This is a genomic window from Exiguobacterium alkaliphilum 12/1 (assembly GCF_000714435.1).
In the GTDB taxonomy this organism is placed as follows: Bacteria; Bacillota; Bacilli; order Exiguobacteriales; family Exiguobacteriaceae; genus Exiguobacterium; species Exiguobacterium alkaliphilum.
Genome location: NZ_JJMW01000015.1, coordinates 115,343 through 173,013, shown reverse-complemented (window position 1 = coordinate 173,013; position 57,671 = coordinate 115,343). Strand labels below are relative to the sequence as shown.

General features: G+C 53.5%; 60 protein-coding genes (2 of these 60 running past the window's edge). 9 read left to right on the top strand and 51 right to left on the bottom strand.

The features are described from left to right. The 12 genes from RT52_RS02325 to RT52_RS02275 all read right to left on the bottom strand — a co-directional run. Window positions 1-220: the beginning of a PhoH family protein gene (locus tag RT52_RS02325; protein WP_034809432.1), read on the bottom strand. The gene continues 737 nt to the left of window position 1, outside the view; only the first 220 of its 957 coding nucleotides appear in the window; the start codon lies at window positions 218-220; its stop codon lies beyond the left edge, outside the window. Window positions 221-398: 178 nt separating this feature from the next. Further along, on the bottom strand, window positions 399-863 hold the full coding sequence (locus RT52_RS02320) for a hypothetical protein (RefSeq protein WP_034809429.1): 465 nt from the start codon (window positions 861-863) through the stop codon (window positions 399-401). A gap of 5 nt (window positions 864-868) precedes the next feature. Then, window positions 869-1,852, bottom strand: a complete 984-nt coding sequence (gene floA / locus RT52_RS02315; RefSeq protein ID WP_034809426.1) for a flotillin-like protein FloA — start codon at window positions 1,850-1,852, stop codon at window positions 869-871. Next, a complete protein-coding gene (locus RT52_RS02310) occupies window positions 1,849-2,361 on the bottom strand; it encodes an NfeD family protein (RefSeq protein WP_024371438.1) in 513 nt (170 codons plus the stop codon). Before RT52_RS02310 ends, floA begins: the two co-directional genes overlap by 4 nt. Before the next feature lie 134 nt (window positions 2,362-2,495). Then, entirely contained in the window at window positions 2,496-2,945 is a 450-nt protein-coding gene (locus RT52_RS02305) for a GatB/YqeY domain-containing protein (protein ID WP_034809424.1), read from the bottom strand. Window positions 2,946-2,978: 33 nt separating this feature from the next. Continuing rightward, on the bottom strand, window positions 2,979-3,173 hold the full coding sequence (gene rpsU, locus RT52_RS16125) for a 30S ribosomal protein S21 (RefSeq protein WP_029334745.1): 195 nt from the start codon (window positions 3,171-3,173) through the stop codon (window positions 2,979-2,981). A 77-nt stretch (window positions 3,174-3,250) separates the two neighbouring features. Further along, window positions 3,251-3,916 carry a deoxyribose-phosphate aldolase gene (deoC, locus tag RT52_RS02300; protein ID WP_034814844.1) on the bottom strand — a complete coding sequence of 222 codons (666 nt, stop codon included), beginning with the start codon at window positions 3,914-3,916 and terminating at the stop codon, window positions 3,251-3,253. A gap of 90 nt (window positions 3,917-4,006) precedes the next feature. Continuing rightward, window positions 4,007-4,888: an EamA family transporter RarD gene (gene rarD, locus RT52_RS02295; RefSeq protein ID WP_034814842.1), complete on the bottom strand. Its 882-nt coding sequence runs from the start codon at window positions 4,886-4,888 to the stop codon at window positions 4,007-4,009. Between the two features lie 229 nt (window positions 4,889-5,117). Next, window positions 5,118-6,275 carry a bifunctional cystathionine gamma-lyase/homocysteine desulfhydrase gene (locus tag RT52_RS02290; protein WP_034814840.1) on the bottom strand — a complete coding sequence of 386 codons (1,158 nt, stop codon included), beginning with the start codon at window positions 6,273-6,275 and terminating at the stop codon, window positions 5,118-5,120. After that, window positions 6,241-7,179, bottom strand: a complete 939-nt coding sequence (locus tag RT52_RS02285; RefSeq protein WP_034814838.1) for a PLP-dependent cysteine synthase family protein — start codon at window positions 7,177-7,179, stop codon at window positions 6,241-6,243. The genes RT52_RS02290 and RT52_RS02285 overlap by 35 nt, the downstream gene beginning before the upstream one ends. Then, window positions 7,180-7,647 (bottom strand): S-ribosylhomocysteine lyase, encoded by a 468-nt coding sequence (locus tag RT52_RS02280; protein WP_021065678.1) that lies wholly within the window; start codon window positions 7,645-7,647, stop codon window positions 7,180-7,182. Next, window positions 7,644-8,288 carry a class I SAM-dependent methyltransferase gene (locus RT52_RS02275; RefSeq protein ID WP_034814836.1) on the bottom strand — a complete coding sequence of 215 codons (645 nt, stop codon included), beginning with the start codon at window positions 8,286-8,288 and terminating at the stop codon, window positions 7,644-7,646. Before RT52_RS02275 ends, RT52_RS02280 begins: the two co-directional genes overlap by 4 nt. A 327-nt stretch (window positions 8,289-8,615) precedes the next feature. Between RT52_RS02275 and RT52_RS02270 the strand changes: the two genes are divergently transcribed. Continuing rightward, window positions 8,616-12,281: a S8 family serine peptidase gene (locus RT52_RS02270; protein ID WP_034814834.1), complete on the top strand. Its 3,666-nt coding sequence runs from the start codon at window positions 8,616-8,618 to the stop codon at window positions 12,279-12,281. A gap of 34 nt (window positions 12,282-12,315) precedes the next feature. Here RT52_RS02270 and RT52_RS02265 read toward each other — a convergent pair whose 3' ends face one another. The 6 genes from RT52_RS02265 to hrcA all read right to left on the bottom strand — a co-directional run bounded on the left by RT52_RS02265 (window position 12,316) and on the right by hrcA (window position 18,701). Next, window positions 12,316-13,062: a 16S rRNA (uracil(1498)-N(3))-methyltransferase gene (locus RT52_RS02265; RefSeq protein ID WP_034814832.1), complete on the bottom strand. Its 747-nt coding sequence runs from the start codon at window positions 13,060-13,062 to the stop codon at window positions 12,316-12,318. A gap of 4 nt (window positions 13,063-13,066) precedes the next feature. Then, window positions 13,067-14,005, bottom strand: a complete 939-nt coding sequence (gene prmA / locus RT52_RS02260; protein WP_034814830.1) for a 50S ribosomal protein L11 methyltransferase — start codon at window positions 14,003-14,005, stop codon at window positions 13,067-13,069. A gap of 18 nt (window positions 14,006-14,023) precedes the next feature. Next, complete coding sequence (dnaJ, locus tag RT52_RS02255; RefSeq protein ID WP_034814828.1) at window positions 14,024-15,127, bottom strand: molecular chaperone DnaJ; 1,104 nt, start codon at window positions 15,125-15,127, stop codon at window positions 14,024-14,026. A 105-nt stretch (window positions 15,128-15,232) separates the two neighbouring features. Continuing rightward, window positions 15,233-17,056, bottom strand: coding sequence for a molecular chaperone DnaK (dnaK, locus tag RT52_RS02250; RefSeq protein WP_034809406.1), 1,824 nt, complete (start codon window positions 17,054-17,056; stop codon window positions 15,233-15,235). A 29-nt stretch (window positions 17,057-17,085) separates the two neighbouring features. Further along, a complete protein-coding gene (gene grpE, locus RT52_RS02245; RefSeq protein WP_051690245.1) occupies window positions 17,086-17,661 on the bottom strand; it encodes a nucleotide exchange factor GrpE in 576 nt (191 codons plus the stop codon). Window positions 17,662-17,678: 17 nt separating this feature from the next. Then, entirely contained in the window at window positions 17,679-18,701 is a 1,023-nt protein-coding gene (gene hrcA, locus RT52_RS02240) for a heat-inducible transcriptional repressor HrcA (RefSeq protein ID WP_034814824.1), read from the bottom strand. A 192-nt stretch (window positions 18,702-18,893) separates the two neighbouring features. Here hrcA and RT52_RS02235 point away from each other — a divergent pair, with 192 nt between their 5' ends. After that, window positions 18,894-19,499 (top strand): DUF1054 domain-containing protein, encoded by a 606-nt coding sequence (locus tag RT52_RS02235; RefSeq protein ID WP_034814822.1) that lies wholly within the window; start codon window positions 18,894-18,896, stop codon window positions 19,497-19,499. Window positions 19,500-19,543: 44 nt separating this feature from the next. Here RT52_RS02235 and hemW read toward each other — a convergent pair whose 3' ends face one another. From hemW to lepA, 5 genes are all read right to left on the bottom strand, one after another. Next, window positions 19,544-20,701, bottom strand: a complete 1,158-nt coding sequence (gene hemW / locus RT52_RS02230; protein WP_034814820.1) for a radical SAM family heme chaperone HemW — start codon at window positions 20,699-20,701, stop codon at window positions 19,544-19,546. A 67-nt stretch (window positions 20,702-20,768) separates the two neighbouring features. After that, a complete protein-coding gene (locus tag RT52_RS02225) occupies window positions 20,769-21,953 on the bottom strand; it encodes a DUF1015 domain-containing protein (RefSeq protein WP_034814816.1) in 1,185 nt (394 codons plus the stop codon). Between the two features lie 12 nt (window positions 21,954-21,965). After that, complete coding sequence (locus tag RT52_RS02220) at window positions 21,966-23,129, bottom strand: phosphoglycerate dehydrogenase (RefSeq protein ID WP_034814815.1); 1,164 nt, start codon at window positions 23,127-23,129, stop codon at window positions 21,966-21,968. Continuing rightward, entirely contained in the window at window positions 23,116-24,186 is a 1,071-nt protein-coding gene (serC, locus tag RT52_RS02215; RefSeq protein WP_034809390.1) for a 3-phosphoserine/phosphohydroxythreonine transaminase, read from the bottom strand. Before serC ends, RT52_RS02220 begins: the two co-directional genes overlap by 14 nt. 107 nt (window positions 24,187-24,293) lie before the next feature. Continuing rightward, window positions 24,294-26,117, bottom strand: coding sequence for a translation elongation factor 4 (gene lepA / locus RT52_RS02210; protein ID WP_034809388.1), 1,824 nt, complete (start codon window positions 26,115-26,117; stop codon window positions 24,294-24,296). A gap of 219 nt (window positions 26,118-26,336) precedes the next feature. On the opposite strand from lepA, the gene rpsT reads away from it, so the two are divergent. Beyond that, the gene (rpsT, locus tag RT52_RS02205; protein WP_021065661.1) at window positions 26,337-26,597 is read left to right on the top strand and encodes a 30S ribosomal protein S20; all 261 of its coding nucleotides are present in this window, start codon (window positions 26,337-26,339) and stop codon (window positions 26,595-26,597) included. Between the two features lie 30 nt (window positions 26,598-26,627). On the opposite strand, the gene RT52_RS02200 is transcribed toward rpsT, so the two are convergent. Together RT52_RS02200 and holA are read right to left on the bottom strand one after the other, a co-directional pair. Continuing rightward, window positions 26,628-27,062 carry a GNAT family N-acetyltransferase gene (locus RT52_RS02200; RefSeq protein ID WP_034809385.1) on the bottom strand — a complete coding sequence of 145 codons (435 nt, stop codon included), beginning with the start codon at window positions 27,060-27,062 and terminating at the stop codon, window positions 26,628-26,630. 9 nt (window positions 27,063-27,071) lie between these two features. Next, window positions 27,072-28,082: a DNA polymerase III subunit delta gene (gene holA / locus RT52_RS02195; protein WP_235193477.1), complete on the bottom strand. Its 1,011-nt coding sequence runs from the start codon at window positions 28,080-28,082 to the stop codon at window positions 27,072-27,074. Window positions 28,083-28,173: 91 nt separating this feature from the next. On the opposite strand from holA, the gene RT52_RS16120 reads away from it, so the two are divergent. Then, the gene (locus RT52_RS16120; protein WP_024371416.1) at window positions 28,174-28,338 is read left to right on the top strand and encodes a YqzM family protein; all 165 of its coding nucleotides are present in this window, start codon (window positions 28,174-28,176) and stop codon (window positions 28,336-28,338) included. 53 nt (window positions 28,339-28,391) lie between these two features. Here RT52_RS16120 and RT52_RS02185 read toward each other — a convergent pair whose 3' ends face one another. From RT52_RS02185 to RT52_RS02155, 7 genes are all read right to left on the bottom strand, one after another. After that, window positions 28,392-30,524 (bottom strand): DNA internalization-related competence protein ComEC/Rec2, encoded by a 2,133-nt coding sequence (locus tag RT52_RS02185; RefSeq protein ID WP_034814814.1) that lies wholly within the window; start codon window positions 30,522-30,524, stop codon window positions 28,392-28,394. A gap of 1 nt (window position 30,525) precedes the next feature. Continuing rightward, entirely contained in the window at window positions 30,526-31,095 is a 570-nt protein-coding gene (locus tag RT52_RS02180) for a ComEA family DNA-binding protein (protein WP_034814813.1), read from the bottom strand. A 160-nt stretch (window positions 31,096-31,255) separates the two neighbouring features. Further along, on the bottom strand, window positions 31,256-32,896 hold the full coding sequence (locus tag RT52_RS02175) for a methyl-accepting chemotaxis protein (RefSeq protein ID WP_034814811.1): 1,641 nt from the start codon (window positions 32,894-32,896) through the stop codon (window positions 31,256-31,258). After that, entirely contained in the window at window positions 32,893-33,864 is a 972-nt protein-coding gene (locus RT52_RS02170) for a BMP family lipoprotein (RefSeq protein WP_034814809.1), read from the bottom strand. The genes RT52_RS02175 and RT52_RS02170 overlap by 4 nt, the downstream gene beginning before the upstream one ends. Before the next feature lie 145 nt (window positions 33,865-34,009). After that, window positions 34,010-35,527, bottom strand: a complete 1,518-nt coding sequence (locus RT52_RS02165) for a flotillin family protein (protein WP_034814807.1) — start codon at window positions 35,525-35,527, stop codon at window positions 34,010-34,012. Next, entirely contained in the window at window positions 35,528-36,052 is a 525-nt protein-coding gene (locus RT52_RS02160) for an NfeD family protein (RefSeq protein WP_034814805.1), read from the bottom strand. Then, window positions 36,052-36,453 carry a hypothetical protein gene (locus RT52_RS02155; RefSeq protein ID WP_034809370.1) on the bottom strand — a complete coding sequence of 134 codons (402 nt, stop codon included), beginning with the start codon at window positions 36,451-36,453 and terminating at the stop codon, window positions 36,052-36,054. The genes RT52_RS02160 and RT52_RS02155 overlap by 1 nt, the downstream gene beginning before the upstream one ends. Before the next feature lie 125 nt (window positions 36,454-36,578). Here RT52_RS02155 and rnhC point away from each other — a divergent pair, with 125 nt between their 5' ends. The 3 genes from rnhC to RT52_RS02140 all read left to right on the top strand — a co-directional run bounded on the left by rnhC (window position 36,579) and on the right by RT52_RS02140 (window position 39,739). After that, on the top strand, window positions 36,579-37,487 hold the full coding sequence (gene rnhC / locus RT52_RS02150) for a ribonuclease HIII (protein WP_034814803.1): 909 nt from the start codon (window positions 36,579-36,581) through the stop codon (window positions 37,485-37,487). A gap of 71 nt (window positions 37,488-37,558) precedes the next feature. After that, entirely contained in the window at window positions 37,559-38,371 is an 813-nt protein-coding gene (locus RT52_RS02145; protein ID WP_034814801.1) for an alpha/beta fold hydrolase, read from the top strand. 345 nt (window positions 38,372-38,716) lie between these two features. Next, window positions 38,717-39,739 carry a PTS sugar transporter subunit IIC gene (locus RT52_RS02140; RefSeq protein ID WP_034814800.1) on the top strand — a complete coding sequence of 341 codons (1,023 nt, stop codon included), beginning with the start codon at window positions 38,717-38,719 and terminating at the stop codon, window positions 39,737-39,739. Between the two features lie 40 nt (window positions 39,740-39,779). Here RT52_RS02140 and pheT read toward each other — a convergent pair whose 3' ends face one another. From pheT to infC, 9 genes are all read right to left on the bottom strand, one after another. Beyond that, window positions 39,780-42,152, bottom strand: a complete 2,373-nt coding sequence (gene pheT, locus RT52_RS02135; protein ID WP_034814799.1) for a phenylalanine--tRNA ligase subunit beta — start codon at window positions 42,150-42,152, stop codon at window positions 39,780-39,782. Between the two features lie 12 nt (window positions 42,153-42,164). Next, complete coding sequence (gene pheS / locus RT52_RS02130; protein ID WP_034814798.1) at window positions 42,165-43,187, bottom strand: phenylalanine--tRNA ligase subunit alpha; 1,023 nt, start codon at window positions 43,185-43,187, stop codon at window positions 42,165-42,167. 297 nt (window positions 43,188-43,484) lie between these two features. Further along, complete coding sequence (locus RT52_RS02125) at window positions 43,485-44,231, bottom strand: TrmH family RNA methyltransferase (RefSeq protein WP_034814797.1); 747 nt, start codon at window positions 44,229-44,231, stop codon at window positions 43,485-43,487. Between the two features lies 1 nt (window position 44,232). After that, window positions 44,233-45,312, bottom strand: coding sequence for a M42 family metallopeptidase (locus tag RT52_RS02120; RefSeq protein ID WP_034809358.1), 1,080 nt, complete (start codon window positions 45,310-45,312; stop codon window positions 44,233-44,235). Window positions 45,313-45,335: 23 nt separating this feature from the next. Further along, window positions 45,336-45,818 carry a dUTP diphosphatase gene (locus RT52_RS02115; protein ID WP_034809356.1) on the bottom strand — a complete coding sequence of 161 codons (483 nt, stop codon included), beginning with the start codon at window positions 45,816-45,818 and terminating at the stop codon, window positions 45,336-45,338. Window positions 45,819-45,841: 23 nt separating this feature from the next. After that, window positions 45,842-46,096, bottom strand: coding sequence for a hypothetical protein (locus tag RT52_RS02110; RefSeq protein ID WP_034809355.1), 255 nt, complete (start codon window positions 46,094-46,096; stop codon window positions 45,842-45,844). An 84-nt stretch (window positions 46,097-46,180) separates the two neighbouring features. Next, entirely contained in the window at window positions 46,181-46,540 is a 360-nt protein-coding gene (gene rplT / locus RT52_RS02105) for a 50S ribosomal protein L20 (protein ID WP_021065642.1), read from the bottom strand. 28 nt (window positions 46,541-46,568) lie between these two features. Next, entirely contained in the window at window positions 46,569-46,763 is a 195-nt protein-coding gene (gene rpmI, locus RT52_RS02100) for a 50S ribosomal protein L35 (RefSeq protein ID WP_012726697.1), read from the bottom strand. A 30-nt stretch (window positions 46,764-46,793) separates the two neighbouring features. Beyond that, window positions 46,794-47,324, bottom strand: a complete 531-nt coding sequence (infC, locus tag RT52_RS02095; protein WP_034809354.1) for a translation initiation factor IF-3 — start codon at window positions 47,322-47,324, stop codon at window positions 46,794-46,796. A 338-nt stretch (window positions 47,325-47,662) separates the two neighbouring features. Here infC and RT52_RS02090 point away from each other — a divergent pair, with 338 nt between their 5' ends. Continuing rightward, on the top strand, window positions 47,663-47,872 hold the full coding sequence (locus RT52_RS02090; protein WP_034809352.1) for a hypothetical protein: 210 nt from the start codon (window positions 47,663-47,665) through the stop codon (window positions 47,870-47,872). A 30-nt stretch (window positions 47,873-47,902) separates the two neighbouring features. Here RT52_RS02090 and RT52_RS02085 read toward each other — a convergent pair whose 3' ends face one another. The 8 genes from RT52_RS02085 to RT52_RS02050 form a co-directional block, all read right to left on the bottom strand. After that, window positions 47,903-48,769, bottom strand: coding sequence for a DUF1002 domain-containing protein (locus tag RT52_RS02085; protein ID WP_034809350.1), 867 nt, complete (start codon window positions 48,767-48,769; stop codon window positions 47,903-47,905). Window positions 48,770-48,881: 112 nt separating this feature from the next. Next, a complete protein-coding gene (gene thrS / locus RT52_RS02080) occupies window positions 48,882-50,819 on the bottom strand; it encodes a threonine--tRNA ligase (RefSeq protein ID WP_034809348.1) in 1,938 nt (645 codons plus the stop codon). Between the two features lie 304 nt (window positions 50,820-51,123). Next, window positions 51,124-52,038 (bottom strand): primosomal protein DnaI, encoded by a 915-nt coding sequence (gene dnaI / locus RT52_RS02075; protein ID WP_034809344.1) that lies wholly within the window; start codon window positions 52,036-52,038, stop codon window positions 51,124-51,126. Window positions 52,039-52,043: 5 nt separating this feature from the next. Continuing rightward, window positions 52,044-53,396: a DnaD domain protein gene (locus RT52_RS02070; protein ID WP_034814796.1), complete on the bottom strand. Its 1,353-nt coding sequence runs from the start codon at window positions 53,394-53,396 to the stop codon at window positions 52,044-52,046. A gap of 40 nt (window positions 53,397-53,436) precedes the next feature. Next, complete coding sequence (gene nrdR / locus RT52_RS02065) at window positions 53,437-53,904, bottom strand: transcriptional regulator NrdR (protein WP_024371392.1); 468 nt, start codon at window positions 53,902-53,904, stop codon at window positions 53,437-53,439. Between the two features lie 15 nt (window positions 53,905-53,919). Further along, the gene (locus RT52_RS02060; protein WP_034814795.1) at window positions 53,920-54,288 is read right to left on the bottom strand and encodes a hypothetical protein; all 369 of its coding nucleotides are present in this window, start codon (window positions 54,286-54,288) and stop codon (window positions 53,920-53,922) included. A gap of 111 nt (window positions 54,289-54,399) precedes the next feature. Continuing rightward, window positions 54,400-54,786 carry an adenosylmethionine decarboxylase gene (speD, locus tag RT52_RS02055; protein ID WP_024371390.1) on the bottom strand — a complete coding sequence of 129 codons (387 nt, stop codon included), beginning with the start codon at window positions 54,784-54,786 and terminating at the stop codon, window positions 54,400-54,402. Window positions 54,787-55,017: 231 nt separating this feature from the next. Continuing rightward, a complete protein-coding gene (locus RT52_RS02050; RefSeq protein ID WP_034814793.1) occupies window positions 55,018-56,049 on the bottom strand; it encodes a glyceraldehyde-3-phosphate dehydrogenase in 1,032 nt (343 codons plus the stop codon). Between the two features lie 154 nt (window positions 56,050-56,203). On the opposite strand from RT52_RS02050, the gene RT52_RS02045 reads away from it, so the two are divergent. Continuing rightward, window positions 56,204-56,686, top strand: a complete 483-nt coding sequence (locus RT52_RS02045) for a site-2 protease family protein (RefSeq protein ID WP_034814791.1) — start codon at window positions 56,204-56,206, stop codon at window positions 56,684-56,686. A 45-nt stretch (window positions 56,687-56,731) separates the two neighbouring features. On the opposite strand, the gene coaE is transcribed toward RT52_RS02045, so the two are convergent. Together coaE and mutM are read right to left on the bottom strand one after the other, a co-directional pair. Beyond that, window positions 56,732-57,337: a dephospho-CoA kinase gene (gene coaE, locus RT52_RS02040; protein WP_034814789.1), complete on the bottom strand. Its 606-nt coding sequence runs from the start codon at window positions 57,335-57,337 to the stop codon at window positions 56,732-56,734. Between the two features lie 12 nt (window positions 57,338-57,349). Beyond that, window positions 57,350-57,671 carry the 3' portion of a DNA-formamidopyrimidine glycosylase gene (gene mutM / locus RT52_RS02035; RefSeq protein ID WP_034814787.1) on the bottom strand. 503 nt of this gene lie beyond the right edge of the window, so 322 of the gene's 825 nt are visible here — the last part of the coding sequence; its start codon lies off the right edge, out of view; it ends in the stop codon at window positions 57,350-57,352.

The following is a 57,671-nucleotide window of genomic DNA, read 5'->3' as shown; positions in this document are numbered from 1 at the left end:
AACGTGCGCCTTTCTTTACGAGCTGTTGCAACGTCTTGACGACTTGTTTCGTCAGCTCTAACGTATCGGCTGAGTCTGCTTGAATGATGAGTTCTTCTCCTCGAGGTGTCAATGCGACGGAAAGCTCAGATTCGATAGCTTCGAACACTTCGTCTTTCGGTCCAAGGAGTGCTTGTGCTTCGTTCGCATGCTCCATGACGAACGGAATTTTATCAGTCATAATCAATGGATGATACTCCCCCTCTTGAATAGATTGTTCCCTCTTTACTTTAGCACTATCAAGCCGTTCGTGAAAGAAAGACCGCCCCTTTCACGAGCAAAAAAGCAGCAACGAGAAGAACCGCACTTGATTGTTGGATTAAACCAACACATCAAGGCGGTTCCCGTCACTGCTTCATTCAGCGCTTACGTTTTGAAACGGGTGGCTGAATGATTTCACTCCACACGACCGCTTGTCTCACTTGCTTCATCGACATGCGTGGTTGTGGTTGTGGACGTGTCGATTCCGCCTCCGTGATTGGCGGAATCTTCACCGTCTGTTCAAACTCCCGACTGACGGCCGGTTGTCGCTCTCGCGACTTCGGCGCGTGACGGTCTGGGTCGTAAGGACGACCTAACGTTTGTTCCGGGGCCGCAGGAGCCGCGACGCGGCGTCGCAGTTTTTGTCCCTGGCCTTGTCCTTGCTTCGGTTCCTCAAGCGAACCTTCGACTTCTTTCATCATATCGCCGACCGTATCGAGATAGCGTTTCAAGTCCGAACTTGGGGGACGCTCTCCCGTCGTCGACGAGGATTTCTCTAACCGCTTCATGACCGCCGAGGCGATCCCGAACGCGGCGAGTAGGAGTACCCACAGTCCATCCATATCGATTACTCTCTATTGTCAGATTCGACTGGGTGACCGATCGCTTTACGCATGTCTGTATCGGCTTGGACGTTCAAGTAGTTGACGTAGTCCATGACACCGAGTTTACCGTGGCGGAGTGCCTCGGCCATCGCGAGTGGGACTTCGGCTTCAGCTGCGACAACTTTCGCGCGCATCTCTTCAACAGAAGATTTCATCTCTTGTTCGCGAGCAATCGCCATCGCACGGCGCTCTTCCGCCTTCGCTTGGGCAATCTTTTTGTCGGCTTCGGCTTGGTCTGTTTGAAGTACCGCACCGATGTTCTTACCGATATCAATGTCGGCAATATCAATCGAGAGAATCTCGAACGCCGTCCCTGAATCAAGACCTTTCGTCAATACTGTACGTGAAATCAAATCCGGGTTTTCAAGTACGTGCTTATGATTGTTTTGCGAACCGATCGTTGAAACGACCCCTTCCCCGACACGGGCAATGATCGTCTCTTCACCGGCACCACCGACGAGACGGTCGATGTTGGCGCGAACCGTGATGCGGGCTTTCGCCTTTACTTCGATCCCATCCATCGCCACACCAGCGATAAACGGTGTTTCAATCACTTTCGGGTTAACCGACATTTGGACCGCTTCAAGCACGTTCCGACCAGCGAGATCAATCGCTGCCGCTCGTTCGAACGACAGCTCGATGTTGGCGCGGTGTGCCGCAATCAATGCGTTGACGACACGGTCGACGTTACCGCCGGCAAGGAAGTGACTCTCGAGTTGGTTCGTGTTCAAACCGAGTCCGGCTTTCACCGCTTTAATGAGCGGGTTGACGATTTTCGATGGGACGACGCGACGGAGACGCATCCCGACGAGCGTAAAGATTGAAACGTGAACGCCTGCTGCGAACGAGCTAATCCATAATCCTACCGGTACGAACGTGAAGAATACCGCTAGGGCAATCAAACCTCCACCTGAGATGAGTAACGTGGTCAATAGTTCTGGTGTCATTCTGTTACATCCTCCTTCGGCTCTACAAAGCTTCGGACGACGACGCGTCCTGAATCCACTTTATACACCTGAATTTTAGTTTGTTGATCGAGATAGCTACCCTCTGTCACGACATCGATTCGTTCTCCTTCAATCTCAGCGGTACCCGCTGGACGAAGTGGTGTCAATGTGACGCCGACCTTACCGAGCAAACTTTGTTTGTCGGCGTGAGACAAGTAACCTTTTTCTGACGACGTCGAGTCCGTCAAAATAAGGCCCTTGTACATGAGCGACCGATTCGACTGCAAACGTCGATACGCCCAAAATCCAAGTCCGGCAACGATGGCCGTGGCCAAACCGAGCGATAGCCACAACTGACCGATCGTGGCGCCTGCCATAATCAGACTGGCGACGACCGCACCTATACCGAGCACTCCAAACAACCCAAAACCGGCAACGAACACTTCAATTCCAAGAAGGACGACTCCGACGAAAAACACTGTCAGAATCACTCCGAGACCAAATGTCATCGTATTGCTACCCCCTTCCAAATAAAAAGCTACCTCTTATCTCTAGTGTATACGAAACGAGATTGAATGTGGTTTCAGAATACGCAAAAAAAGGCAGAATCTTTTGGAATTTCCAAAAGACCCTGCCAATTCGTTCAATTCGTCAATTGTTGTTTGACGATTCGGTTCACAAGACCACCGTCTGCCTTGCCTTTAACTTGAGGCATGACGACGCCCATCACCTTACCCATATCAGATGGGGCCGACGCATTCGTCTGGGCGATAGCTGCTTTGACGATTGCAGTGACCTCTTCTTCAGAGAGTTGTTCAGGCATATAGGCCTCTAGCACGACAATCTCGTCAGCAACTTTAGAAGCAAGGTCCTCACGACCAGCGCTTTCGAATTCTCGGAGGGAGTCTCTGCGCTGTTTCATCTCTCGGTTGAGCACCGTGAGTTCCTCTTCCTCAGTAAGATCTTGTCGGCCAAATTTGATAGCCTCATTTTGGAGCGACGCTTTGACCATCCGGATCGTCGTAAGACGATCTTTCTGTTTGGCGCGCATGGCTTGCTTCATGTCGTCCGTCAAGCGTTCTTGAAGACTCATGAGCTAACACCCTCTCTACAAATGAAACTGAAATTAGAATTTCTTACGCTTACGCGCAGCTTCTGATTTCAATTTACGTTTTACGCTTGGCTTTTCGTAGTGACGACGTTTGCGAACTTCGGCAAGAGTGCCATCTTTCGAAACACCGCGTTTGAAACGACGAAGAGCGTCTTCAAGCGATTCGTTTTTACGGACACGAGTTTCCACTAGTTTTCCCTCCCTCCGAATTACACGACTAAGGAAACGTGTTTCACACGTCATATCATATTATAGTGAAATTAAGTCGTGAGGTCAACCACTAGTTGTTAATAGTCGCTATCTGAACGACCGCCTGTGACGATGGCGATTCCAGCCGATGCGCCGATGCGCGTCGCACCCGCATCAATCATCGCTTTCGCGCCTTCAAAGTCACGTACGCCACCCGATGCCTTCACGCCAACATCCGGGCCGACCGTTTCGCGCATGAGGCGAATATCTTCAACCGTCGCGCCGCCCGTCGAGAAACCAGTCGACGTCTTCACAAAGTCTGCACCAGCCTTGACTGACAACTCGGCCGCAGTCTTGATTTCTTCTTTCGTGAGCATGCACGTTTCGAAGATGACTTTAACGAGCGTACCGTTCGCTGCTTCCACGACCGCGCGGATGTCGCGCTCGACAAGCTCCAAGTCGCCGTCTTTCAACGCTGCGATGTTGATGACCATATCGACTTCATCTGCACCGTTCGCGATTGCATCTTTCGTCTCGAACGCCTTCACTTCTGGCGTGTTGGCTCCGAGTGGGAAGCCGATGACCGTGCATACTTTCACGTCGTCATCTGACTTGAGTTGTTCTGCTGCATACTTTACCCATGTCGGGTTGACACAGACGCTCGCAAATTTGTACTCAAGCGCCTCTTCGCAAAGCTTTGTAATTTGATCTTTCGTCGTTTCAGCCTTTAAAGCCGTGTGGTCGATATAACGTGCTAATTCCATCGTATAGTTCCTCCTTTGATCGTTAAGTCTGACATATAGGTCTGACCTCTAACATATTATCATGTTTTGTACGCTTGTAACAGCTTTCATTTAGACGAGTTGACGTCGTTTTCTCGTTTGGACCCAACTGTTCCAGCTGAAGAAAAAGATGGCGAGCCAAATGCACGTGAAGGCGAACACATGGTATGCCGTGAACGGCTCATGATATAACAAGACACCAATCGCAAGGCTCAATGTCGGTGCGATGAACTGCAAAAATCCGACGAGCGTGAACGGGATATGTTGCGCCCCGTAGCCGAACAACAACAGCGGTAACGCCGTCATCACGCCCGTGCCGAGCAGAGCGACCCAAATGATCGGGGACGCCGTCAAGGTGAGCGTCTCACGCGACGTCTCGAAGGCGAGGAACAGGACTGCGACCGGCACGACAGCGAGCGTCTCGATACCGAGGCTGACCGTCGAGGCGAGCGGGCGTCGTTTCTTCACCATCCCATAAAACCCGAACGTGCTGGCCAGTATAAAGGCAATCCAAGGGAATGAGCCATATCCGAACGTCAAGACGAGCACACCGACCGTGGCCACCCCGACGGCGAGCCACTGGACCCGGTTTAATGATTCCCGAAAAACGAGCACCCCTAACACCATACTCACGAGCGGATTGATGTAATACCCGAGCGAGGCCTCGATGATATAACCGTTATTGACGGCCCATATGTAGACAAACCAGTTCGCACTGACGATAAATCCGTTTAACATGAAGGCGTTTCGCGTCGCCCGATGGCGGAGCGCATAGTTGAACTCTGTCCACTGTTTCGTCCACTTCAAGACGAGCAAGATGAATAAAAACGACCACACGATGCGATGAGCAAGAATTTGACTGCTCGGAATTTCCTGTAGAAACTTCCAATAGATCGGGAGGACTCCCCACATGACGTAAGCGCCGACCGTGGTCACGACTCCTTTATTCAACATATTCACCTGCCCTCTTCTACAATTAACGTCAGTGTAGTCGATGCGTTAGCGACATTCAACACATTTCTTTCATATATTGATGACAAAAAGAGGCGTGCCGGACAGGGGGGCTCGAATGGCAATGAAAGCAGAGGAGCGTCATCCCATCCGGGACGACGCTCCTCTGTTCAAAAGCATTTGAAGTTTTTCAGTGCCCTCGCCGAAAGCACCGCCTCTTTTTGCTGTTCCTTTAATTCGAAATCGTCGCAACGGATGCGAGCGCTTGTTCTAAATCTTCAATCAAATCGGCCACGTCCTCGAGGCCGACCGAGATGCGCACGAGGCCGTCCGTGATGCCGAGCTCTAGACGCCGCTCGGCTGGGATTGACGCGTGCGTCATCCGAGCCGGGACACTAATCAAACTCTCGACCGCTCCGAGACTTTCCGCGAGTGTAAAGTAGTGCGTCTTAGCGACGATGAGTTCTGCCGCTTCGGCCGATCCGACATCAAACGCAATCATACCGCCGAATCCACGGGATTGTGACGTATGCACCTGCTTCGCCTCATCACTTGCGATACTCGGGTGCAAGACGCGTCCAACCGCTTCATGTTTCGACAAGAAGTCGACGAGCGCGAGCGCGTTCGATTCGATTTCCTCCATGCGGACGGCGAGCGTCTTAATGCCACGGACGACGAGGAAGCTGTCCTGCGGTCCAAGGACGGCTCCGACCGAATTTTGTAGGAAAGCCAAGTCCTCACCGAGCTCTTCTGTCCGGGAGACGACGAGACCGGCGACGACGTCACTATGGCCGCCTAAATACTTCGTCGCGCTATGGAGCACGTAGTCGGCTCCGAACTCGATCGGGTTTTGGAAGTACGGCGTCATGAACGTATTGTCGACGACGAACAACGTTCCGGCCTCATCTGCGATTTGACGCATTTGCTTCAAATCGGTGACGTTCAAAAGCGGGTTCGTTGGCGTCTCGACGTAAATCATTTTTGTGTTCGGCTGAAGCGCGGCGCGGACTGCCGTTTCATCGGCTGTATCGACAAAAGATGCCTCCAGGCCAAGTGATTGAAATACTCGATTGAATACACGGTACGTTCCTCCATATACGTCAGAACCGACGATGACGTGGTCCCCAGATTTTAAAAGCATTATAATCGTCGACACGGCCGCCATCCCGGATGCGAACGCGAATCCGCGCGCGCCCTTTTCGATGTCAGCAATCAACGTCTCGAGCGCCGTGCGCGTCGGGTTGGCCGTACGCGAGTACTCATATCCCTCCCGCAGATTTCCGATCCCGTCTTGTTTATATGTGCTCGTTTGATAAATCGCCGGTGTGACGGCCCCTGTTAACGGGTCCGTCGTTTTACCGCCGTGAATGAGCGCTGTTTTTGTACGCATGTTCTGCCTCCTCGACTATCCCTTGACTTAAATATCGTTCCACACTGTCCGGCAAAATCGTGACAATCACGCCTTCTGTCATCTGGTTGGCTTCCTGGACACAAGCCGCGATGGCCGCCCCGGACGAACTTCCGATAAGAAGCCCTTCGCGCTTGGCCATGTGGGCCACGTAGTAGAATGCGTCTTCATCTGTAATCGTATAGATGCCATCGACGTAAGCCTCGTCTAGAAAGACAGGCCACGATTCGACACCGATTCCTTCGGTCTTGTGCGGGCCAGGAGCCCCACCGTTCAAGATCGACCCTTCCGGCTCGACGACGATCGTTTTCGTCCCGTGCGGTCTGAGCGTTTTCGCGACACCCGTGAACGTGCCCCCAGAACCCGCACCCGCGATGAAAACGTCAATTTGCGGCATGTCGTTCAGTAATTCCAAAGCGAGCGTCTCGACATAGGCGTCCGGATTGTCCGGGTTCGAGAATTGCTCTGGCAAATACGCGTCGTGTTCGACCGCCAGCTCTTTCGCCCGTTCAATCGCCCCTTTCATCCCGAGTGATGTCGGCGTGTTGACGACCGTCGCCCCGAGCAGACGCATGAGCGCCTGTTTTTCTTGACTGAACTTCTCAGGAGTGACCGTCATCAGATTAATCCCGAACTTTTGACAGGCGAGCGCGAGTCCGATTCCGGTATTCCCGGCGGTCGGTTCGACGACAGTCCCGCCGCGTTTGAGTTGTCCGCGCTCGATGGCACGCTCAATCAATTGCAGGCCGAGCCTATCTTTAACGCTCCCGCCCGGGTTTCGCATCTCCATCTTCCCGTACACTTTGACGCCTTCCGGGACAGGTAACGTCGTCAACTCGATGAGCGGGGTATGTCCGATAAGCTCATACACATCCCGGACAATCATTTACGCCTCGTCCTTGAAGATGATGTGCCACTCGTCACGCTTCGCGAGCATATCAGCCGCAAGTTTTTTGGCGCCCTCGAAATCATGATGGTTCGCGCTTCCGCATTGAATCGGGTTTTGCGCCGGTAATTCGGTCGCATTCGCCGCGTCGCGCAGTGTCGCTTCGACGAGGTCGAGCATCGCTTCGTAATCGCCGTCGTTGAGCATCGTCCAGTAGAAGCCTGTCTGGCAACCCATTGGCGATACATCGATAATTTGGTTCGAATGGCTACGGCTGTTTTCAGCAATCAAATGCTCGAGCGAGTGCACGGCCCGCATCGGCATGAGCCCCTCGTTCGGTTGAATGAAACGGATATCATATTTATAAATCGTATCGGCCGTGCCTTTCTTCACTCCGGCTAGACGGACGTAAGGCGCTTGTACTTTTGTATGATCTAAATTAAAGCTTTCGACTTTATAACTTTTCATGATTGTGTTCCTCCTGTTTGTTTCGTGGCCACGACGAGCCATACAAATTTGTTTTTTTGTTCCATCTGCACAGCGTATCCGTTGTCTTCTAAAATCGACCGGATCGTGTCTGTGTATGGATAATACTCGCGGTTCAAATCTTCGACCAAGTCAGCGTAACCATGTTCCGTTGCCCAATTAATAATCTGTGCCCGTGCTTCAGCTGACTCAAACATCGTATCGAGCAAGACGAACCTTGGTGAATCAAGATGCTCGACATAGCTCTCGATCGCTTGACGTTTCTCGACGTCTGTCAAATGGTGAAACGCGTAAGACGATACAATCGAATCGACGCGTTGCTCGGCCGGATAGTTCAAGAAGTCACCCGTCTTTACTTCAATCCCGAGCTTTTGAATCGCTACCTCACGCATCTCATCAGAAGGCTCGATCGCAATCAACTCGTGCTGTTTAAGAATACGGGCACTCAAGTTTCCCGTCCCGACACCAAACTCCATCACGCGTCCGTCTAACTGCTCAACGACCTCGTCAAGCATCGTGTCATACCCGGTGAACACTTCTTTGTATTGTTCGTCGTGCCCGTTCACCGTCTCATCGTATTGTGACGCCCACTCTTTAAAAATATCCATAAACTGAAGTCCCATTGGTCCACCTCATTCTTCTTTATTCCGACTATGTTGATATGTTTTATATGAATTCTATACCCAGACTTTATCAACTTTTTTGAAAAATCTCAAGTGAATTGTATCGCTCTCGTCTCAATCAGCCGCATTATTTATAAATCGATGTCTCAAAACGAAAAAAGACCCATCCAATTATGAGTCGTTAGGACAAAAGTAATTGTCAGAATTTTTTAATTTGTTCAAATTCATTACCCTGATTTTTAAAAAATAAAAGGAAATTAAATCGTTATTCCGCTATGATTTTCCACAAATGGATTAAATCTTTAGAAAACGAATGGAGGATTTATTTTGCCACAACCTAAATTTTACGTTAACGTATCCCTCGCCACTTGCCTCGCATTGACGCCTGGCCTTCTCGGTCTCGGTGCCGAACCAGTCCTTGCCAAACCGTCGGTCACGGCGAACGTCGCCGTCAGTGACAAACAAGAAAAACTTCGTGTCGTCGTCGAACTCGTCGGCGCCCCGGCCATTGAACAAGCGAAACAAAAAGGTAAAAAGTTTAATGCGCTTTCAAAAGCCGAGAAAGATCGGGCACACGGTCTCGTGAAGGCCGAGCAAAAGAAAGCGAAAGACGCGATTGCGAAAAAAGGCGTCAAGACCGAGCCAATCGAAGAGTTCACGACCGTCTTCAACGGATTTAGTACGTTCGTGACGACAGCCGACATCGAAAAAATCGAGGCGTTGCCAGAAGTCGCGGCCGTCCACCTTGTCAACGAGTACGAACGTCCGGAAGTGAAGCCAGACATGGTGACGAGCAACGGCATGGTCCAGTCCCAACAGACATGGGGCGACTACGGCTATACAGGAGAAGGGACGGTCGTCGCCGTCATCGATACCGGTGTCGATGCGGACCATCGCGACTTCAAATTGAGCGATCAGTCAAAAGCCGAGCTCTCTGAATCCGAGGTCACATCGGCCGTGAGCGAATTCGGGATGGCCGGCGCGTACATAAACGATAAGGTCCCGTATGCATACAACTATTATGACGAGAATGACGACATCCGTGATGATTCGCCAGGTGCATCGATGCACGGCATGCACGTCTCCGGAACGGTCGCCGCGAACGGAAACGAAGAGACTGGCGGATTGAAAGGTGTCGCGCCTGAGGCCCAAGTCCTCGGACTGAAAGTATTCAGTAACGATCCGAACTACGCCTCGACGTATGGAGACATTTATATCAAAGCGATTGACGATGCCATCAAGCTCGGTGCGGACGTCATCAACATGAGTCTCGGGTCGACCGCTGGATTCGTCAGCGCCGATTCCCCGGAACAACAAGCCGTTCAACGCGCTGTTGACAATGGCGTGTTCATGTCCATCTCGGCAGGGAACTCGGCATACTTTGGGAACGGATTCGATTTGCCATACGCCAATAACCCGGACACAGGCGTCGTCGGTTCACCGAGCGTTAGTTCGGCTTCGACATCGGTCGCCTCGCTTGAGAACGACCAAATCCAGCTCGACGCGTTCTCGGTCCGCTCGGGTGACAAGACCGATAAAATCGGTTGGAAAAAGCAAGACGGACCAGCCTTCACACAAGGCGAGTACGATATCGTCTACGTCGGCGACGGTCAGCCGGCAAACTACGTCGGTAAAGACATCGAAGGAAAAATCGTGCTCGCGGTCCGGGACGGTAGTTACTTCTACTCGAACATCCAACAAACTGCCGAAGCGAACGGTGCGGCGGGTGTCATCGTCCGCGGTACAGTCGGTCACGGCGACTATGTGAGCATGGCCTTGGCGAACCCGAAGATCCCGATGGCTTCGCTCAGCATCAAAGACGGGAACGACTTGCGCGACCGTCTGATCGCTGGCGAACAGATGCGCATCGGCTTCAACGGCGATCGAATTAGCGTGGCCAACCGCGCGGCTGGCGCGTTGTCAAACTTCACATCGTGGGGCGTGACACCGAACCTCGATTTCAAACCAGAAATCGCGGCACCGGGCGGTCAAATCTTCTCGACGCTCAACGATAACCAATACGGCCTCATGAGCGGTACATCGATGGCGGCCCCGCACGTCGCTGGGGGCGCGGCGCTCGTCTTGCAACGTGTCGATGAGCAGTTCGACCTCGACGGCGTCGATCGCGTCACGATGGCGAAAAACTTGTTGATTAACACGTCGAAAGCTGTGACCGATATCGGCCCATACAATCAACAGTTGAAACAAAACATCCCGTACACGCCACGTCGCGGTGGAGCCGGCTTGATGCAGTTGCACGCTGCCGTCTCGACTCCGGCCGTCGCCTATGAGAAGACGTCAAAAGAGGCAAAAGTTGCCTTGAAGGAATTGAACCGCAGCAAAGCGACGTTCACGCTCGTCGTCGAGAACTTGTCGAACGAAGCCGTCTCGTATGATATCTCATCATCGCTCCAGACAGACCTCGCCATCGAGCGCACACCAGGCCTCGTCCAAAACGCGATGGAAGCCCAACCACTCCAGAATGCGACGGTGACCGTCAACGGGAAGGCGGTCAACTCCGTGAAGTTGAAACCGAACCAGAAGACCGAAATCAGAGTGGCTGTCGATGTCTCAAAAGCACAAGTATTGAATCCGAAAACGTTAAGCGGCCTTGTGGCAGCGAAAGACGTGTTCGAGAATGGGTACTTCGTCGACGGCTTCATCCGTTTGGTTGATTCGAACGGATCTGAAGGAAACCCGGATCTCGTCGTACCGTTCGTCGGTTTCGAAGGGGACTGGGGCAAGGCACCAATTTTCGACGCTTCGGTTTATGAGTCGGGCTCATTCTATGAGACTGCCGGCATGGTCGATCAAGCCGGGAACTACCTAGGCTCCAAGTTAGACAAGTCGTTAAACTTTGATGCCATTGCCTTCTCGCCAGATGGTGACGGCGTGAAAGACGCCGCGACACCAGTCTTCTCGTTGCTCCGAAACGCGAAAGATGTGAAGTACCGCATCGTCGATGAAGCCGGAAACGTCGTCCGTACCCTCCGCCAAGACGATGAGTTGCGGAAGAATTACTTTGATGGCGGACGCAACACACCGTACTACTACTCGGCAGCCTACAAGTGGGACGGCCAGTTGAACGGGAAACCGGCACCTGCCGGCAAGTACTTCTACGAGATTGAAGCGAGCATCGATTACATGAAAAAAGAAGCACAGACGCTTCGTTTCCCGGTCAAAGTCGACTACACGGACCCGACGTTCACGGCGAAATGGCAAGGCGACAGTTTGACGGTCCAAGCGAAAGACGACTTCGCCGGCGTCCGTTCGGTCGAGTACCTCGTCAACGGGAAAGCCGTTTCGACATCCGCTGACATGACAGCGACGCATACGTTCGCCTCGCTCGCCGAGAGCGACTCCATCAGCGTCCGCGTCACCGACCATGCCGGTAACGCGACGACGAAAGCAGTGGCGTACTCGAACGACGCCGACAAGCCAGGCGTCTTCTTGACGGCCCCGCTCGCGCTCGCACCGTACGCGACTTCGGTCATCCCGATCGCCGGTTCGATTCAAGACGCCTCTGCGATTCAATCGTTCCAAGTCGATGGCACGGACGTCCCACTCACGTGGAACGAGACGACGAAGCGCTATGACTTCAACACGACGCGGACGTTCGCCGACGGCGTGCACAAGTTACGTTTTGTCGCTGAAGATGCGGCCGGTAACGTCGCGAACTTCCAACGGACGATCTTTGTCGATGCGACACCAGCGACGATCTCGTTCGGGAAGCTTCCAAAAACGATTAATAAAAACCAGCAGTCCGTCCGCTTGGATGTGACGGTGAAAGACAACTTTGACGAAGTGAAATTACTCGTCAACGGAGACTTGAAGTTCAGCCAAACGCTCAAGGCGCCATATGAGATGCGCCCGTTCTCTCGGACCGAGACGCTCACGCTACCTGTCGTCTCTGGTGAGAACACGTTCACGTTCGAGGCGGTCGACCTCGCGGGGAACGTCACAAAAGAGACAATCACATTGACGAAGAAATGAAAAAAGCTCTTGCCGCACGCGGCGAGAGCTTTTTTTACGTCAATTCGAGCGCATAGGAGATGGCAGCGAGCGCGTAGAGCGGCGCCGTCTCAGAACGCAAGATGCGTGGTCCGAACGCACAGGCCTGTGCCCCGCGTTCCGTCCACTCGATCACTTCACCCTCATCAAAGCCACCTTCCGGCCCGACGATGAGCAGTAGCTTGGCCCCAGGTCGAAGTGTCTGGAGCACGGTCGCAAAGGCCGCTTTCTCTCCTTGCTTCGCTTCTTCCTCATAGGCGACCACGACGGCATCGTACGTCTCGAGCTGTCGTGACAACTCTCGTGAACTGATGTACGAACACGTCGGGACGATGGCACGATACGACTGTTCGGCCGCCTCCTGCATAATCTTTTGAAGACGCTCGACTTTTTTCGGCGCTTTTTTCGCGTCCCACTTCGCGACCGACCGTTTCGACTCGAAGAGAAGCAACTGGTGCACGCCGAGCTCGGTCGCCTTTTGGGCGACGAGTTCGACTTTGTCACCTTTCGGGAGCGCATAGGCGAGCGTCACCTCAATCGGCAGTTCCGTCGTCGCCGGGCGTTTCTCGATCACACGTACCGTCCCTGACTTCTTCTCGAGTGTCACGACCTCGGCCTCGTACTCGTATCCTTCCCCGTCGAGAAGGACGAGCCGATAGCCGGGCTGTCCGCGGAGCACGGTCCCGATATGATGGGCGATATCCGCCGGTAGTACGACGTGGTCATTCGCGAGCGCGTCTCTGTTCAGAAAGTATCGTTGCATGCGCTCACCCCTTCTTCGCGATGATGGCAACCCAATCTTCCATGACACGCGTCTCTTCAATGACAAAGCCGGCCGTTTGGAGCGCTTCGGCAACTTCCGCCCGCTTCTGACCGATGATGCCGGATGTGATGAAGTAACCGCCTTGTTTGACGCGGTCGTACGCATCGTCGATAAAGAGCAAGATGACGTCCGCGAGGATGTTCGCGACGACGAGGTCATACGTGCCGTCCATTCCTTTCAACAGGTCACCCGTGTTGACGGCGACGAGCGCTTCGACCCCGTTCGTCTCGACGTTTTGTCGCGCCGATTCGACGGCGACGGTATCCAAATCGAGCGCCTCGACGTGTGACGCCCCGAGTTTCACCGCCGCGATGGCAAGTACGCCTGAACCGGTCCCGACGTCAATCAAGCGGTCACCCGGCTGAATGTAATTCTCGATCGCTTGAATGCATAACATCGTCGTCGGATGCGTGCCCGTCCCGAAGGCCATGCCCGGATCGAGGAGAATGACGTTCTCTTCCGGTTGCGGCTCATAGTCCTCCCAGAGCGGGACGATCGTGAGCTGTTGTGAGATTTTGACGGGCTTATAGTATTGTTTCCACGAGTGGGCCCAGTCCTCTTCGTCGAGCTCGGCGACGGTCACGTCTCCGCTACCGATGTCCAAGATGTCCCGTAGCCGGTCGACTTCTTTTCGGAACGCGGCGAGCGTGTCCTGAAAGTCGCTCGACGCCGGCACGTACGCTTTGACGTAAACGCCTGAGGTCGGATACGATTCACGTCCCGAGACGTCCCAAATCTCTCCGAAATGGTCTTCAGCCATCATCTGGTCATAGTCTTCGACGTCCTCGATGACGACCCCTTGTGCCCCCACTTCATGTAATAAATTCGATACGGCCTCGACCGCCTGCTGTGTCGTGTGGACACAAATTTCAGACCATTTCATCGTTTGAACACGCTCCTTTTAGTGACTAAAAAACTTTTTCATTTTTTGGAACAACCCGTGTTGTTCTTCGACGCCCGCTTCGCCGCCAATCTCTTCGAACTCGCGGAGCAACTCTTTTTGACGGTCCGTCATGTTCGTCGGTGTCATGACGACGATGGTGACGTATTGGTCCCCGTGACCACCGCCACGAACGCTCGGCATCCCTTTTCCACGAAGTCGGAATTTTGATCCGGTCTGCGTGCCGGCCGGGACTTTCAAGCTGACTTTGCCATGGACGGTCGGAACCTCGATTTCGGCACCGAGCGCCGCCTGGGCGAACGTGACCGGCATCTCCATCGCGATATGTTGATCGACCCGTTCGAAAATCTCGTGACCACGGACACGGACGACGACGTACAAGTCCCCGGCTGGTCCCCCGTTAAAGCCAGGACCACCTTTTCCGGACATCCGAATCTGCTGACCGTTATCAATCCCCGCTGGAATCTTCACTTCGACGCGCTGCGTCTTCTTCACGTGGCCCGAACCATGACACGTCGGGCACTTCTCCTTAATCGTCTTCCCTGTCCCATGACATTGGCTACACGGCCGCTGATTGACCATCCGGCCGAGAATCGTGTTCTGTTCGACCGTCTCGACGCCACTGCCACCACAGCGACCACACGTCTCCGGTTTCGTACCCGGTTTCGCACCACTGCCCATACACGTGTCACATTCGACTTCAATCTCGAGTTCGATCGTCTCCGTCTTGCCCGTGACGCTCTCCATGAAATCGAGGTCGACGACGTATTGATAGTCTTCGCCACGACGCGGCGCGTTCGGATCTTGTCGGCGTCCACCGCCACCGAAGAACATGTCGAAAATATCGCCAAATCCGCCTTGGAAGTCGCCGCCACCGAACTGGCTCGCCCCTTCAAACCCGAAGCGGTCATATTGGGCCCGCTTTTGCTCATCGGACAACACTTCGTATGCTTCGCCAATCTCTTTGAATTTATCCGCCGCATCCGGCTCTTGGTTGATATCCGGGTGATATTCCCGTGCGAGCTTACGGTACGCTCGTTTAATGTCTTGCGCCGAGGCCGATTTATCTAGGCCTAGCACTTCATAATAATCTCGTTTCGCCACGTTAGTCTCTCCTATCTCGTCTTTAAAGTTCGAATTTACCGATTCTACCTTAACATAGAAAGAGCCAAAGCAGAAACCTGCTTTGGCGCCCTCCCATCCGTTTTATTATTTACGGTCGTCGAGATCTTCAAACTCGGCGTCGACGACGTTGTCGTCTTTCGCTTCCGTTTGAGCCTCGGCACCTTCTGCACCTTGCTGTTCAGCCATGTTCGCATACACTTTTTGCGTCAACTCTTGAACGACGTTCGCCAATTCGTCTTTTGCCGTACGAATCGCTTCGAGGTCCGTTCCTTCAAGCGCTGATTTCGCTTTCTCTTTCGCAGCTTCAGCCTTCTCTTTATCCGCAGCGTCGACTTGCTCACCGAGGTCTTTGATTGCCTTGTCTGTCGCGAAGACGAGCTGGTCTGTCTCGTTACGGAGTTCTGCTTCTTCTTTGCGCTGTTTGTCCGCTTCGGCGTTCGCTTCGGCTTCTTTTACCATACGCTCGATTTCAGACTCATCGATGCCTGACGACGATTGAATCGTGATCGACTGCTCTTTGTTCGTGCCGAGGTCTTTCGCCGAAACGTGCACGATTCCGTTCGCATCGATATCGAACTTGACTTCGATTTGCGGGACGCCACGTTGTGCCGGTGGGATGTCCGTCAATTGGAAGCGACCGAGCGTCTTGTTGTCCGGTGCCATCGGACGTTCCCCTTGGAGGACATGGATGTCAACGGCCGGCTGGTTGTCGGCTGCCGTCGAGAACACTTGCGACTTTGAAGTCGGGATCGTCGTGTTACGGTCGATCAACTTCGTCATGACGCCACCCATCGTCTCGATTCCGAGCGAAAGTGGTGTCACGTCGAGAAGGACGACGTCTTTCACGTCACCGGCGAGGACACCGCCTTGAATCGCAGCACCGAGGGCAACGACTTCATCCGGGTTGACACCTTTGAACGGTTCTTTTTTCGTGAAATCTTGAATCGCTTTTTGGACCGCAGGAATACGTGTCGACCCACCGACGAGGATGATCTTGTCGAGGTCAGACGGCGTGAGGCCTGAGTCTTTCAAGGCTCGGCGCGTCGGTTCCATCGTGCGCTCGACGAGGTCGGCTGTCAATTCGTCAAATTTCGCACGCGTGAGCGTCGTCTCCAAGTGAAGCGGGCCAGCCGCACCGGCCGTGATGAACGGGAGGCTGATGTGCGCGCTTGTCACGCCCGAGAGGTCTTTCTTCGCTTTCTCGGCCGCATCTTTCAAGCGTTGGAGCGCCATCTTGTCTTGGGCGAGGTCGATGCCGTTCTCTTTTTTGAACTCTTGGACGAGGTAGTCGATGACTTTTTGGTCGAAGTCGTCGCCACCGAGACGGTTGTCACCGGCTGTCGCCACAACTTCGAAGACGCCGTCGCCGAGCTCAAGAATCGAGACGTCGAACGTACCGCCACCGAGGTCATAAATCAAAATCGTATGGTCTTCACCTTTGTCGAGGCCGTAAGCGAGTGCCGCTGCTGTCGGCTCGTTGATGATTCGTTTGACTTCGAGTCCGGCGATTTTCCCAGCGTCTTTCGTCGCTTGACGTTCGGCGTCGTTGAAGTAGGCAGGCACCGTGATGACCGCTTCTGTGACAGACTCACCGAGGTAGTCTTCTGCGTCTTTTTTGAGTTTTTGCAAGATGATGGCCGAGATTTCTTGTGGCGTGAACTTCTTGCCATCGACTTCTACTGTATGTGACGTACCCATGTGACGCTTGATTGATTGGATCGTGTTCGGGTTCGTGATCGCTTGACGTTTAGCGACTTCACCGACTTGACGTTCTTCCCCTTTGAAGGCGACGACAGAAGGTGTCGTCCGGTTCCCTTCCGCGTTCGAGATGACGACTGCTTCGCCACCTTCCATCACTGCTACACATGAGTTCGTTGTACCTAAGTCAATTCCGATAATTTTACCCATTGTCGATTCCTCCATCTAGTTAAGTAATGTTATTCTGCGACTTTTACCATGCTCGGACGAATGACACGCCCATGCATCGTGTACCCTTTTTGAAGCTCCATCGTCACGACGCCTGAATCGAACTCGTCGCTCGGCTCTTGCATGACCGCTTGATGAAAATTCGGGTCAAACGGCTGACCGAACGCGTCGATCGCTTCGACTTGTTCCCCGTTCAACACATCGAGAAGCTGACGGTGAATCATGTCGACGCCCGCCTGAATCTGTTTCGCATCGTCAGACGTCGCTTCGACTTGAAGTGCCCGCTCGAAGTTATCGATGAGCGGAATCAATTTCTCGATGACTGACTGGGAAGCGAACTTGATGCGTTTCGCGTTCTCTTCATTCGTCCGACGACGGAAGTTGTCAAAATCGGCGCGAATGCGAAGCTCGCTCGCTCGCAGTGCTTCGATTTCTTTTTCATAATCCGTCCCCTCAGAAGTTTCTTCCACAATCTGAGCATTTGAAACCTCGTCCACTTCGACTTCTGTCGCTTCTTGTTTCGGCTCAAAATCTTTCTCTTCGAGCACTTCGTCCTTGTCTGGACCGTTCTGGTTGTCAACTGTCATGTTGAGGCTCCTTTCCGTCACTCTTCTAATTTCGTTCGCCTGAGCGCTTCAATCAACTGCCCCATCATTTGGACGCCGTGCCGATAGTCCATCCGCGTCGGACCGATCATCGCAATCGTTCCGAACGTTTTTCCGTCGAGCGTATAATCCGACGTGATGACGCTACAGTTTTGAAGCGCGAGGATCCCGTTCTCGCTCCCAATGCTCACATAAATCTCGCGGTTTGGCAACGATTCGAGCCAATCGGTCAAGCGCTCCTGTTCATCGATCCATTCGAGGAACGGGCGGAGCGTATCGAGCGATTGAAACTCCGGTTGATTGAAGATGTTCTTCTTCCCGCCTAAATAGAGCGAGGTCGGATGTTGCAGTCCGGCAGTCGATTGAATCAGTTGCAACATATTCTCATACTGTTCTCGATTCGCGAGTTGAAGCTTTGATACTTCCTCGCCAAGGCGCTGCTTCAACTGCCCGATCGGTGTCCCTTTCAACCGATCATTTAAAAACCGAATCGTCTCCTCGACCATGTCCGGCGCCATCGGAGATTCGAAGACAAGCGTCCGATGTTCGACGTGGCCCTGGTCCGTCAAAATCAACACGACACCGCGCCGTTCATCGAGTGGCATCAAATCGATGCGGGCCAGACGATTCATTTGGCTATTGGGGCCAAGTGCCACCGTCGTATAGTTGGTCAAGTCAGAGAGGAGGTCAGCGGCTTGACGAATGAGCAGATCCGACTCTTGCGCCGACGCCCGCAACCGTTCACCGAGATGGTGCGTCTCCCGTTCGTCAATCACTCGTTTCTCGACGAGGTGGTCGACATAATAGCGATAGCCGACCTCAGAAGGAATGCGCCCGGCTGAAGTATGCGGTTTCTCGATGAGACCCAAATCTTCCAAATCAGCCATGTCGTTTCGAATCGTCGCCGAACTGAACGAAAGATCATCTCGTTTCGATAACGTCCTCGATCCGACCGGTTGTGCCGTCTGAATATAGTCATCAATGATGGCTCGTAAAATGAGCAATTGTCTCTCCGTCAGCACGTTTTCACTCCTCTCTGAATGATTGGCCTCGCTTTATTAGCACTCATATTTACTGAGTGCTAATCACACTTCAAATATTATCACGTTCTCCATATTTGTCAATTCATTCGCTTCATTTTTTCCAGTTGTTCCGAAGTCGCCGCCGATGCATCTTACGACTCATTTCGGTATCATACGAGGTGAGGTGATTAAATGTTTACAACACAACAATTTGACGTATTCACACAAGACGGTCTCGATGTACGGATGGAAGGGATTCGTTCGACCATCCAACCGCTCTTCCATCAAATCTATGAGGAAGTCGGTCCACAACTCGAAGCGGACGTCGGAATCCCGCTCTACTTGCACGTCGCCAAACATGCGCGTCGTACGGTCAATCCGCCGAAAGATACGTGGATGGCCATCTGTCACGACAAACGTGGCTATAAGAAACACCCGCACTTCCAGGTCGGCCTGTTCGACGACCGCGTCTTCATCTGGCTCGCTTTCATCTATGAAATGCCAAACAAGGCGGCGATTGCCGAGCGTCTCATGCAGGTTGACGTCAAATCGGCGTTCCCGGACTTCCATATCGCCGGCGACCATATGAAGAAAGAGGCGTTCTTGCTCGACGACATGTCCGAAGAAGCAATCGACACAATTTTACACCGGTTCAAAGACGTGAAAAAAGCCGACTTTTTAATCGGTCGCCAACTTCCGGCCAATGCGTCGATCCTCCAAAACGAGGCGGCCTTCCTCGCGCTCGTCGAGGACACGTTCAGCCGGCTCACGCCGATTTATCGCGACCTCGTCTTATAACGTAAAAGGGAATCCATCGTGGATTCCCTTTTTGTATGCGCAATTTACTGAACCGCATCAGAGTCGACACGGGCCTCGCCGATAAAGGCGGCGAACGCCTCGTTCGCGAGCGGCAGACCGGACTCGGTCAGCCGGACGTGCGTGTCCGTCCGTTCGATTAACCGCTTCGCTTCAAGGTCGGCCAAGACGTGACCGAACACGGCTTCCATCGATTGGCCGTACTTCGCTTCAAACGTCTCGAACGCTACACCGGAACGCATGCGAAGACCGAGGAAAAGCTCCTCTTCCATCTTCTCGACCGTCTCGAGCGGCGTCGTACTGCGAACCGGTAACCCTTCCGCTTTAATATAGTGCGGGATGGGTGCGATGTTCGCCCGCCGTTCCCCGTTCAAATAACTGTGCGCCCCGGCACCGAAGCCATAATACTCTTCATTACGCCAATACACTTGGTTGTGCCGGCTCTCCCGTCCTTCGAGGCTATAGTTTGAAATCTCATATTGTTTCAACCCGCGTCGTTCGAGCGTCTCCATCACTTTCAAATACATCGCGACTTCGATATCCTCACCCGGAAGGCGCAGCTTCCCTTTTCGCTCTTGAATCGCGAACACGGTATGTGGCTCTAAAATGAGCGAGTAGGAAGAGACGTGTTGAATCGGCAGCTGGAACGCCAAGTCGAGGTCGCGCTCGATTTGTTCGAGCGTCTGTTCCGGGAGCCCGAACATGAGGTCGATGGATATGTTATCGAACCGTTTCGCCGCTTCGTTGACGGTGTGGAACACGTCATCTGCCCGGTGTGTCCGGCCGATCCGTTCCAACCCGCCGTCATCGAACGTCTGGACGCCGAAACTGAGGCGATTGACGCCGCCTCGCTTCATCGTATCGAGTTTCTCGGTACTGACGAAGTTCGGGTTCGCCTCGACCGAGTATTCAAGATTCGGAGACGCGAGCGGGAGCAGATGACGTTCGACCATGTCCATGAGTCGTTTCATCTGCGCCTCATTGAGCGCGGTCGGTGTCCCGCCGCCGATAAAAATCGTCTCGATCGTATCGGTCGGATATTGAACGAGCGATAGTTCGATCTCTCGTTCAAGTGCATCTAAATAGTCATCAACCGGTTGGTTCTTTAAGAACACCTTGTTGAAATCGCAGTAATAACAAATATGTTCACAAAATGGAATGTGAAGATATACGGCTTTAGCCATGAGCGGCCACCCCTTTCTTCTCTTTCCATTTATAACGTTTTTTGCGCCGCGATGCCACTATGCGTGTTCAGTCAAAGCGATGGATGAATAGCCCGCTCTTCAGTTTCGGCTCGAACCACGTCGATTTCGGCGGCATTTGGCCCGCTTCGTCCGCGACGCGCATCAGTTCTTCCATCGCCGTGGCGTGGCACGTCAGGATGACGACGTCCTGTCGCCTAGCTAACGCTTCGAGGCGCTCAATCGCGTCTTTTCCACCGACAAAATCGATGCGTTCATCCGTCCGAACATCCTCGACTCGGAAGTACGGCTCGAGGATGTCTCGTTGAAGCGTCGCGACGGCTAACGCCTCGACGTCTTGTCGCTTCGTCAGCTTGTAATGCTTGTCTCGAAAAGCCAAACCGAACATCGCACTCTCGGTCGGGACGAATACATTTTCTGCGGCTTCAATCTCGTAACTAAAGGAGAGGCCGTCTAGTAGCGCCGCGACTTCTTCAGGTGCCACATCGTGCAAAACGCGATGGTACGGCAAAATCGTCAGCTCATCGCTCGGGAACAAGACGCCGAGGAAGTGGTCCCGTTCTTGTTTGGACTCTCCTTCATGAAGCGGGCTCCGGGCGACGACGGCTGCAGCCTTGGCACGGTGATGTCCATCGGCGATATAGATGGCCGGAATGTTGGCCCCGAGCATGATGACGCGTGCTTGATGCTTCGATGGCACGGCGTAGCCTTCATGGACGACACCTTGACTGTCCGTGAAGGCAAACAACGGCTCCCCTGTCGTCGCGTCGTCTAGGATGCGACGCAACCCTTCGTCCGGCGCGTGGCTCATCAAAATCGGTCCGGTGTGCGCTTTCGTCGCCGAAACGTGCTCGACGCGTTCGCGTTCTTTCACGGCACGCGTGTGCTCATGAATCTTGATGCGACCTGCCTCATAATCTGCCACTGAGAACGTGGCGACGAGCCCTGTCTGGACACGCCCTTGATCGGTGAGCCGATACACGTAAAATCCGTTCGTCCGTTCGGTCAACTCGCTCTCGTAAAGCCGCTCGAGCTCATGACGGGCTCGTTGTCCCCACGCCTCGAGCGGCATGTCCGCCATGAATACTTCTGGCTTATCGACCGCAAGAAACGAATCGGGACGCTGTTCGACGTCAAGACGTGCCTGTTCGACGCTGACGATATCGTACGGGTCGGCGGCGACGTCCTCGGGATGTTTCGGCATGTATGGGGTAAACGGTTTGAATACGACCATGGTCATTCCTCCTCAAAATTCACGGACGCGCATGACGCCCTCGATCTCATAAAGCGTGTGGACCGACAGTTTCTCGTTCTGGTGATTATCGATATCAATTAACGTATATGCCACGTCCCCTCGACTCCGGTTCACCATGTTGTCGATGTTGATTCCGTTCTCAGCGAGTCGGCTCGCGATTTGGCCGACCATGTTCGGGACATTTAGATGGAGGACGGCCAGACGGCGCTTGCCGATGTACGGCAGTTCGGTGTCCGGAAAGTTCGCCGAGTGGCGGATGTTGCCGGTCTCCAAATACGATTTCAACGTGTCGACCGCCTGGACGGCACAGTTCACTTCCGACTCTTTCGTCGACGCCCCGAGATGTGGGAATGCGACAATCCGCGGATGTCCGAGAAGCTGTTGTTTCGGGAAGTCGGTGATGTACGTCTCGACGTTCCCATCGAGCGCGTCCAACAAGTCGGAATCGTTCACGAGCTCACCGCGCGCAAAGTTCAACACGGTCGTTCTCGGCTTCATTTGATTGAACCATGAGGCGTCGATGATGCCACGTGTATCTGCCGTGAGCGGCATATGGATGGACAACAGGTCGATATCGGCGAGCAGTTCGCTCACGTGCCGCGCCCGTTTCACTTGCTTGGAGACGTTCCACGCCCCATCGACCGATAGATGCGGGTCGTATCCGACGACGTCGACACCGAGCTGAATCAAGTCGCTCGCGAGCGCCGAGCCGATTGCCCCGAGGCCGACGATGCCGACTTTCTTACCTCGAAGCTCCGCCCCGACGAACTTACGTTTTTCGTCTTCCATCGCCCGATCAAGGAGCGTCTGGCTGTTGAACGTATGCTCGTTGACCCAACGGACGCCTTGTAAAATTGGCCGGACCGACAAAAGCATGCTCGCGAGCACGAGTTCTTTCACCGCGTTCGCATTCGCTCCCGGGGTGTGAAACACGACGACGCCTTGACGGGCCAGCCGTTCGAGCGGCAAGTTGTTCACCCCGGCTCCAGCGCGGGCGATAGCGAGCAGGTAAGGCGGAATCTCCGCCTCGTGCACGTCATGGCTCCGGATGACCCAGGCGTCCGCCTGCTCCGACGCATTGAGGGCATATTCGCTCGGTTCGAAGCGATTGAGTCCTTCCTGTGCGATTTGATTATACGTTTTAATATGAAACATCGTGTCCCCCCTGTTCAAACTCTTGCATCGTTTCAATCAAGCGATTGACGCCTTCGAGCGGCATCGCATTGTATAGGCTCGCCCGCAACCCGCCGACCGACCGGTGGCCGCCGAGTTCAATCAACCCGCGCATTTCTGCAAACTTCCGGAACGCCTCGTCCGTGACGTCATCCCCCGTCGTGAACGGGATGTTCGTCAACGAGCGGCACGTCGTATCGGTCACAATCGGACGGAACAATGATGACGTATCGAGCGCGTGATACAATCGCTCGCTCTTCTCGCGGTTGCGGCGCTCCATCTCCGAAACGCCCCCCTCCGCTTCAATCCAAGCGAGGACCCGTTCGGCGACATAGAGACTGAACGTCGCCGGGGTGTTCAAGAGCGTATCGACGTGTTTGCTGTAAGCGAGATATGACGGCAGGTCACGTTCGACAATCAAATCGCGACGGATGACGACGAGCGTCAACCCGGCCGGCCCGATGTTCTTCTGGGCACCGGCGTAGATGAGGCCGAAGCGCTCGACGTCAATCGCTTCCGCCAGAATGTTGGACGAGACGTCGGCGACAAGCGGGACGTTCGTCTCAGGAAGCGCGGTGTAGCGGGTACCTTCAATCGTGTTGTTCAACGTTAAATGAAGATAGTCGACGTCTTGAATCGATTCCGGCCAAACTGGAATCGTCCCATACGTTGTTGCCGTCGAACTACCCGCAAGGACGACATCACCGAACCGGCTTGCGTCTTGAATCGCCTTCTTCGACCACGTCCCGCTGTCGAGATAGGCGAAGCGGCCCGATTTGCCCAGATTCATCGGGACCATCGAGAACTGGAGCGTCGCCCCACCTTGAAGGAACAGGACGGCGTACGTGTCTGGAATGTGCATCAAACGGCGAAGCCGGTGCTCGAGTTCCCTTGCCACTTCGATGAATGCCGAAGAACGATGGCTCATCTCGACGATCGAGACGCCGCTTTCTTTATAGGAAAGAAGTTGTGATTGTACTTCTTCCAACACCGGTGCGGGCAACATCCCCGGACCGGCTGAAAAATTATAAGTCGGCACTGCTTCTCCTCCTCTATTTTTCTGTAAGTGGGTACTATTCCGTATCGCCTTCCCCATATCCTGCCAAATCAAAAAAATCGCCCTTATCGTTTGATAAGGGCGAACGGTTATTCTTCGTCCATCGACAAGACAGACATGAACGCTTCTTGCGGCACTTCGACAGATCCAACCATCTTCATGCGCTTTTTACCTTCTTTTTGCTTCTCAAGAAGCTTCCGCTTCCGCGAGATGTCCCCGCCGTAACATTTCGCGAGGACGTTCTTGCGGAGCGCCTTGATCGTCGAACGGGCGACAATCTTCGTCCCGACCGCTGCTTGGACCGGTACCTCGAACTGCATCCGCGGGATGAGCGCCTTCAACTTCTCGACGATGACTTTCCCACGCTCGTACGCGAAATCGCGGTGAACGATAAAGCTGAGTGCATCGACGACTTCGTTGTTCAAAAGGATGTCCATCTTGACGAGGCGTGACGGACGATAGCCGATCAACTCGTAATCGAGCGAGGCATAGCCTTTCGTGCTCGACTTCAACTGATCGAAGAAGTCGTAGACAATTTCACTCAATGGAATCTCGTACGTGATTTTGACGCGTGTCGTGTCGATATACTGCATATCGATGAACGTCCCACGTTTCTTCTGGCAGAGCTCCATGATGGCGCCGACATAGTCGTTCGGCGTCATGATGGCCGCTTTGACGTACGGCTCTTCAATCGTCTCGATCTTTTGTTGTTCTGGCATCTTCGATGGGTTATCGACGTGGATGACGTCGCCTGACGTCGTCGTGACGTGATAAATAACCGACGGTGCCGTCGTAATCAAGTCAATCCCGAACTCTCGCTCAATCCGCTCTTGGATGATTTCCATGTGGAGCATGCCGAGGAAACCGCTACGGAAACCGAAACCGAGTGCTTGTGACGTCTCGGGCTCAAATTCGAGTGCCGCATCCGACAATTGGAGGCGCTCGAGCGCTTCACGTAAATCGTTATACTTCGCCGCATCGATCGGATAAAGACCGCAGTACACCATCGGGTTCATCTTCCGATAACCTGGGAGTTGATCCGTCGCTGGGTTTTTCGCGAGTGTGATCGTGTCACCGACGCGAACGTCGCCGACCGTCTTGATCGACGCTGACAATGTCCCAACGTCTCCGACGTTCAACTCTTTCACCGACACCGGTTTTGGGGTCGAGACGCCGAGGTCTGTGACTTCGAACGATTTACCGGTCGACATCATTTGCACCTTGTCTCCGACTTTGACCGAACCGTTGACGATTCGAATCGAGGCGACGACACCGCGATAGGCGTCATAGTACGAGTCGAAGATGAGGGCTTGAAGCGGCGCAGACGGATCGCCCGTCGGTGCCGGGACGAGCTCGACAATTTGCTCGAGAATCTCTTCAATCCCGATCCCGGCTTTCGCTGAAGCCGGTACGGCATCACTCGCGTCAAGACCAATCACGTCCTCAATCTCTTGGCGCACGCGCTCGACGTCGGCTGACGGCAAATCAATTTTGTTGATGACCGGGATGATTTCAAGGTCGTTATCTAATGCGAGGTAGACGTTCGCGAGCGTCTGTGCTTCGATTCCTTGGGCCGCGTCCACGACGAGGACGGCCCCTTCACACGCCGCGAGCGAGCGTGATACTTCATACGTGAAATCGACGTGGCCCGGTGTATCGATCAAATGAAGGATATACTCTTCCCCGTCTTTAGCCGTATAGTTCAACTTGACGGCGTTCAACTTAATCGTGATACCGCGCTCACGTTCAAGGTCCATCGCATCAAGCGTCTGTTCTTTCATCTCGCGCGCCGTGAGCGCACCCGTCTTCTCAAGAATCCGGTCAGCGAGCGTCGACTTTCCATGATCGATGTGAGCGATGATGGAAAAGTTGCGAATCTTCTTCTGACGATTCTCTAATTCTTTGTTGTTCATATATGGGTTCACCTATCCTTCTCATGCATACCGTGTCATTATATCAAAATCTTAAGTGTATGTGTACGACCTACTACAACAATACCACATATAGTTTTCAGAATAATCATCAAGTGGTTGCTTTTCAAATAAGCGTTTGCTACAATTGTGCTTGTTCTGTTGAATGATTACTTGAAGTAATGAGAACATACACTTTCTTGTTTCAGGAGGTGACAAACAATGGCAAACATCAAATCAGCAATCAAACGTGCAAAAACTTCTGAAAAGCGTCGCGTCGCAAACTCGCAAGAGAAAGCAGCAATGCGTACAGCAGTAAAACGTGTTGACGCTCTCGTACTCGAAGGAAACAAAGAAGCTGCTCAAGAAGCTTTCGTCCTCGCTACGAAGAAAATCGACAAAGCTGCAGCAAAAGGTCTTATCCACCAAAACAAAGCTGGCCGTGACAAATCACGTCTCGCAGCTCGCATCGCAGCTCTCTAATTAGAGATCAAACCGGAACAGCCGCCTCCATCAGGAGCCGGCTGTTTTTTCGTATACCATGACGTAATGCGTCCCAATCCCGGGAATTTCGAACGGCTCACCGACGACGACGAGGCCGTTCCGTTCATAGAAGCGCACGGCGACTTCGCGGGCGTTGCACCACCACGAGTCGTTGACCGTTTCGTGCAGCGCCTGTAAAAACGACGAGCCAATCCCTTGCCCGGCGGAGGCCGGGTCGGTCGCCATCCCCCGCAGTTGGTACGGCACTGTCTTCCCGTCGACGTCACGCCCTGCTTCCATCACGGTCGCGATCGACAACACCTGACCGTCCTCGACCCAAGCGAAATGGCGTGTCGTCTCGTTGTCATCCCCTTCAAAATAACACGTCTCCCGCATCTGACCCGGTCTGAGCACTTCATGCCTGAGCGGAATCACATCTTCAAGTTCCACTTGTCGTAAACTCATTTTCTCACCTCACACGAGCGTCAACTGACAGACGAGCGTATCGAAGACGATTTGTTTATCGCCACGACCGGTCTTCATCGACTCATCTGCATCGGCAATCATCGTCAGCGCCGCGGCGAGCTGCGCCTCCGTGAAGTTCCGGCTCGCTTGCCCGGCCAGCTTCACTGTGTACGGATGCGCCCCAATCTTTGACGCGATTTGTTTTTCCCCATATCCTTTTTCCGTCAGCTGCTTCGTCAAATACATGTTCCGGTACTGACGGGCGAGAAGCGACAAGAGCCCAATCAACTCCTGACCTTGTTTCTCTAAATCACGGACGAGCCGTAGCGCCGCGTCGGCACGCCGGGCGACTAAAAATTCGGACAGTTGGAACACATTGTCTTCAAGCGTTCGAGGGACGAGATCGTTGACGATTTCGAGCGGGATCTCGCTACCATCACTCGCATACAGTTGCAACTTCTCGAGCTCGCGTACGAGTTTCCCCCAATCATCATGGCATAAGAACAAAAGTCGCTCGACGGTCGAGCGGTCCATCTTTTGCCCACGTCGATTCAGTTCGTCACCGACGTAACGCATCAGCTCCGTCTGGCTCGGCTTTTTCGCCTCGAGGACGATGGCCCGTTCTTTTAAGCGCTTGACGACTTTTTTACGCTCATCGAGTTTTTCTGTCTCGATGATGAAGACGAGCACGGCGTACGGTGCCGGCTGCAACAAATATTCCGTCAACCGTTCGACATTTTGCTTTTGTTTCTCTTTCGCGCCGGTCAAAAACTGGGCGTTTTTCACGACGACCGTCCGATAATCGCTGAAGAACGGGACCGTCTCCGCCTCGTCGAGTGCCGTATCGAGCGCCGTCTCTTGTAAGTCGAGTCGCATCACGTCGAACTGGTCGCCGGACGGGTTGGCCGCCTTGACGATTTCTTTCTCCCACGAATCGAGCAGATACTTCTCCGTCCCGAACAAGACGTACACGTTGGCTACTTTGCCGTTATGGAGCCAGGGTTCATTCAAAACACACACCACTTTCACAATTTATTCTTATCTAAAACATAGATTATCCTTCAACGATTCGCTATACTTAGGACGGAACCATTTCAAGGAGGGACTCACTATGCATATTAACTCTGTTCGCCCACCAAGCGAAAACCCGTTTGAGAACGATGTCCAATGCAAACGAAACGATGCCATCGATTCAGCGATCGGCTTCATCGTACCGTTCGGCTTTTTCTTCACGCTATTCGCGATTGGCGTCCTCATCAAGTTCTTAAGCTTATAAGCTACGAAACGATTGCCCCGGGGGAGCAATCGTTTTTTAGTTTATCATACATTTCATCGACTGACCTTCGTTTCCACGATCCCTCGGCAAGCGCCACGTTCACATACGATCATCCCGTCCTCATCCGTCCGTAGCACGCGCCTGCCGACAAGTCGCGCCAAGACGTCTGGATGCGGATGCCCGTAACGGTTGTTCCTGCCGACGCTCGCCACGACCCATTCCGGATCGATCCGGTTTACTAGTGCCTCGCTCGACGACGTGTCCGAGCCATGATGGCCGAGTTTGAACACATCAACGTCGACAGTCGGGAGAGTGGCTTCCCCCGCTTCCGGTAAGTCACCCGTCAATAAGTACGTCATCCCACCGACCGCTAAATAGGCCGAAACCGAATTGGCATTTTCATCTGCTTTCCGCTCCGACGGACTGACAATCCAAAGCCACGGATAAGGTCGGTCGCCTGAACGAACGTAACGGACCGGGACGTCCCTTGTCTCGAGCTTCGCTAACAAATCGTTCCGCTTCTCCAAATCGGTCGCCTCGGCCGCTAGCCATACCTCCTTTACTTGAATCGAATCAAGCACCCCTTCTAACCCACCCGTATGGTCGTGATCGGCATGGGTCAACAACAAGAAATCGATTTCCCGCTCGCCCCGCTTCCACAAGTAAGGCGCGACGACGTCTGCTCCCGGGTCGAACGTCGAGCGTTTCTGTACCGATGGGTCATGGAATACCCCGCCGACGTCAATCACGCCCGTGAGACCGTCCGTCTCGACGACGATGGCGTCACCTTGCCCGACGTCTAAAAATGTGACTCGCCCCTGCTCTTTATATTCGGCCGTCCAGGTGACGACACCGAGCGTGAGAAAGGCGACACCCCACCCAATCCAACGGCGCCGCTCGAGCAGGAGCAACCCGACCCAAAGTCCGGAAGCGAGCCCGAACGAACCCCAAACGGTCAGCTCATGGAGCGGGATCCAAGGCTTGTACATATTATGAAGCGAGAACGTCCCGTGCAACCCATCGAGTACCGGATGAAGCCACGGTTCATAGAATGGCATCAGATACGACAGGAGAGCGAGAGGAATGATCACCCACGAAAGGAGGATTGCGACGACGACGTTGTAGAGTGGCGCCACGACCGAGATGACCGGTTGAACGTGCCATAACAAAATCAATCCGACCCATTGCGCGTAAATCGCCAGACTGAGGACGTTCGTCCACAGCGCACGCGTCACAATCAAAAAGAGCGTCATCCCAACGGTAAGCTGGAACCCAAGATTGAACAACAAGTAAGGTTGAAGTGCGAGCAGTCCCGCCCCACACCAGCTGAGGAGACGCATCGGGTCACGGACCGAATAGCCGAACAAGGAAAGAATCAGCACCATGTCGGCGACGAGGACGGCGCGCGCGACCGGCGGTGAAAAGCCGGTCAACCAGCCGAACGCCGTCACAATCAAGACGATAAGGAGGATCTTCGTCTCTCGATGGAACGGGAGAGGAGATAGCAGCCATTTGAACGCGAGGACGAGCATGGCGATGTGTGACCCCGAAATGACGAGCAGATGCAACAGCCCCGTGACCCGATACGAAAACGAGGTTTCTTCATCCAACAATCGTCCTTCTCCAAACAAAAGCGCCTCCATATACAACGCAACATCGGCCCGATACGTCGCCTCGATGCGTGCCAATTGTCTCTCTTTGAACCGAAGCATCGCCCCGTCCACGCCTGCCGTCGGACGACAGGCGTGAACGGTGACTTGTCTTCCCTTGAATGAAAGGCCTGCCCCTTTCGCCCACGCCATTTCATCGAACCCGCCGACGTTTCGGAGCGGTGCGAACGCATCCGGCTCGAACGTGACGAGACACGTCTCTCCCGGACGGCCGAGCGCCACATCACGTCCGACTAAAACCCCGTTCGCCCCTGACGTCTCGCCATACAATCGGACGGAACGACCATTGTCACGCCGGCTCTCGATGGAAAACAAGACACGTTCACCTGTTGAGATCTCCGGCGGCTCATCGTGCCAAAAGACGAGTAAGGCCAGAACAATCGCGCCGCAATACGTGCTTACAGCCTGGCCACGCCACGAAGCGAGCAGCAATAAGAATAGCACGACCGAAAGGACCAAGACGTCATGGGTCCAAGCGATGAGTAGACTGATTGGAAGTAACGGAAAGAGTGGCATCTCACGGGACCAGCAGATAGCCCTTCATGTTCTCCAACGTCTTGTCACCAAACCCTTTCACATTCCGAAGCTCCTCGTACGACTTGAACGGGCCGTGTTCTTTCAAGTAGTTTAAAATCGCTTCAGCTTTGGCCGGACCGATGCCAGGGACCGTCATCAGCTCCTCTTTTGTCGCACTGTTGACGTGGACGCCGTTCGTACCGGTCTCCGTCGTCTCCGGTACGACGTCGAGAAGTTCACCTTTTTTCGGGACGGTGATCTTCGAGCCGTCGACGAGCAGTTGAGCCAAGTTCAACTGCTCCGGTTCTGCTTCCGGAGTCAAAACGGCAAGCGTTAGAACGTCCCCGACCCTTGCCCCGGACGGCATCTCATATACGTCAGGTGAGACGACGGCGCCTGTCACGTAGACGACGATTTTCCCCGCTGCCGGTTCCGCTTGAACCGACTCTTCCGCTTTGAGTTCGAATTGTTCGACCATCGGCGTCTCGGGCTGTTTCGATGCGAACATGTAGCCGACCGCCATGAATAAAGCCACGACCAGCCCGATGACGTAACGCTTCCATTTTTCCATCCCGTCTCCTCCTATCGATGCGTCTTTCATCCACAGTATGCGATGCATTCGGCACTCGCTCATCCCGGGTTATGTCCTTAGTCCAGCCCATAGTGTATCGGTAGCGCTATTCCAACCATTCCGTTCTCCCATATAAAAAAGAGACAAGCCGAAACTTGTCTCAATCGTTTTGAAAATGTTGGACTTGATTGGCAAGTGCCCCTGCCTGTCCTTCGAGTTCTTGCATCAAGGCGAAGATTTGGTCAAAGCTCGCCTGTTGTTCCTTCATCGAGGCGGCCACTTCCTCGTTTCCGGCGGCTAGCTCTTCCGTCACCCCGCTCACTTCTTCGACCCGCTTCAACACGTTCGTCACTTCACTGCTCGAGGCGAGCATCTCTCGCTCGATCGTATGGACGAATGTGGCCACATGGTCTGTCCGGTCATGGATGCGTGTGAACGCCTGTTTCGTCAAGCCGAACGCTTGTCGTTGTGCCGTCTGTTCTTGACTCGCCTCTTCGACCGTCTGTTTCAACCGCTCCACTTCTTCGTGAATCGATTGGACGACCCCAAAGATGGACCGTGTCGCCACGTTACTCTCTTCGGCCAGCTTCTTCACTTCGCTTGCGACGACGGCGAAGCCACGCCCCGCCTCACCGGCCCGCGCCGCTTCAATCGCTGCGTTCAATGCGAGTAAGTTCGTCTGGGCGGCAACGTCTTCGACGAGTTTCGCCATCCGTTCAATCTCGTCCGTGTTTCGCGCAAACGCATCCATCCGTTTGACGAGCGTGTCATTCCGTTCGCTCGAGCGTTGTAAAATCCGCTCTTGGTCAATCAGCGTTTCAATCCCGTCTTGGACTTCACGCGTCATCGCGCTCGTCTCTTCTGTCGTCTGGCGCGTCTGTTGGAGGCTCGTCTCGAACGAGGCCGCCATGATGCCGACCGACTCGAGCGTCTCCTGTAGTTCGGTCGCAATCGATTGGGCACCGTTCGCCATCTCATCGACCGCGTTCGTGATGTTTGACGTCGTGCTGACGACCGCCTCGTTCTCGGTCGCGGCCGTCTCGGTCATCGCGTTGACTTGCATCGAGGTGACCCGGATTGACCCGATCACCGTTTGAAGGGAGACCGTCATATGTTGCATCGCTCGTTCAAGACGCCCGATCTCGTCTCGTCTCGTCGACTCTGGCAATGAAATCAGTCGACCAGAAGCGATGGCCTCGGCTGCCTCGACGGTCTGCTCGAGCGGACGCGTGATGGAACGGGCAAAGAAGAAGTTGTACACCGCGAGCGCGCCAATCACGAACGCCGTGAGCACGATGGAAATGACAAACAACCGTTTCGTCTCCTCTGCCGCCTCCTGTTGGAGTGCTTCGTAGAACGAACCATTCTTTACGAGTAGCGTATTCACGTCGTTCAGCAATCCTTCAAGCTTGGCGGCTTGAATTCGGGCCGCAATCCCACCCGACTCGGCCTCGACGTTCTCACCGATGCGTGTATACTTCTCCGTCGCCCGCTCCAAATGTTCATTGAAGGTCGGAATCAAGTACGTCCGCTCTAGCGTCTCAAACGTGGCCACATTGTTCTCGCGGATGCGTGCCAACTGATTCAAGGTCGCTGGGCTCATCTGTTCGCCAAGCGATGTCCAGAGCGACTGCTCTTGAAGCAGTGACGTCTCGAGCTGGGACAGCTCAATCATTTGCGAGCCATACTGTTCGTTATACGTTTGCAACCGATTTAACGTCGTCAAGACGTAACTCATCATTAGGACGACCAACACGACCGTGAAGACGGTTGATACAATAAATCGTTTTCGTAAACTCATGGTGAATTGCCCTCCAGTAGCCGTTTCTCGAACGCGTCAAAGCGTTCTTGTTCCTCGTCGCTCCACTGGACGCGTCGAAGTGCGGCGAGACCGACCCCGCCTTGTTCGAGACCGATCGTGAGATGTTCACTGAACGCGTCTTCTTGAACGTTTTCCGCGATTGCCACGATGGCTAAGTCGACTTGTTTTAACATCGACGTGATGACCGCGTCCGGCGCAATCATCGATTGGTCGCTATCGACCCCGATCGCTTTCACGCCGTTCGCTTGTGCGGTTTGCAAGACACCGACGCCGGTTAATCCAGCCGCCGCATACAACACGTCGGCTCCTGCCTCGATCTGTTTCTCGGCCAACTGCTGCCCGATCTCAGGTGAGGCAAAGTCATTCGCATAATCGACTAGGAGTTCGACATCGGCGTTCACCGCCTGCGCCCCGAGTAAGAAGCCGGTCGAGAACTTTTGAATCAATTCATTGTCGACACCGCCGACAAAGCCGATTTTGCCTGTCTCTGTCTCAAGGCCTGCGACCGCACCGGCTAACGCGCTCCCTTCTACTTCTTCAAACGTGACCGAAATCACGTTCGGTAACGTCGAGACGGCGTCAATCAAGGCGAACTGTTGGTCTGGATGATTGGCCGCTACTTTCTCTAAGTCCTCCTGGCACGCAAAGCCGAGACCGATGATGACATCGTGCCCTGCCGCTACGAGCTGTTCGAAGCCGGCTTCATACGTTTTCGTCTCCTCAAGCTCTCGATAATCAACGTACCATTCCCCAGTCTCTCGTAATTGACCCATGCCCCGCATGGCCGCGTCGCTGAACGATTGGTCCCCGAGACCGACGTCCGATAAGACGACACCCATCGACTGCCGCTCCTCGATGGCGGTCTCAGGTCGATCGATGACAGATTGACAGGCCGATAACCACAACACGCTCGCGGTCATCAACCCGAAGATGACTCCTTTTTTCATGACATTCTTCCTCTCTCAATTGGTCTGACATCTCACTTATCGACACGATTCGACTCGGCTTGAAGTCATTCCGTTTGAAAGTTAGGGAAATCTCGCGCATGTTCACAAAAAAGGCCGCAGACGAATGCGTCTGCGACCTCGTGATTTATTCTTCTGTCGTCGCTGCCGTCTCAACGAGCTTGCGTTCCGGCGCATCGTCTGTCGGCACGTTCCCTTTCCCGACGAAGTTGTCGAGCAGGTCTTTCATGTCGATCCCCGATGAGGCTTTGAGCGTCTGCTGGAGCGACGCCATCAAGTCAGTGGCATAACCCGTGACTTTTCCGGCCCCACCGTCTTTGCCGCTTCCTGTATCGACGACCGTGATTTGATCGATGTTTCCGAGTGGCGCAGCAATCTGTTTCGCGTAGTCCGGAAGCATCTTGACGACCATATCGAGAATCGCGGCTTGGCCGTATTGCTCGAACGCTTCGGCGATTTTTTGTTTCGCTTCCGCTTCGGCAAGACCGGTCAAGCGGATGATTTCGGCTTCCGCTTCCCCTTTTGCCCGCTCCGAATCGGCTTCGGCGAGACCGGCGAGGCGGACGCGCTCGGCGTCGGCTTTCGCTTCGGCCTCGATGCGGTACTTCTCGGCATCGGCTGAGGCGATTTGACGGGCTTTATCCGCTTCAGCTGACTGCTCGATCGCATATCGATCGGCGTCGGCTTTCTTTTTCACTTCCGAGTCGTATTGTTTCTCGCGACGCATAATCTCTTTCTCTTCGAGCTCGATTTGCTTTTGACGCTCGATGATTTGGACTTGCATCTGTTGCTCGGTGACTTCTTGTTTCGCTTTCGCCTCTTCGAGCTCGTACGCCTGGTCGGCTCGGGCTTTGGCGACGTCTTGTTCACGACGGTACGCCGCGATGCGGAGTTGGTTCTCTTTCTCGGCTTCCGCGATTTCTGACGCCCGCTCGAGCTCGGCTTTCTTCGCGTCTTTCATCGCTTCGGCTTGCTTGATGCGTGTCTCTTTATCCGCTTCGGCCGTCGCGATGTCCGCGTCTCGTTTGACTTGGGCGATTCGCGGTTTACCGAGCGACTCGAGATAACCGTTCTTGTCGCGGACGTCTTTAATTGTGAACGAGACGATGACGAGGCCCATCTTGGCCAAGTCTTGCGAGGCGACGCGTTGGACTTCTTGTGAGAACTTGTCACGGTTCTTGTAAATCTCTTCGACCGTCATCGAGCCGAGGATCGAACGGAGATGCCCTTCGAGCACTTCTTTCGCCTCGTTCTCACGTTCGATTTTCGGTTTGCCGAGGAACTGTTCGGCTGCTGTGGCAATCTCACTGATAGAGCCCCCGATTTTAATGATAGCCGTTCCGTCCGCCATGACCGGTACACCTTGCTCGGTGTACACTTCCGGTGTCGTGACTTCGAGTTTGCTCGAGAGAAGGCTGAGCGGTTCTGCTTGCTGGAATACCGGCAAGACGAACGTACCGCCACCCCGGATGATTTTGACCCGGTTGCCCGAAGCGTCACTATGAACGTTTTTCTTCCCTAAGTAACTCCCGGTGACAATTAACGCCTCATCCGGTCCGACTGTACGGTACTTTAATACGAATACAAAAATCAGGGAAAGAATGATCACCCCGACGATAATGCTTGCAAGTATGACTGTATCCATCTATCCATTCTCCTTCCGGATTGTCGGTTCGTCATATTCCATGACGACCGCAATGTTTCGTTCTACTTCGATGATGACGACGCGACGGTCCGCCGGGATGGCTTTTCCGTCGATGCTTTGCGCCGTCTTTAACACGGAGCCGGTCACCGACTCGACGAGCACTTCCCCGTACCCGCCTTCCGGGACAGGAACGGTCAACCGACCGACGAGGCCGATGAGCGAATCGTCAGTCATCCCGATTGATTCTTCCGCGTTCGATAACGGCAACAAGACGAATAAGTAAAGAAGCGTCGTCAAAGCGAAAGACCCAACGAGGGCGACGGCGAGCCCAATCATCGGCGAGACGTGCGCGAGTGCATTCAAAATGAGACCGATTCCCGCCCCGAGTGCCAAGAACGAAAGGATGACGGCCGGATTGAACCAGCCTTCAAACAAATCGAACGCATCCGAGAACAGCATATAAACGAACGTCCCGAGCCCCGCGATGATGAGGACCCACCAATATAGTTGATCGATCGACTCCATTACCACCCCTCCTCGCTTCGGCGTTCATGCTCGTAGGCGAGCACGCGGCGCAAATGCTCGACTTCAAGCGCGAGCGCCCGTTCAATCGTGTCCCATTCCGAGAGCGGACGGGTCGGTTGCTCAACAGATTGACGGACGCGCCCTAACGTCTGCTCGAACCGCAATCGATCGTAGCGATCGACGGCCTCCACACGCTCTTGCCGCAATAACGTCAAATAATGATCGACTTCCGCCTGCAACGTAATGATTTGCTCTGCCGTCGTCTCCGACGACTCCTGCATGAGTAGACGACGCACCCGCACTTGATGGGCCACTAGTTTGGCGATTCTCGATTCTAACTCGAGAATTTGTTTATAGAGGGATTCCGCCTCATCTTGCTCCGTGTCATCGCGCCACCACATTTTCGCCTCACCTCATTTCACTTCTACTCGACTCACTGTTTCATACGGAAAAGCCGGTGCACTGGTTTCAAAATATACAAAAAAAATGTAAAATTAATTTGCGAGAGAGAAAGGAAGTGCTCCTGTTGGGCAATCAAGTCATCAAATTATCGATTGAGGCGCAAAACGCCTTAATCGAGCGTTATTCACCCTACGCGGTCAATCCGCCGCCTTACGCCAAATTCAGTGCGAAAACACCTTCGTGCGTGATTACCGTTTACAATTCGGGTAAAGTCATGTTCCAAGGCCAGGCGGCCGAAACGGAGGCAGCAAAATGGGGGACGCCGGAGGCGAAAAAAGTAGCGGCTGCCTCGACACTACCAGACGGTTTTTCAAATTGGTCGGTCGTCGGCAGTGACGAAGTCGGAAAAGGAGACTATTTCGGTCCGCTCGTCATCGTCGCCGCTTACGTTTCGAAAGATAAGATCGACCTCGTCAAAGAACTAGGCGTCAAAGACTCGAAACTGTTGTCCGACCCTGAGATCAAACGAATCGCCCGTGATTTACATGTGACGATTCCGTATCAGAAGGCGACGCTCCATAACCCGATGTACAACAAGATGCAAAAGACGATGACGCAAGGGAAGATGACGGCCATCGCCCATAACGCCGCCTTGTCGGCCCTTCTCGAAAAACTCGAGGAGAAGCCGGATGCGATTTTAATCGATCAGTTCGCGGAAAAGAACGTCTATTACAAGCATCTGAGCCATGAGCGAAACATCGTCAATGCTGACGTCTATTTCTCGACGAAAGCGGAAGGGTTACACGTCGCCGTCGCAGCCGCCTCGATTTTGGCACGCGCGTTCTTTTTGAAAGAAATGGACAAATTAAGTCAAACCGTCGGCCTCACGTTGCCCAAAGGAGCGGGAGCCAAAGTCGACCAAGTCGCCGCCTCGCTCATTAAACGTGATGGTGTCGAACGGTTGAACGATATCGCCAAAGTTCATTTCGCCAACACGAAGAAGGCGCTGCGCTTGAGCGAGTTGAAACGATAGTGCTTCCAAGCGACATATGGTATATTATTTTTATGGTTTAATGAACTTAAAATTTTTGGAGGATAGCGTTCATGTTGCATTATAAAACGTACACATTAAGCGACGATCATCCTTGGGTCATCTTCATTCATGGCGCCGGGGGGAGCCTGTCTCACTGGTATCGTCAAATCCGACCGTTTAAAAAGAAATATAATGTCCTGTTGCTCGACTTGCGTGGCCACGGCGGATCTTATGATGCCGAGCAGTCGTTGACGCAACCGCTCAACGCGTATACGCTCGACGTCGTCGTCGAAGACGTGGTCGAAGTGATGGACCACTTGAACATCGAAAAAGGCCATATGGTCGGCCTATCGCTTGGAACGATCGTCATTCAAGCGATGTTCGAACATCACCCGGAGCGAATCGCATCGGTCGTGCTCGGGGGCGCGATCGTCAAATTCAACGTTCGATCGACGTTGTTGATTCGTCTCGGTAGTCTCGTGCAAAGCTTCGTGCCGTACATGTGGCTCTATCAACTGTTCGCATGGATTTTATTGCCGAAAAAACGCCATAAGAAGTCACGGATGATGTTTGTCCGCGATGCGGCTAACCTATGCCAACGCGAGTTCATTCGTTGGTTCAAGATGACCGAGAACATGAATCCGTTGCTCCGACATTTCTCATCGATTCAAACGGCCGTCCCGATTCTTTATGTGATGGGTGATGAGGATTACATGTTTCTCGAAGCGGTCGAACGGACGGCGAAACACCAGCCGACGGCGAACGTTCATGTCGTCGAGGATTCTGGTCACGTCGTCAACGTCGATCAGCCGGATATCTTTAACACCGTCTCGATGAATTTTATTGATGAACAAGTTGGCTTGCTCACGGCTAGCACCTCATAACGCTATGTATGGCGAATGGTAGCGCTCTCAATTTGGGAGCTGCTACCTCTTTTTATTTTATCGTTCCAATTTTTTTCAAATAAATTTTCAGAAAATATTGATTATTGAAAATTGTCATGTTACTCTAAGACAAATCTTAGCAAAACGGAGGAGCGAAACGCCATGCATACACAGACACAACACGGCCTGCTGATTATTATTCGACGAAGGGACTGAAAATCGACTCGTAAACCGAGACGAATTTTTGGGCCCTTGTTTCGATGGATTCGGACGAGGCGCTCACCGTGAACCACTTGCGCCTATCCCATTCGGATAGGTTTTTTTATTGGAAAACAGACAGAGGAGATGATGGAAGTGAAACAGTACGCAATGGATCGAATGATTAAAATATCAGCCGGGATGGCAAGCGCCGTCCTCGTCACGCTCGGGGTCGGTCTCTTGATTGAGACGATTGGAAACATGACAGGGCTCGGCATGCTCGTCACGATTGGCCAAGTCGCCAAGTCATTACTCGCCCCGGCCCTCGGCGCAGGTGTGGCCTATCAACTCGGCGGCAACACGCTCATTTTATTCAGTTCGATGATTGCGGCAACCGTCGGCGGGGCCGCGCTCCAACCGACCGAAAGTGGACTCGTGCTCGTCCCGGGTCAACCGATCAGCGCTTTGATTGCAGCGGCTGCGGCTGTCTGGATTGGAAAACGCGTTCTCGGCAAGACGAAGTTTGACATGATGGTCGTCCCGGTTTCCGCCGTTCTCGGTGGTGGAATCGTCGGAGTCGGTGCAGCTGCCGTTACGACACCGCTCATCAACTCCATCAGTGCGAGCATCACCGCATCAGTCAACACGTCACCAGTCGCCACATCACTCGTCATCGCGCTCGTCTTTAGCGTCATGCTCATGTCCCCGGCCTCATCGGCTGCGCTCGCCATCGCGCTCCAACTCGACCCCGTCGCGAGTGCTGCCGCCTTGATCGGATGTACCGCCCAATTCGTCGGGTTCACACTCATGGCCTATCGTCAAACCGACCCAGGCGGTTTGGTCGCATCATTCTTCGTCACACCGAAAGTCCAGTTCCCGAACGTCGTCAAAAATCCGCGCGTCGTCATGCCACCCTTTATCGCGGCGATGGTTAGCGCCCCGATTGCGACGCTCTGGTTCTCGCTCGAAGTCCCGTACGAGATTGCCGGTCTCGGTTTGAACTCGATGATCGCCCCACTCAATATCTTGGCGGCTCAAGGCGCCGAGGCATTCGCCATCTTCGTCGGCACAGGCGTCGTGCTCCCTGCTGTCATCACGTTCCTTCTTTATAAAGTGACTTGCCTCGTCGGTTGGACGAAGTTCGGTGACTTGGCGCTCGAAGTGCAATAAAAAACTGCGATTCCTAAGCTTAGGAATCGCAGTTTTTGCGTTAAGCGCGAACGTCGGCGCCGTGTGTCGCTTTGACGGCGGCGATGATCGCCTCATACGACGCTGTCACTTCTTCATCTTGAAGCGTGCGCGTCGGATCTTGATATTTAAGTGAAAAGGCGAGCGATTTCTCGTCTTCCCCGACGTTTTCACCTGTATAGACATCGAACAAGGCGAGGTCAATCAAGAGCGGACCGGCCGCTTGTTTCATCGTCGCCTCAACGTGACCGGCTGGGATGTCTCGGTTTAAGACGAGTGCCAAGTCTCGCGTGATGGACGGGTAACGTGGCACGTCTTCATAAATCGCTGTCGCTTCCGTATCGAACGCTTGGACATCGAGTTCGAAGACATATACTTCTTTTAAACCGTAGATGTCTTTCGATACACCTGGATGCACTTGACCGACATAGCCGACGACCTCTCCGTCAACGAGGACGTTCGCCGTGCGGCCCGGATGCATGTCCGGAATCGAAGCGGCTTCATACGTGACTTCGGTGCGAAGCGTCTGTGCCAACGTGTCGACAATCCCTTTCGCGACGAAATAGTCGACCGGGACGCGTGTGCCTTGCGAACGATGGTCGTACCAAAGGCCTGTCACGACAGCGGCCACACGTTCTGTCTCGAGCGGTAACGTCTCCCCGACGTTCACATATACGCGTCCCGTTTCGTACAAGCCAACGTTCGCTTGTTGACGGGCCGTGTTATGTCGCACCGCTTCAAGGAGTCCTGGGACGAGTGATGTCCGAAGCACGGTACGTTCTTCACTCATCGGCATCGCCAATTGTACTTTTGTCGCCGATTCGCCGCCGAAGCGTGATGCGTGTGCCTCACTCGTCAACGAGTACGTAATCGCTTGCGATAGCCCTGCACCTTGGAGGATGCGGCGCACACGACGGCGCAAGACGTTGACATGCGGCAAGTAACCTTTCGTCGTCGAGGCCGGCAGTTTCGACGGTAGGCTGTCGTAACCGAACAGACGAGCAACTTCTTCTGTCACGTCCGCCGGTAGCTCGAGGTCGGGACGACGGGACGGGACGCGTACCGTCAACAGTTCGTCGCCTTCGACGTCGAGGCCGAGGCGGTTCAAAATCGAGACGATCGTCTCCCGGTCGAGCTCCATACCGAGACGTTCATTGATGTAGGCAACCGATACGTCAATCGTCCGTTCGGCCGACAGGATATCCCCGGACGTCACGGCGTCACTGACGGTCCCACCGCTGATCGACTGAATCAATTGCGCAGCCCGGTCGAGCGCACGCATGACACGCTCAGGGTCGACGCCTTTCTCGAAACGAGCGCTCGAATCGGAACGAAGCCCGAGCACACGACTCGTCTTCCGCACCGAGGCTGGAACGAAATAAGCGGATTCGAGCACGACACTCGTCGTCGTCGCGTCGACTTCGGTGCTCGCACCACCCATGACACCGGCGATGGCGACCGGCGCATTCCCGTCCGTGATGACCATCATCGATTCATCGAGCGTCCGTGTCACATCGTCAAGCGTCACAATCGTCTCGCCGTCGTGTGCTTGACGGACGCCGATGGCTCGGCCGAGCTTCGACGCATCGAACGCGTGGAGCGGCTGACCGAGTTCGAGCATGACATAGTTCGTCACGTCGACGACGTTGTTGATTGGGCGCACGCCCTCTGCGATCAAGATGTTCTTCAACCATTGCGGCGAGTCCTCGATTTTGACCCCATCCACGCGTCGCGTCGCGTAATACGGGCAGTTGTCTGTCTCAAGTGAGACCGTGACGTCATTTTGACCAGTTGCCGCGACGTCCGTGTCCGGTAACGTGTACGGACGCTCCAAAATCGCTGCGACTTCGTGAATGATGCCATAGAGGCTGAGACAGTCCGAACGGTTCGGCGTCAAGCCGAGTTCGAGCACCTCATCATCGAGGTCAAGGAGACTGACGACGTCCGCACCGACTTCGACCGCTTCACGGAACGTATGGATTCCGTCTTGTTCGTCTTCGCGGATTTGCTTCTTCTCGAATCCGAGTTCCTCGAGCGAACAAATCATTCCGTGTGACTCGACGCCGCGCAGTTTGGCCTTCTTGATTTTCAAGCCAGGTAGCGTCGCGCCGACCGTTGCGACGATGACGTGTTGACCGGCCGCGACGTTCGGGGCGCCACAGACGATTTGAGCCGTGTCACCACCGATGTCGACTGTCGTCACGTTCAACTTATCCGCTTCCGGATGCTTTTCGCACGTCAAGACGCGTCCGACGACGAGACCGCTCAATCCCTCGGCCCGATTCGTCACGCCTTCCACTTCAATCCCATTCTTTGTAATCAAATCGGCGAGCTGTTGCCCGCTCAAATCCGAGACGTCGATATATTGATTCAACCATTTTTTTGATAGTAACATGTGTGGTCCCCCTTAGAATTGCTCGATGAAGCGTAAGTCGTTTGTATAGAAGTGACGAATGTCGTCGACGCCGTGTTTGAGCATCGCCATCCGCTCGACACCGATGCCGAACGCGAAACCTGACATTTTCGTCGAATCGTAGCCCGCCATTTCGAGCACGCGTGGATGTACCATGCCGGCGCCCAAGATTTCAATCCAGCCAGTCCCTTTGCAGACGTTACAGCCTTTTCCGCCACACTTGAAACACGAAATATCGACTTCGACCGACGGCTCTGTGAACGGGAAGAAGCTTGGACGGAGACGAATCTCACGCGTCTCACCGAACAGTTGTTTGACGAACGCCTCGAGCGTCCCTTTCAAGTCGGCCATCGAGATGTGTTCATCGACGACGAGCCCTTCGATTTGCAAGAATTGGTGCGAATGGGTCGCGTCGTCCTCATCCCGACGATACACTTTCCCCGGGCAGATGATGCGAATCGGTTCACCGTTTGCGAGTAACATCGTCCGTGCCTGAACCGGAGACGTATGCGTCCGGAGTAACGTCTCGTCCGTGATGTAGAACGAGTCTTGCATGTCGCGGGCCGGATGGTCTTTTGGAAGATTGAGCATCTCGAAGTTATACAAGTCCGTCTCGACTTCTGGTCCTTCGGCAATCGTGTAGCCGAGCCCGACGAACAGATCTTCCATCTCGTCGACGATTTGCTGGAGTAGATGCGTATGCCCCGGGAGCGATGTACGTCCTGGTAACGTCACATCGATGGCCTCAGCGGCGAGTTTTGCTTCAAGCTCTGTCGCCTTCACCGACTCGATGCGTGTCTCGAGCGCTTCTTGGATTGCGGCGCGTACCGTGTTCGCAAGATCGCCGACGACCGGGCGTTCTTCCGGTGAGAGCTTGCCCATGCCGCGTAACACCTCGGTCATCGGTCCTTTCTTTCCTAAGTACTTGATGCGGACTTCGTTCAACGCCTTTTGTGTCGAGGCGACCTCAATCTCTTGAAGGGCTTCCTGTTGTAACGCTTGTAACTGTTCTTTCATCAATAATTCCTCCTCTACAAAAAAAGTCCCTTCAGTCATTGACTGAAGGGACGAATCATCGCGGTACCACCCTACTTGGCCCGAAGGCCCACTTGAGAGCATCGGTATCGAGATGCCAACCCGGTGTTGTCTCCAACACGACTCCAGAGTGAATTCGGCGCCGCCCGAGGCGTCGGCTTCCAATCACGGCCGATGCTCCCTGTACTCGTTCGGTAGTTCGCGTACTATGCTCTTTCAACGTCTATCGTATATCGTTCAATATAATTAACCTATCATGAAACAGAATTGCTGACAAGATTAACGTAAGGCGATCCGGTACATGAGAATCCCAGCCGCGACCGCCGCGTTCAGCGACTCGGCGTCGCCGAGCATCGGAATGTGCACCCGGGTGTCACAGAGGGCAAGGACGTCCGCATGGACGCCTTGGGCTTCGTTCCCGATGACAAGCGCGACGCGGTCCCCAAAATCGATTTGGTCGTACGACTTGGCTTTTTCGAGCGCCGTCCCGTATACGTGGAACCCGTCACTTTTCAATTCCGGTAACGTCTCAAGTAAATCGACCGTGCGCACGTTCACGTGGAACAGTGAACCTTGCGTCGCCCGGACCGCCTTGGCGTTGTAGGGGTCGACCGTCCCTTTGCCGAGCAATACCGTATCGAACCCGGCGGCGTCTGCCGTCCGAATCATTGTCCCGAGGTTACCGGGGTCTTGAATCCGATCGAGGACGAGCACGTGTTTCATCTTCCGTTCGACCGGAGACATGTTGACGACCGCGAACACGCCTTGCGTCTTCTCCGTCTCAGACAAGATGTCCGCCACGTGATCAGAGAGCTCGAGGACGGGCATCTGATCAAGACGCCACGAACGCTTCGGCGTGTATGATTCGCCGACAATGAGCTGCACGAGCCGACCTGCACGAATCGCCTCGTCAACCAAATGCTCGCCTTCGACAAGGAACTGGCCGGACTCTTGTCTGCCTTTTTTCGTCATCAAGCGTTTCAATCGTTTAATCGTCTCGCTTTTCGTTGACGTGATTTTCGTCATATTATCCCTCTTTCAGCCATTGGACCGTCTTGTCGTCCAACCGTTTTGTGAGTGCGACGACGAGTTCGACGGCCGCCTCATAATCCGCTTTATGGATAATCGAGACGTTCGTATGCAAGTAACGGACCGGTACCGTGAGCGCGACCGCAGGCATCCCGATTCCAGATAAGTGGAAACGGCCTGCGTCCGTTCCGCCGCCTGGCGTCAAGTCGAGTTGATACTTGATGTCGTTTTCCTTCGCGACATCTACAATCAAGTCGATGAGTCGTGGGTTCGTGATGGTCGTCGCATCAAAGAAAATCACTTGAACCCCTTCGCCTAGCTTCGACAATCCTTCGGCAGCCGTCATGCCTGGCGTGTCACCCGGGATACCCGTGTCGACCGCGATGGCGACGTCCGGCTTGAGCATGTTGGCTGCCGTGACGGCACCACGCAATCCGACTTCTTCTTGAACGGTCGCGCCGGTGAAGACGACACCTGGGGCCTGATCTTCTTTTAATCGCTTCGCCGCCTCAATGGCGATGGCACAGCCGATTCGGTTATCCCACGCCTTGGCCATCAAGAAGTCTTCATTCTTCATGACCGTGAACTCGCAATGCGGCACGACCGTATCACCCGGACGGATGCCCCATTCCGCGACTTGCTCTTTTGACGTCGCCCCGATATCTAAGAACATGTCTTTGATCTCGACCGGTTTCTTCCGGGCTTCCATCGGCAAGACGTGCGGTGGTTTCGCCCCAATGACGCCAGGAATCTTTTCCCCAGAGCGCGTCACGACGTCCATCCGCTGGGCGAGCAGCACTTGATTCCACCAGCCCCCGAGCGCTTGGAAGCGAAGGAACCCGCCTTCTTCAATCCGTGTGACCATGAAACCGACTTCATCCATGTGGCCGGCAATCATGACACGTGGGCCATCGGCGTCTCCGGTCACACGACCGAACAAGCTACCGAGGCCGTCTTGTTCGAACGACTCGACGTGTGGTTCGAGGTATTCGCGCATGAGACTTCGCACTTCCCCTTCGTTCCCTGGTACGCCTGTCGCATCAGTCAATCGTTTCAACATATGTAAGGATTCATTCATCTCTAGATCGCTCCCTTGTCCGATTAATAGCCTTGATCTTGTCGCTCATGGTTTTGTTTATTTTTCGAGACATACGCCAACATAATCAATTCTTCATTGAAGCCTAACGTATATCCGAGTTCGAGATATGCCGCCATCAGCGTCTCGTACATCGCTTCCGTTTTCGACAAACCAAAGTTCGTCACTTTTCGGAATACGTCTAAAAAAGCATCAGTCGCATCAAGATACGAGCTACCGGCCGGGAACGACTCCCGTTCGTATCCGAGGGCGAGGCCGAGCGACAGTAAGAAGTGAATGCCGTCGACATACTCCTCTAAGATCACGTCTTGAGGCGACGGGCCTTTCGTCGACCAAAATTTAAAACTACGGGTCTCATTGGCGAGTTCCCCCAGTTCGACGAGCAAAGCGAGTAACCGCTCATCAAATTGGTTCCCGGATAATTGATGTTCTTCTTTGATCCGTTCGTCCAAACGACGTTGCTGATCAAATAATGTTGTCCAGTTCACCGGTTGCTCCTCCTATTCTCCACTTAAAGCAGTACTAAAATCATTAAAGACCAGCCCACTGCTAAAATCAATACTTGTAATTGGACGCTTTTTGGGGCATGAACGGACTTTTTCCGTGTCAAATGAAGCCCGAACAGCGCACCGATCGCGCCGCCCGCATAGGCGTATAGTATGTTGAATTCACCGTTGCCGTGCGTATAGTTTTTCGCTTGGACGTACGTGAAGACGTTCAAGACGATGAGCGCTAACGCGACGATGGCCAGAACCGATTGATCCATGCGTTCCCCTCCTTCTCTTCATCTTAAGAAATTCACGAGAAAAAAGAAAGCGCCGAGATAAGGTCTCGGCGCTTTCGTTTGAACTTAAGCGTTCAATTTTGATTTAGCTGTGTCAGCGAGTGACGCGAACGCTTGTGCATCCGTCACAGCAAGCTCAGCAAGCATCTTACGGTTGATGTCGATCCCTGCAAGCTTGAGGCCGTGCATCATACGGCTGTATGAGAGGCCGTTCGTACGTGCTGCCGCATTGATACGTGTGATCCAAAGACGACGGAAATCACGTTTCTTCTGACGACGGTCACGGTATGCGTACATGAGTGACTTCATGACTTGTTGTTTTGCTACTTTAAAGAGAATGTGTTTCGAGCCAAAGTAACCTTTGGCCAATTTGATTTGCTTTTTACGACGTTGACGAGTCGTATATCCGCCTTTTACGCGTGGCATATGGTTTCCCTCCTAAATTCTTTCTGTATTACTTCGCGATCATGTTGCGAATGCGTTTGAAGTCTCCAGCTGATACGATAGCGCCTTTACGGAGCTTACGTTTTGCTTTTGTCGATTTGTTAGCGAACAAGTGACTTGTGTAAGCGTGCGAACGCTTGAGTTTACCTGATGCAGTACGTTTGAAACGTTTTGAAGCACCACGGTGCGATTTCATTTTCGGCATGAGTATTTCCTCCCCACTATGACTCGATGATTAATCTTCTTTCTTCGGAGCCAGCACTAAGAACATGCTGCGTCCTTCCATCTTCGGCTTTTGCTCAACAGTTGCCAAATCGGCACATTCCGCCGCCAATTTCTCCATGACGCGTTTCCCGATTTCAGAGTGCGTGATGGCACGTCCGCGGAAGCGGATTGACGCCTTCACTTTGTTTCCGTTCTCGAGGAACTTACGCGCGTTACGCAACTTCGTCTGGAAATCGTTTTCCTCGATCGTTGGGCTGAGACGCACTTCTTTCATCTGGATGACTTTTTGGTTTTTACGCGCTTCTTTTTCCTTCTTTTGAAGTTCGAAACGGTATTTCCCATAGTCCATGATTTTGGCGACCGGTGGGTTAGCTTTGTCGGCGACCAAGACAAGGTCAAGTTCAGCCTCTTCCGCTAAACGCAATGCCTCATTGCGCGATTGCACACCGAGTTGTGCACCGTCCGCTCCAATTAGGCGAACTTCACGGGCACGAATGTTTTCGTTGATAAAGAGCTCTTTGCTAATGGTTAGCACCTCCATCGTGCGAATGCACGAGTTTTAGATTGATAAGACAACATGGCAATAAAAAAAGCGTCGGCAGTTTCCCGCCCACACATCATTTCGGAGTCAACAGAGACGAATGCTCGGCTGCTTCACGTACATGATGGACCTGACCGAATCTGTTCGGACGAGGTGAGAAGCGGGCGCTTCTGCTTTGTTGTATTTAATCACTATGTCATCTTAACACTAGCAGGAAAAGATGTCAAGAATTCGCGCATGAATAATTGGTAGCTCACACTTTTATGATGATAACAGTCATTCCATCGTTTCGCAATACCTTTTGCGAGGGAATAAAAATAAAAAAGGGAGGGATGGCCATGAATTGGCGTAAAGATGTAGGCAGCGATCACGATTATCATGACCAAGTCGAACGCATCGTCACCGAGACGATGCGACACCATGGGTTAGAAGATGAAAAGTTAAAAGCCGTACTGACCGATTTATTAGAAGAGATGAACCGCATCACCCTTAAGATCGTCGATGACAACAAGAGCGCCCGCGACTACATTTATAAACGCTGGTATTAAAAAAGGGCTCGCGCCCTTTTTTTTGTATAGTTAGTTCGTCAACGATTTGAAGAAGTTACTCAGTGCGGCGAACAACCGGGCGAAGAAGCCTTTCACTTCTTCTTGCTCGAGGAACGCTTGAACGTTTTGTCCGGCCCCTTTCAACCCGTCACTGATCGATGCCCAGTCAAGGTTCGCTTGTTGCATGTTTTCAAATAGCCCCGTCAATTGGTTCAACTGCGTGTCTGACAGTTGGACGTTGTTTTGATTGAGCACTTGAATGACGATGTCACGAATTTCGATGTTCGTCTCTGGTTTCTGGTTGGCGATCGCCGCCTTGATGTCGTTCATGAGCCCGGCGACATCCTCTTGTCCGACCGCTTTGCCGATCTCCGACGTGACGGCGAGCTCTTCTTGGGCGAGCGCCTTACGTTCTTCTGTCAGTTCGATGCCCGTCTCACTAGCGGTGACGTCATACGCCTTCATGATGCCTGTGAGAGCGGACGTACCGGTCACGCGAATCGGTGACGTGATGTAAATGTCCGCATCGGTCACGCCGGCCGTGACGAGTGCATTCGCATACATGTCTTCTGTCACCCATGTGACGTTCTCTGTCTTAATGTTCAATCCGCTGCCTTCCTCCATCAATTTGATGCGGGCTGACGAGTACATGCCACCCCCGCGCTGGGCTTGTGGAACCGCGTCACCTAAATACTTCTCTTCATCGGCCACTGTCGTGATAATCGGGTCGATTCCGGCCGGTGCCTCGACACGTTCGAGCACCCACTGCTGCTGGTTCGAGGAAAGCGACTCCCCGAGCGTGACGATTGTATCGTCCACGATGGCTTCTGCGTTTACTTTTGGTATCATGCTCGTCGCGACGACCGAACCGATCGTCAGCGCTACGAATGGTTTCATAAAATTCAAAATGATCACTCCTTTCTTCTACCTTACGTGTTCTCACACCTATTCCGCATCCGTCTTTAGACCGAAAAGAAGACCATCCTTCGTCGAAGGACGGTCTCCTCAGTTAACGTGAACGGTTGGCGATTTCCGCAGTCAATGACGCGATAAATTCGTCAAGTGAAGCCGAAACTTGTTCTTGTTGGCCGTAACGGCGAATGTTGACCGCCCGCTCATCGCGCTCTTTATCGCCGAGCACGAGCGTCATCGGGATTTTCTTCATCTGTGCTTCGCGAATCTTATAGCCGAGCTTCTCGTCACGGAGATCCGTCTCGACGCGGACGCCGCGCTTGACGAGCTCCGCTTTCACTTCCGCGACATAGTCATCGTGGACATGCGAGACCGGAATCAATTTCACTTGAACCGGTGCGAGCCATGTCGGGAATGCGCCTTTATACTCCTCAATCAAGTAAGCGACGAAACGCTCCATCGTCGAGACGACCCCACGGTGAAGGACGATCGGGCGATGGTCTTTCCCGTCCGGTCCTGTGTACGTCAAGTCGAACCGCTCTGGGAGCAAGAAGTCGAGTTGAACCGTCGAGAGCGTCTCTTCTTTGCCGAGCGCCGTCCGGACTTGGACGTCAAGCTTCGGTCCGTAGAACGCCGCTTCGCCTTCGGCCTCGAAATACGGGAGGCCGAGCTCGTCCATCGTCTCTTTCAATTGACGCTGGGCCGTCTCCCAAATCGCATCGTTGTCGAAGTACTTCTCCTTGTCCGCCGGGTCACGGTACGACAAGCGGAAACGATAATCTTTAATCCCGAAGTCAGCGTACACTTCTTGAATCAAGTGGACGATGTCTTTGAACTCTTGCTTCATCTGTTCCGGTGTGACGAACGTGTGCCCGTCATTGAGCACCATGTAACGGACGCGCTGCAAGCCTGTGAGCGCCCCAGACATCTCATAACGGTGCATGCCGCCGAGTTCGGCGATCCGAAGTGGGAGTTCACGGTACGAACGTGGCTCGTGTTTGTAGATTGTCATATGGTGCGGACAGTTCATCGGACGAAGGACGAGTTCTTCGTTGTCCATCTCCATTTTCGGGAACATGTCGTCTTGATAGTGGTCCCAGTGTCCAGACGTCTTATACAAATCGACCGAACCGAGCACCGGCGTATAGACGTGCTGATAACCGAGTTCGAGTTCTTTGTCGACGATATAGCGCTCGACCGTGCGACGAATCGAGGCGCCTTTCGGGAGCCACATCGGCAGACCTTGACCGACTTCTTGCGAGACGAAGAAGAGATCGAGCTCTTTCCCGAGTTTACGATGGTCACGCTCTTTCGCTTCTTCAAGGAGACGCAAGTGTTCTGCGAGCTGTTCTTTCGTCGCCCATGCTGTCCCGTAGATGCGTTGCAACATTTTGTTGTCGGAATCGCCACGCCAGTAGGCCCCGGCGACGCTCATCAATTTGAACACTTTCAATTTCGATGTCGATGCGACGTGCGGTCCACGGCACAAGTCGAAAAATTCGCCTTGATGATACATCGTGAGCGTCTGGTCGGCCGGGATGTCTTCGAGCAATTCGATTTTGAGTGGGTCACCGAGTGCCTGATAGCGGGCGAGCGCCTCGTCACGCGAAACGACTTCACGTGTGATGTCGAGGTTCTCATCGACGATGCGTTTCATCATCTTCTCGATTTCAGGCAAATCCTCTTCGTTGATACGACGGTCCATCTCGATGTCGTAATAGAAGCCGTTCTCGATTGTCGGTCCAATCCCGAGGTAAATCGAGCCTTCATCACCGTAAAGGCGCTTGATTGCTTGCGCCATCAAGTGAGCCGTCGAGTGGCGCATTAAGTCGAGGCCGTCCTCGGAGTCCGGCATGACGAGTTCGATGCGACCGTCTTGTTCGATCGGGCGACGATAATCGATCAATTCCCCGTCAATTTTTGCGGCGAGCGCTTTTTTACGGAGGCCCGGGCTAATCGAACCTGCTACTTCTTCTGCTGTGATGCCGGCTTCGAACTCCTTGACGGCACCGTCTGGAAATGTCAAATGAATCATGTAACTTCCCCTCTCTTTTCATAAAAAAATAAAAAAAGCCCATCCCTATGAAAGGGACGAGCTTTGATTCTCGTGGTACCACCCTCGTTCCCAAGCAGACGCTTGGCTCGAACACACGATAACGAGTGTGACTCGCCGCACGATTGACCCGTGCGGTGCTCGGAGGGAGTAAAACGTTCGGCGTGTCTAGGAAGCTCTCACCAACCTTCCCTCGCTTTGAAACCCGTGACGACGTCTCATGTCCTCTGTCATTGCATCCATTATATGCTATTAGTATAGTCAACCCGTTCGAGAAATACAATCCTTACCGGCGACGATTTTCACCTTTCAACTCGATTTGTGTCGTCGTCGTCGAGATGCGCTGCATGAGCCGTTGCGCTTTCATCTTATTTTGCGGGGATCCGTCAATCGAGAAATGGGTCTCGAGCTCTTCGCCACTGAAGTTCGAACTGTATAGCGTCGGTAACCGGTGCATCATCCGGTACTGCAAGATGATGCCGAACAGCTCGTCGCGCACCCACGGGCTAATCGCCTCGGCCCCGATGTCATCAATCAACAGCACGGGCACGTGTTGGAACGACGTCAAAAACGAATCGAACGAGTCGGTCCGGATTTTCCGTTTCGCTTCCGAAACGAAGCCAGGTGCGTGGACGAGAATCGTCTCGATGTCGGCCACTTTCAACTCGTTGGCGATGGCTGCGAGCAGATACGTCTTCCCGACGCCGAAGCTGCCGTGCAGATACAGACCGTTCACTTTCTGTCTCGTCTTCATCCCGGAGACGAACCGCATCGCCTCACGGAGTGCGATTTTACGGGCGTCATCCGACCAATCGAACGATTCAAAGCTCGCTTCACGCACTTCTTCCGGCAAGAACAGGCTCTTGAACTTTCGGTCCATCTCTTTTTGCCGACGCGCTTGACGATGTTTGACCGTTTCCTCGTAACGGATGGCGACTTGTCCGAGGTCGACATAGAGGACGGGCTGATGGCCCGGAATGACGGCGTTCGCCTCGATGAGCACCTTTCCGTCCATCTGTTCGGCATACTCGCTCAGTTTCGTGAAGCCGAGCTCGATTGCCGCCTCATCTAGCTCCGGATGTGCCTTTAAGAAGGCGATCACGCCAGGATGGTCGAGGGTACGCCGACGAATCGACTCGTACGCTTCCCGAACTTCTTTCCGATTCATCATCTGGGCGAGCGTCTGATTGATACGTTCCATGTCCCTCATCCTTTCTCTTTCAACTCATTGAGCAACTTGACGAGTTCAGCGTCATCTGGCACCGACGCCTCGAGCTCTTGTTTTCGTTTCTGGTCGTACGAGCGTTGCTCTTTCGCGTCCTCTTCAAGCCACTTCGGCAGTTCCGTCTGCGGCGTCTTGCGGCGTGAGCCGACCGTCGTCCGTTGCACGTTCTCGCGCTTCTGTTGTTTCTTCTCAATCAACGCGTCTTGTGTCGCTTCTTGGTCGAGCGCATCTTTCGCATGCACATACCCGGCCGTCTTCCAGCTCGTGGCGATGCGCATCACGTAATTCTCACTAAGCCGCGTCTGCTTCTTCACTTCGATGCAGTAATAGAACAGTGCGTTGATGACGCCTGGGGCGAGTCCGAGCGTATCGACCATCTCGATGATGAGTTGTTCGTCGCTCTTCGATAATTGCGGCGTCTTCCGAAGCGTCGAGACGTATTGATGAGGATGCGCCGTCTCCATCACGTTCGGATCGTCCAAGTCCCCGAGTTCGGTCTTCGTCAACTCGTTCGCCTTCGCTTTTCGATGCCTTGTCTGCTTCTTCTTCAGCTGGAGCACCATCTGGCGACAGCCGTCTCGCTTCTCTTGTTCGCTGAGCGGCAAGTACGCTTCATGGACGAAATACTCTTTCAACATTTCGGCCATCAACTCTTCATCGATTTGAGAGACGTAGGCGAGTTTCGTGATGGTCTCATCCAACTTTTTCGTGAAAAAGCCGACCGGGAAGTTCGTCAACTTTTTGACGATGTCCATATCGAACGTATAGTTGATCTCGATTTTCGCACGGTCCGGTTTCTCATAGTTTTTTTGCGTGAACGCCATATGGTTGACGCCTTTGACGTCGAACACCTCGTTAAAATCTTTCGTCACTTCGACGATGCCGGCTGGAAGCGGGTCGATCGTGAATCGACCTTGCAACTGTTTGAAGCGGACCTCGCCTACCTTATAGAAGAGAAAACTCGACAACAGGCCGTCGTTCAAGAACGTGTGCGGCGCGAGCGGGACCCGCAACTGATACACGTACTGCGTGACGCGCGCGTCTTTCGTCTTATACGTTCGCACGAGTCCAATCGCTTCGAGCCGGAACAGGCTGTCCGTCAGCTCGCTAATCGAATACTCGAGCATTTCACATAAGGCGCTGTGTGACATATAATTCGATTTCATTTTCCCAGGTTTCAGTTCACTCCAAAGCGTCTGATAGAGCGCGAGCGCTTTTACCCCGATGACCGGTTGATACAGATGATAGAGCGATTGATAGGACTCGCGATCGACGAGCCCCGTGCTCATGATGAGCAGTTCATCGGTCCCAAAGATGGTCCGTTCTTTTTCCATAGTGATTCTCCCCTGAAAAAAGGCGACCAGAAGGCCGCCCTTAGTTGGTCGATTTTTCTTGCTTCATTAAATCTTCTAGTTCTTTAAAGAACACGGAAATATCTTTGAATTGGCGATACACCGAGGCGAAGCGGACGTACGCCACTTCGTCGACGCGGGCGAGTTCGTTCATGACGAGTTCGCCGACTTGTTCACTCGGAATCTCGGACTGGCCGAGCGCACGTAACTGTTGTTCGACTTTCGTGACGACACCTTCAAGCTGTTCGAGCGTGACCGGACGTTTCTCACAGGCGCGAATGATCCCGCGAAGCACTTTCTCGCGACTGAACTCTTCTCGATTCCCATCTTTCTTGACGATGATGAGCGGCGTTTGTTCAACCGTCTCGAACGTTGTGAACCGATAGCCGCACTGCTCACACTCGCGGCGACGGCGAATTGAATAAAAATCCTGAACTGGACGGGAGTCGAGCACCCTCGTTCCGTTATGATCACATTTAGGACAACGCATGCTCAAGCCTCCTTATCATTCAACAGTTTTGTTTCCGATGGCTCGGAGCGGGAATTTTTGTTGTAACGCCTCATAATACGTCACCACGATTTGACGAAGGTCTGGACCGAAGCGGCTATCCCGGTTCAACGTGAAGTCGACCGCTGTCCGTCCCCCGTCGACTTGAATGACAGTCGCGAGTGCGTCCCATCCGTCACCTTGAAACGCGAGTTCGCCTCGGTCTGCATCGACACGGCGAACCGTCTGCCCTTCTGCCTTGATTGTTTCCTCGAGCCACTTCATGACGGCGTTCGGAGACGCGGCATAGTAACGGGTGCGCAACGCTTCCTGTTTATGCGAATCATCTGTCTGGATATGTGTTTGAAACTTATCGAATACTCCCATTTTCCACCTCAACAACTCATTTATATACGTTAAGCATATCAAAATTAAGGCGTTAACAAAACAATTAAAAGGGCTGACCGAAAATCGGCCAGCCTCAAAAGGTCAATCTGATTATTTGCTGATTGCCACTTGCGCTTCAGGAACACGGATTGGTCCCATTCCACGATCAAGTTTGACGTCTTCACGCACTTTCGCGTCCAAACCTTCAGCGATATACTGCGACGCTGTAGCCGGATCGATGCGGTCCCCACATGTGAACACATCGACTGATGCGTAGCCATGCTCCGGGAAGCTGTGAATCGTCAAGTGCGATTCTGAGATGATCACGACTCCACTCACACCGTGCGGCGCGAATTTGTGGAAAGCAACTTCACGGACTTCAGCGCCCGAGCGAAGTGCTGCATCGACGAACAAGCGCTCGATGTAGTCGATATCGTTCAATTTGTCGGGATTGCACTCCCAAAGTTCTGTAATAATGTGACGTCCCATAGTATCCATATTAGTGGATCCCCCTTTACATCAATGGTCTCAAAGTAGTTGATGATCACTCACTTTGTGCCTGAATCGCCCACAACCACGGGGGCAAGTTAGTCCAGAGAGGTCCTAACCCTTTAAGTTGCGTTTGTCAGACCAATTGAAGTTCACGAGTTAGAGTGTATCGTGTTTGGGACGTCGTTACAAGACATTTGTTTCATTTCTTTAAAAATATTTTTCGTTAAATATATTTTTTTAGGCGTGGGTTTCTTGTTGCCCGATTTGAAGGTAGCTCGCGACCATGTCCAACAAGTCGACGACACGGCATGAATAGCCCCATTCGTTGTCATACCACGCGAGTACTTTGACATGGTTCCCTCCAATCACCATCGTCGAATCCGCATCGATGATGGACGAGCGCTCATCGCCATTGAAATCGATTGAGACGAGCGGTTCGGTCGATACACCGAGAATGCCCGTCATCTCCCCATGGGCCGCACGCTCGAACGCTTCGTTCACTTCATCGACCGTCACGTCCCGGCGCAATTCGACGACGAGGTCGACGAGTGAGACGTTCGGGGTCGGCACCCGGAGCGCCATCCCGTTCAACTTACCTTGAAGCTCTGGCAGTACGAGGCCAATCGCTTTCGCGGCCCCTGTCGAAGTCGGTATAATCGAAGTACCACAAGCACGGGCCCGACGTAAGTCTTTATGCGGGTTGTCGATGTTGTTTTGGTCGTTCGTGTACGCATGCACCGTCGTCACGAGACCGGTCTCGATCCCGAACGTCGAGTCGAGCACTTTGACGACCGGTCCGAGACAGTTCGTCGTACACGAGGCGTTCGAGATGATGTGGTCGTGCTCCGGTGTGTACTCCCGATCATTGACCCCCATCACGATCGTCCGCACGTCGCCTTTACCAGGCGCCGTCAAAATCACTTTCTTCGCTCCGGCCGTCAAATGTTTCGACGCACCGATGTCTGAATTGAACTTCCCAGTCGCTTCAACGACGATTTCAATGTCGAGCTCGCGCCACGGCAACTTCTCCGGGTCTCGCTCGGCCACGAGTTCGATTCGCTTCCCGTCGACGATAAGCGCATCCCCATGCGCTCGAACCGTCAACCCGAACGGTCCGTGGACCGTGTCATGTTTAATCAAATGCGCCAGCGTCTCGGCTGGATAACTCGCATTGATGGCCACGACCTCATGCCGGCCCTCAAGCATCAATTTCCGGAACACCATTCTCCCGATTCGTCCAAATCCATTGATCGCCACTTTCGTCCCCATTCTAGTTCCCCCTTTTTTCTGCGTTACGACACCATTATAACGGATAATTGGAAGCGTTTTCACTATCAATCGTCACATTTCTTTCACTTTTTTACAGTTTGAGTTTTATAAAAGAGGGAAATTCGTTCTAGAGCTTGGAAAGGAGCAATGTTTTATGTTTGGTTGGGGCGACATCGATAAATTCGTCATTTCATTTTTCATCATCTTGCCGATCGTGACATTGATTCATCAATTCGGTCATTTCTTTTTCGCGAAACTGTTCGGTGGATCACTCGACATGGAGATTGGTACGGGGAAAAAATTATTCAAAGTCGGCCGATTGCAGTTCAATCGCGTCTACTTTTATGATGCGTGGTGTCAATTCACCGATTTAAAAGTGAGCAATCGTCTGACGAGGAGCCTCGTCTATGCCGGCGGATCGCTTTTCAACTTGGCGAGCATCTTAATCGTGAACGGATTCATCTTGGCACGGGAAATCGAACCGACCATTTATACGTATCAGTTCGCATACTTCTCGTTCTACTATATCTTCTTCTCGCTTTACCCGATTTACTATTCCAACGGTCACCCGAGCGACGGTCGCGCCATCTATGACACGTGGCGAAAAGGTAGACCCGAATCCGACCCGCTCAATTAAAAGACGCACCCCTTGAATGAGGATGCGTCTTCACGAAAGAAGGCGTCAGACGCCTTCTTTTTTCGTGTCCCGAAACTGATTGACGAGCCGATCGACTTGAGGCGGCAGTTCACCGAGCGCCCCGTTATTGTTAATCAAGTAGTCTGCTTGATGTTTTTTCTCTTCAATCGGGATTTGGGCATGAATCCGGGCGAGTGCTTCCTCTTTCGTCAAGCCGTTCCGTTCCATGAGCCGCATCAATTGAATCTCTTCCCGGCAATAGACGACGACCGTGTAGTCGACAAGATCGCGCATCGTCCCTTCGAACAAGAGCGGGATGTCGAAGATGACGACCGTCTCGCCCGACTCTGCGTACCCTTTCATCTCTTCGACCATCTCTTCCCGGATGGCGGGGTGCATGAGTTGATTGAGGAGTTGACGTTTCGCATCGTCATGAAAAATCTCGCGCCCGAGCGCCGGTCGATTCAATCGATCCCCGTCGAAACACGCCGGGAACGCTTCACGGACTGCGGCGAACGCTTTTCCATTCGGCTCGATGACCTTACGGGCAATTTGATCGGCATCGATAATCGGGATGCCACGTTGTCGAAACAGGCGTGAGACGGTCGACTTCCCGGTCGCGATTCCGCCTGTCAAACCAATCTTCAACATCTTCTCCACCTCTTACTGTTGGCAGTGCGGACAGTAATGCGTACCCCGTCCGCCTAGTTTCATCTTCTCAATCGACCGGCCGCACTTCTGGCACGGGTTGCCGGTCTGTCCGTAGACGTAAAGTGTCTCTTGGAACGTGCCGGTCGCCCCGTCTGGATTCGTGTAGCTCCGAATCGTGCTCCCCCCTCGCTCAATCGCCTCGGTCAAGACGGCAATCGCCTCTTGCCGGACCGTCTCAACTTCAGCATATGACAAGCTCGCTGCCGGTCGGGTCGGATGGACACCGGCCCGAAACAGCGTCTCATCGACATAGATGTTACCGAGTCCGACAAAA

Coding starts and splice junctions, on each gene's coding strand:
- pheS (WP_034814798.1), bottom strand. CDS start 43,187: ATGAAAGAACAGTTACAAGCGTTACAACAGGAAGCCCTTCAAGAGATT.
- RT52_RS02140 (WP_034814800.1), top strand. CDS start 38,717: ATGATGGAAGTGAAACAGTACGCAATGGATCGAATGATTAAAATATCA.
- pheT (WP_034814799.1), bottom strand. CDS start 42,152: ATGTTACTATCAAAAAAATGGTTGAATCAATATATCGACGTCTCGGAT.
- RT52_RS02235 (WP_034814822.1), top strand. CDS start 18,894: ATGTTTACAACACAACAATTTGACGTATTCACACAAGACGGTCTCGAT.
- RT52_RS02275 (WP_034814836.1), bottom strand. CDS start 8,288: ATGGGACTTCAGTTTATGGATATTTTTAAAGAGTGGGCGTCACAATAC.
- RT52_RS02060 (WP_034814795.1), bottom strand. CDS start 54,288: ATGGGAGTATTCGATAAGTTTCAAACACATATCCAGACAGATGATTCG.
- RT52_RS02125 (WP_034814797.1), bottom strand. CDS start 44,231: ATGACGAAAATCACGTCAACGAAAAGCGAGACGATTAAACGATTGAAA.
- RT52_RS02170 (WP_034814809.1), bottom strand. CDS start 33,864: ATGAAAAAAGGAGTCATCTTCGGGTTGATGACCGCGAGCGTGTTGTGG.
- hemW (WP_034814820.1), bottom strand. CDS start 20,701: ATGGCTAAAGCCGTATATCTTCACATTCCATTTTGTGAACATATTTGT.
- RT52_RS02200 (WP_034809385.1), bottom strand. CDS start 27,062: ATGAGTTTACGACAAGTGGAACTTGAAGATGTGATTCCGCTCAGGCAT.
- RT52_RS02305 (WP_034809424.1), bottom strand. CDS start 2,945: ATGAGTCTTCAAGAACGCTTGACGGACGACATGAAGCAAGCCATGCGC.
- RT52_RS02110 (WP_034809355.1), bottom strand. CDS start 46,096: ATGGATCAATCGGTTCTGGCCATCGTCGCGTTAGCGCTCATCGTCTTG.
- speD (WP_024371390.1), bottom strand. CDS start 54,786: ATGGATACTATGGGACGTCACATTATTACAGAACTTTGGGAGTGCAAT.
- RT52_RS02045 (WP_034814791.1), top strand. CDS start 56,204: ATGTTTGGTTGGGGCGACATCGATAAATTCGTCATTTCATTTTTCATC.
- rpmI (WP_012726697.1), bottom strand. CDS start 46,763: ATGCCGAAAATGAAATCGCACCGTGGTGCTTCAAAACGTTTCAAACGT.
- RT52_RS02145 (WP_034814801.1), top strand. CDS start 37,559: ATGTTGCATTATAAAACGTACACATTAAGCGACGATCATCCTTGGGTC.
- RT52_RS02285 (WP_034814838.1), bottom strand. CDS start 7,179: ATGATTGTCCGGGATGTGTATGAGCTTATCGGACATACCCCGCTCATC.
- RT52_RS02290 (WP_034814840.1), bottom strand. CDS start 6,275: ATGCGTACAAAAACAGCGCTCATTCACGGCGGTAAAACGACGGACCCG.
- RT52_RS02185 (WP_034814814.1), bottom strand. CDS start 30,524: ATGCCACTCTTTCCGTTACTTCCAATCAGTCTACTCATCGCTTGGACC.
- RT52_RS02085 (WP_034809350.1), bottom strand. CDS start 48,769: ATGAAACCATTCGTAGCGCTGACGATCGGTTCGGTCGTCGCGACGAGC.
- dnaI (WP_034809344.1), bottom strand. CDS start 52,038: ATGGAACGTATCAATCAGACGCTCGCCCAGATGATGAATCGGAAAGAA.
- RT52_RS02220 (WP_034814815.1), bottom strand. CDS start 23,129: ATGTTTCATATTAAAACGTATAATCAAATCGCACAGGAAGGACTCAAT.
- thrS (WP_034809348.1), bottom strand. CDS start 50,819: ATGATTCATTTGACATTTCCAGACGGTGCCGTCAAGGAGTTCGAAGCC.
- RT52_RS02225 (WP_034814816.1), bottom strand. CDS start 21,953: ATGGTCGTATTCAAACCGTTTACCCCATACATGCCGAAACATCCCGAG.
- RT52_RS02120 (WP_034809358.1), bottom strand. CDS start 45,312: ATGAATGAATCCTTACATATGTTGAAACGATTGACTGATGCGACAGGC.
- dnaK (WP_034809406.1), bottom strand. CDS start 17,056: ATGGGTAAAATTATCGGAATTGACTTAGGTACAACGAACTCATGTGTA.
- rarD (WP_034814842.1), bottom strand. CDS start 4,888: ATGTTGAATAAAGGAGTCGTGACCACGGTCGGCGCTTACGTCATGTGG.
- RT52_RS02090 (WP_034809352.1), top strand. CDS start 47,663: ATGAATTGGCGTAAAGATGTAGGCAGCGATCACGATTATCATGACCAA.
- floA (WP_034809426.1), bottom strand. CDS start 1,852: ATGACACCAGAACTATTGACCACGTTACTCATCTCAGGTGGAGGTTTG.
- nrdR (WP_024371392.1), bottom strand. CDS start 53,904: ATGCGTTGTCCTAAATGTGATCATAACGGAACGAGGGTGCTCGACTCC.
- lepA (WP_034809388.1), bottom strand. CDS start 26,117: ATGAACAACAAAGAATTAGAGAATCGTCAGAAGAAGATTCGCAACTTT.
- RT52_RS02165 (WP_034814807.1), bottom strand. CDS start 35,527: ATGGATACAGTCATACTTGCAAGCATTATCGTCGGGGTGATCATTCTT.
- infC (WP_034809354.1), bottom strand. CDS start 47,324: ATGGAGGTGCTAACCATTAGCAAAGAGCTCTTTATCAACGAAAACATT.
- coaE (WP_034814789.1), bottom strand. CDS start 57,337: ATGTTGAAGATTGGTTTGACAGGCGGAATCGCGACCGGGAAGTCGACC.
- RT52_RS02265 (WP_034814832.1), bottom strand. CDS start 13,062: ATGCAACGATACTTTCTGAACAGAGACGCGCTCGCGAATGACCACGTC.
- RT52_RS02310 (WP_024371438.1), bottom strand. CDS start 2,361: ATGACATTTGGTCTCGGAGTGATTCTGACAGTGTTTTTCGTCGGAGTC.
- RT52_RS02320 (WP_034809429.1), bottom strand. CDS start 863: ATGGATGGACTGTGGGTACTCCTACTCGCCGCGTTCGGGATCGCCTCG.
- RT52_RS02070 (WP_034814796.1), bottom strand. CDS start 53,396: ATGGAAAAAGAACGGACCATCTTTGGGACCGATGAACTGCTCATCATG.
- RT52_RS02180 (WP_034814813.1), bottom strand. CDS start 31,095: ATGGAAAAATGGAAGCGTTACGTCATCGGGCTGGTCGTGGCTTTATTC.
- rpsT (WP_021065661.1), top strand. CDS start 26,337: ATGGCAAACATCAAATCAGCAATCAAACGTGCAAAAACTTCTGAAAAG.
- RT52_RS02050 (WP_034814793.1), bottom strand. CDS start 56,049: ATGGGGACGAAAGTGGCGATCAATGGATTTGGACGAATCGGGAGAATG.
- RT52_RS02280 (WP_021065678.1), bottom strand. CDS start 7,647: ATGAAAAGTTATAAAGTCGAAAGCTTTAATTTAGATCATACAAAAGTA.
- RT52_RS16120 (WP_024371416.1), top strand. CDS start 28,174: ATGCATATTAACTCTGTTCGCCCACCAAGCGAAAACCCGTTTGAGAAC.
- RT52_RS02160 (WP_034814805.1), bottom strand. CDS start 36,052: ATGGAGTCGATCGATCAACTATATTGGTGGGTCCTCATCATCGCGGGG.
- RT52_RS02175 (WP_034814811.1), bottom strand. CDS start 32,896: ATGAGTTTACGAAAACGATTTATTGTATCAACCGTCTTCACGGTCGTG.
- prmA (WP_034814830.1), bottom strand. CDS start 14,005: ATGAAATGGTCTGAAATTTGTGTCCACACGACACAGCAGGCGGTCGAG.
- deoC (WP_034814844.1), bottom strand. CDS start 3,916: ATGGAATTAGCACGTTATATCGACCACACGGCTTTAAAGGCTGAAACG.
- RT52_RS02155 (WP_034809370.1), bottom strand. CDS start 36,453: ATGTGGTGGCGCGATGACACGGAGCAAGATGAGGCGGAATCCCTCTAT.
- grpE (WP_051690245.1), bottom strand. CDS start 17,661: ATGACAGTTGACAACCAGAACGGTCCAGACAAGGACGAAGTGCTCGAA.
- rplT (WP_021065642.1), bottom strand. CDS start 46,540: ATGCCACGCGTAAAAGGCGGATATACGACTCGTCAACGTCGTAAAAAG.